The sequence below is a fragment of the Chryseobacterium sp. 1B4 genome (genome assembly GCF_036631475.1).
Taxonomy (GTDB): Bacteria; Bacteroidota; Bacteroidia; order Flavobacteriales; family Weeksellaceae; genus Chryseobacterium.
In genome coordinates, this window is the sequence record NZ_JAPNUF010000009.1 from 1 (window position 1) to 57671 (window position 57671).

General features: G+C 38.6%; 45 protein-coding genes, 2 tRNA genes, 3 rRNA genes and 9 pseudogenes (1 of these 59 running past the window's edge). 32 read left to right on the forward strand and 27 right to left on the reverse strand.

Annotation, left to right across the window (positions count from 1 at the left end; all coding sequences use genetic code 11):
• Positions 1–160 precede the first annotated feature (160 nt).
• Positions 161–700, reverse strand: coding sequence for a serine hydrolase domain-containing protein (locus OWR28_RS19065; RefSeq protein WP_494168489.1), 540 nt, complete (start codon positions 698–700; stop codon positions 161–163).
• A gap of 209 nt (positions 701–909) precedes the next feature.
• Between OWR28_RS19065 and OWR28_RS19070 the strand changes: the two genes are divergently transcribed.
• The 6 genes and pseudogenes from OWR28_RS19070 to OWR28_RS19090 all read left to right on the forward strand — a co-directional run bounded on the left by OWR28_RS19070 (position 910) and on the right by OWR28_RS19090 (position 4345).
• Positions 910–1878: a hypothetical protein gene (locus tag OWR28_RS19070; protein WP_332388072.1), complete on the forward strand. Its 969-nt coding sequence runs from the start codon at positions 910–912 to the stop codon at positions 1876–1878.
• A complete protein-coding gene (locus OWR28_RS19075; RefSeq protein WP_332388073.1) occupies positions 1878–2375 on the forward strand; it encodes a metallophosphoesterase family protein in 498 nt (165 codons plus the stop codon). Before OWR28_RS19070 ends, OWR28_RS19075 begins: the two co-directional genes overlap by 1 nt.
• A 100-nt stretch (positions 2376–2475) precedes the next feature.
• Positions 2476–2730: a DUF8465 domain-containing protein gene (locus OWR28_RS27145; RefSeq protein ID WP_494168490.1), complete on the forward strand. Its 255-nt coding sequence runs from the start codon at positions 2476–2478 to the stop codon at positions 2728–2730.
• A 61-nt stretch (positions 2731–2791) separates the two neighbouring features.
• On the forward strand, positions 2792–2968 hold the full coding sequence (locus OWR28_RS27150) for a Smr/MutS family protein (RefSeq protein ID WP_494168491.1): 177 nt from the start codon (positions 2792–2794) through the stop codon (positions 2966–2968).
• 18 nt (positions 2969–2986) lie between these two features.
• On the forward strand, positions 2987–3703 hold the full coding sequence (locus OWR28_RS19085; RefSeq protein WP_332388074.1) for a DUF3822 family protein: 717 nt from the start codon (positions 2987–2989) through the stop codon (positions 3701–3703).
• Positions 3704–3773: 70 nt separating this feature from the next.
• Positions 3774–4345 (forward strand): annotated as a pseudogene (locus OWR28_RS19090) (RsmD family RNA methyltransferase).
• Here OWR28_RS19090 and OWR28_RS19095 read toward each other — a convergent pair.
• Positions 4342–4689, reverse strand: coding sequence for a winged helix-turn-helix transcriptional regulator (locus OWR28_RS19095; RefSeq protein WP_041462075.1), 348 nt, complete (start codon positions 4687–4689; stop codon positions 4342–4344). The pseudogene OWR28_RS19090 and the gene OWR28_RS19095 overlap by 4 nt on opposite strands.
• Positions 4690–4773: 84 nt before the next feature.
• Here OWR28_RS19095 and OWR28_RS19100 point away from each other — a divergent pair, with 84 nt between their 5' ends.
• Positions 4774–5373 (forward strand): nitroreductase family protein, encoded by a 600-nt coding sequence (locus OWR28_RS19100; protein WP_332388075.1) that lies wholly within the window; start codon positions 4774–4776, stop codon positions 5371–5373.
• A 267-nt stretch (positions 5374–5640) separates the two neighbouring features.
• On the opposite strand, the gene murI is transcribed toward OWR28_RS19100, so the two are convergent.
• The 5 genes and pseudogenes from murI to OWR28_RS19125 form a co-directional block, all read right to left on the reverse strand.
• Positions 5641–6471 (reverse strand): glutamate racemase, encoded by an 831-nt coding sequence (murI, locus tag OWR28_RS19105; RefSeq protein ID WP_332388076.1) that lies wholly within the window; start codon positions 6469–6471, stop codon positions 5641–5643.
• Between the two features lie 61 nt (positions 6472–6532).
• Positions 6533–7656 (reverse strand): annotated as a pseudogene (gene hemW, locus OWR28_RS19110) (radical SAM family heme chaperone HemW).
• A 51-nt stretch (positions 7657–7707) separates the two neighbouring features.
• Positions 7708–8658: a PorP/SprF family type IX secretion system membrane protein gene (locus OWR28_RS19115; protein WP_332388077.1), complete on the reverse strand. Its 951-nt coding sequence runs from the start codon at positions 8656–8658 to the stop codon at positions 7708–7710.
• A gap of 51 nt (positions 8659–8709) precedes the next feature.
• Positions 8710–9783 carry an RluA family pseudouridine synthase gene (locus tag OWR28_RS19120; RefSeq protein WP_332388078.1) on the reverse strand — a complete coding sequence of 358 codons (1074 nt, stop codon included), beginning with the start codon at positions 9781–9783 and terminating at the stop codon, positions 8710–8712.
• Positions 9784–9856: 73 nt separating this feature from the next.
• Complete coding sequence (locus tag OWR28_RS19125) at positions 9857–10954, reverse strand: PASTA domain-containing protein (protein ID WP_332388079.1); 1098 nt, start codon at positions 10952–10954, stop codon at positions 9857–9859.
• 156 nt (positions 10955–11110) lie between these two features.
• On the opposite strand from OWR28_RS19125, the pseudogene OWR28_RS19130 reads away from it, so the two are divergent.
• The 3 genes and pseudogenes from OWR28_RS19130 to OWR28_RS19140 all read left to right on the forward strand — a co-directional run bounded on the left by OWR28_RS19130 (position 11111) and on the right by OWR28_RS19140 (position 13388).
• Positions 11111–12096, forward strand: a pseudogene (locus tag OWR28_RS19130) (D-alanine--D-alanine ligase).
• Between the two features lie 84 nt (positions 12097–12180).
• On the forward strand, positions 12181–12645 hold the full coding sequence (gene coaD, locus OWR28_RS19135) for a pantetheine-phosphate adenylyltransferase (RefSeq protein ID WP_002983612.1): 465 nt from the start codon (positions 12181–12183) through the stop codon (positions 12643–12645).
• A 110-nt stretch (positions 12646–12755) separates the two neighbouring features.
• Positions 12756–13388, forward strand: a complete 633-nt coding sequence (locus OWR28_RS19140) for a trimeric intracellular cation channel family protein (protein ID WP_332388080.1) — start codon at positions 12756–12758, stop codon at positions 13386–13388.
• A 61-nt stretch (positions 13389–13449) separates the two neighbouring features.
• On the opposite strand, the gene OWR28_RS19145 is transcribed toward OWR28_RS19140, so the two are convergent.
• Together OWR28_RS19145 and OWR28_RS19150 are read right to left on the reverse strand one after the other, a co-directional pair.
• Positions 13450–14019 (reverse strand): DUF2892 domain-containing protein, encoded by a 570-nt coding sequence (locus tag OWR28_RS19145; protein ID WP_332388081.1) that lies wholly within the window; start codon positions 14017–14019, stop codon positions 13450–13452.
• A 75-nt stretch (positions 14020–14094) separates the two neighbouring features.
• Positions 14095–14589 (reverse strand): dihydrofolate reductase, encoded by a 495-nt coding sequence (locus tag OWR28_RS19150; protein WP_332388082.1) that lies wholly within the window; start codon positions 14587–14589, stop codon positions 14095–14097.
• Between the two features lie 73 nt (positions 14590–14662).
• Between OWR28_RS19150 and OWR28_RS19155 the strand changes: the two genes are divergently transcribed.
• The 5 genes from OWR28_RS19155 (at position 14663) to OWR28_RS19175 (ending at position 19104) form a co-directional block, all read left to right on the forward strand.
• Positions 14663–15268 carry a LemA family protein gene (locus tag OWR28_RS19155; protein ID WP_002983620.1) on the forward strand — a complete coding sequence of 202 codons (606 nt, stop codon included), beginning with the start codon at positions 14663–14665 and terminating at the stop codon, positions 15266–15268.
• A gap of 2 nt (positions 15269–15270) precedes the next feature.
• Positions 15271–15699, forward strand: a complete 429-nt coding sequence (locus OWR28_RS19160; RefSeq protein ID WP_433987192.1) for a TPM domain-containing protein — start codon at positions 15271–15273, stop codon at positions 15697–15699.
• The gene (locus OWR28_RS19165; RefSeq protein ID WP_332388084.1) at positions 15680–16492 is read left to right on the forward strand and encodes a TPM domain-containing protein; all 813 of its coding nucleotides are present in this window, start codon (positions 15680–15682) and stop codon (positions 16490–16492) included. Before OWR28_RS19160 ends, OWR28_RS19165 begins: the two co-directional genes overlap by 20 nt.
• A gap of 198 nt (positions 16493–16690) precedes the next feature.
• Complete coding sequence (locus OWR28_RS19170) at positions 16691–17230, forward strand: NAD(P)H-dependent oxidoreductase (RefSeq protein ID WP_332388085.1); 540 nt, start codon at positions 16691–16693, stop codon at positions 17228–17230.
• Positions 17215–19104 carry a monovalent cation:proton antiporter-2 (CPA2) family protein gene (locus OWR28_RS19175; protein WP_332388086.1) on the forward strand — a complete coding sequence of 630 codons (1890 nt, stop codon included), beginning with the start codon at positions 17215–17217 and terminating at the stop codon, positions 19102–19104. Before OWR28_RS19170 ends, OWR28_RS19175 begins: the two co-directional genes overlap by 16 nt.
• Position 19105: 1 nt before the next feature.
• Here the strand turns inward: OWR28_RS19175 and OWR28_RS19180 are convergent, their stop codons facing one another.
• On the reverse strand, positions 19106–19933 hold the full coding sequence (locus OWR28_RS19180; protein ID WP_332388087.1) for a GIN domain-containing protein: 828 nt from the start codon (positions 19931–19933) through the stop codon (positions 19106–19108).
• Between the two features lie 663 nt (positions 19934–20596).
• Here OWR28_RS19180 and OWR28_RS19185 point away from each other — a divergent pair.
• The 4 genes and pseudogenes from OWR28_RS19185 (at position 20597) to OWR28_RS19200 (ending at position 23518) form a co-directional block, all read left to right on the forward strand.
• Positions 20597–22314, forward strand: a pseudogene (locus tag OWR28_RS19185) (M3 family metallopeptidase).
• A 230-nt stretch (positions 22315–22544) separates the two neighbouring features.
• Positions 22545–22922 carry a YchJ family protein gene (locus OWR28_RS19190; protein WP_332388088.1) on the forward strand — a complete coding sequence of 126 codons (378 nt, stop codon included), beginning with the start codon at positions 22545–22547 and terminating at the stop codon, positions 22920–22922.
• Positions 22923–22925: 3 nt separating this feature from the next.
• The gene (locus OWR28_RS19195; protein WP_332388089.1) at positions 22926–23144 is read left to right on the forward strand and encodes a hypothetical protein; all 219 of its coding nucleotides are present in this window, start codon (positions 22926–22928) and stop codon (positions 23142–23144) included.
• 20 nt (positions 23145–23164) lie between these two features.
• Positions 23165–23518 (forward strand): hypothetical protein, encoded by a 354-nt coding sequence (locus OWR28_RS19200; protein ID WP_332388090.1) that lies wholly within the window; start codon positions 23165–23167, stop codon positions 23516–23518.
• A gap of 133 nt (positions 23519–23651) precedes the next feature.
• Here OWR28_RS19200 and OWR28_RS19205 read toward each other — a convergent pair whose 3' ends face one another.
• Complete coding sequence (locus tag OWR28_RS19205) at positions 23652–24152, reverse strand: FKBP-type peptidyl-prolyl cis-trans isomerase (protein ID WP_041462100.1); 501 nt, start codon at positions 24150–24152, stop codon at positions 23652–23654.
• Positions 24153–24333: 181 nt separating this feature from the next.
• A pseudogene (locus OWR28_RS19210) lies at positions 24334–24581 on the reverse strand (VF530 family protein).
• 120 nt (positions 24582–24701) lie between these two features.
• On the opposite strand from OWR28_RS19210, the gene OWR28_RS19215 reads away from it, so the two are divergent.
• The 4 genes and pseudogenes from OWR28_RS19215 to OWR28_RS19230 all read left to right on the forward strand — a co-directional run bounded on the left by OWR28_RS19215 (position 24702) and on the right by OWR28_RS19230 (position 29243).
• Positions 24702–24854 carry a hypothetical protein gene (locus OWR28_RS19215; RefSeq protein WP_002983641.1) on the forward strand — a complete coding sequence of 51 codons (153 nt, stop codon included), beginning with the start codon at positions 24702–24704 and terminating at the stop codon, positions 24852–24854.
• Between the two features lie 147 nt (positions 24855–25001).
• A pseudogene (locus OWR28_RS19220) lies at positions 25002–26205 on the forward strand (metallophosphoesterase family protein).
• 3 nt (positions 26206–26208) lie between these two features.
• On the forward strand, positions 26209–28050 hold the full coding sequence (locus tag OWR28_RS19225; RefSeq protein ID WP_332388092.1) for an SMC family ATPase: 1842 nt from the start codon (positions 26209–26211) through the stop codon (positions 28048–28050).
• Positions 28051–28109: 59 nt separating this feature from the next.
• Positions 28110–29243, forward strand: a complete 1134-nt coding sequence (locus OWR28_RS19230; protein WP_332388094.1) for an SbcC/MukB-like Walker B domain-containing protein — start codon at positions 28110–28112, stop codon at positions 29241–29243.
• A 77-nt stretch (positions 29244–29320) separates the two neighbouring features.
• Here OWR28_RS19230 and OWR28_RS19235 read toward each other — a convergent pair whose 3' ends face one another.
• Both OWR28_RS19235 and OWR28_RS19240 read right to left on the reverse strand, forming a co-directional pair.
• Entirely contained in the window at positions 29321–30346 is a 1026-nt protein-coding gene (locus OWR28_RS19235) for an Atu2307/SP_0267 family LLM class monooxygenase (protein WP_332388095.1), read from the reverse strand.
• Between the two features lie 125 nt (positions 30347–30471).
• Entirely contained in the window at positions 30472–32703 is a 2232-nt protein-coding gene (locus tag OWR28_RS19240) for a DPP IV N-terminal domain-containing protein (RefSeq protein ID WP_332388096.1), read from the reverse strand.
• Between the two features lie 336 nt (positions 32704–33039).
• Between OWR28_RS19240 and OWR28_RS19245 the strand changes: the two genes are divergently transcribed.
• A complete protein-coding gene (locus tag OWR28_RS19245) occupies positions 33040–33552 on the forward strand; it encodes a YceI family protein (protein WP_002983653.1) in 513 nt (170 codons plus the stop codon).
• A 79-nt stretch (positions 33553–33631) separates the two neighbouring features.
• Entirely contained in the window at positions 33632–34459 is an 828-nt protein-coding gene (gene ygiD / locus OWR28_RS19250; protein ID WP_332388097.1) for a 4,5-DOPA-extradiol-dioxygenase, read from the forward strand.
• Between the two features lie 60 nt (positions 34460–34519).
• Here the strand turns inward: ygiD and OWR28_RS19255 are convergent, their stop codons facing one another.
• The 4 genes and pseudogenes from OWR28_RS19255 to hutH form a co-directional block, all read right to left on the reverse strand.
• Positions 34520–36001: a S8 family peptidase gene (locus OWR28_RS19255; protein ID WP_332388098.1), complete on the reverse strand. Its 1482-nt coding sequence runs from the start codon at positions 35999–36001 to the stop codon at positions 34520–34522.
• A gap of 90 nt (positions 36002–36091) precedes the next feature.
• Positions 36092–36298, reverse strand: coding sequence for a GNAT family N-acetyltransferase (locus OWR28_RS19260; RefSeq protein ID WP_332388448.1), 207 nt, complete (start codon positions 36296–36298; stop codon positions 36092–36094).
• Positions 36265–36537 (reverse strand): GNAT family N-acetyltransferase, encoded by a 273-nt coding sequence (locus OWR28_RS19265; protein WP_332388099.1) that lies wholly within the window; start codon positions 36535–36537, stop codon positions 36265–36267. Before OWR28_RS19265 ends, OWR28_RS19260 begins: the two co-directional genes overlap by 34 nt.
• Positions 36538–36666: 129 nt before the next feature.
• A pseudogene (gene hutH, locus OWR28_RS19270) lies at positions 36667–38153 on the reverse strand (histidine ammonia-lyase).
• A gap of 130 nt (positions 38154–38283) precedes the next feature.
• On the opposite strand from hutH, the gene OWR28_RS19275 reads away from it, so the two are divergent.
• Together OWR28_RS19275 and uvrC are read left to right on the forward strand one after the other, a co-directional pair.
• A complete protein-coding gene (locus tag OWR28_RS19275) occupies positions 38284–39045 on the forward strand; it encodes a hypothetical protein (RefSeq protein WP_332388100.1) in 762 nt (253 codons plus the stop codon).
• A gap of 85 nt (positions 39046–39130) precedes the next feature.
• Positions 39131–40923 (forward strand): annotated as a pseudogene (gene uvrC, locus OWR28_RS19280) (excinuclease ABC subunit UvrC).
• Between the two features lie 405 nt (positions 40924–41328).
• Here the strand turns inward: uvrC and OWR28_RS19285 are convergent.
• The 3 genes and pseudogenes from OWR28_RS19285 to OWR28_RS27155 all read right to left on the reverse strand — a co-directional run bounded on the left by OWR28_RS19285 (position 41329) and on the right by OWR28_RS27155 (position 44050).
• Positions 41329–42069 (reverse strand): hypothetical protein, encoded by a 741-nt coding sequence (locus tag OWR28_RS19285; RefSeq protein WP_332388101.1) that lies wholly within the window; start codon positions 42067–42069, stop codon positions 41329–41331.
• Positions 42070–42079: 10 nt separating this feature from the next.
• Positions 42080–43162 (reverse strand): putative type IX sorting system protein PorV2, encoded by a 1083-nt coding sequence (locus OWR28_RS19290; RefSeq protein ID WP_002983666.1) that lies wholly within the window; start codon positions 43160–43162, stop codon positions 42080–42082.
• A gap of 13 nt (positions 43163–43175) precedes the next feature.
• Positions 43176–44050, reverse strand: a pseudogene (locus OWR28_RS27155) (DMT family transporter).
• A gap of 390 nt (positions 44051–44440) precedes the next feature.
• Between OWR28_RS27155 and OWR28_RS19305 the strand changes: the two are divergent.
• From OWR28_RS19305 to OWR28_RS19325, 5 genes are all read left to right on the forward strand, one after another.
• Positions 44441–46690, forward strand: a complete 2250-nt coding sequence (locus OWR28_RS19305; RefSeq protein WP_332388102.1) for a DUF7948 domain-containing protein — start codon at positions 44441–44443, stop codon at positions 46688–46690.
• A 14-nt stretch (positions 46691–46704) separates the two neighbouring features.
• On the forward strand, positions 46705–48333 hold the full coding sequence (locus OWR28_RS19310) for a carboxyl transferase domain-containing protein (protein WP_332388103.1): 1629 nt from the start codon (positions 46705–46707) through the stop codon (positions 48331–48333).
• Between the two features lie 840 nt (positions 48334–49173).
• Positions 49174–49296 carry a hypothetical protein gene (locus OWR28_RS19315; RefSeq protein WP_332388104.1) on the forward strand — a complete coding sequence of 41 codons (123 nt, stop codon included), beginning with the start codon at positions 49174–49176 and terminating at the stop codon, positions 49294–49296.
• Between the two features lie 218 nt (positions 49297–49514).
• Entirely contained in the window at positions 49515–49637 is a 123-nt protein-coding gene (locus OWR28_RS19320; protein ID WP_332388105.1) for a hypothetical protein, read from the forward strand.
• Positions 49638–50509: 872 nt separating this feature from the next.
• Complete coding sequence (locus OWR28_RS19325) at positions 50510–50632, forward strand: hypothetical protein (protein ID WP_332388107.1); 123 nt, start codon at positions 50510–50512, stop codon at positions 50630–50632.
• Between the two features lie 421 nt (positions 50633–51053).
• Here the strand turns inward: OWR28_RS19325 and rrf are convergent.
• The 6 genes from rrf to OWR28_RS19355 all read right to left on the reverse strand — a co-directional run.
• A 5S ribosomal RNA gene (gene rrf / locus OWR28_RS19330) occupies positions 51054–51161 on the reverse strand.
• A gap of 169 nt (positions 51162–51330) precedes the next feature.
• Positions 51331–54083 (reverse strand): 23S ribosomal RNA (locus OWR28_RS19335).
• Positions 54084–54236: 153 nt separating this feature from the next.
• Positions 54237–54310, reverse strand: a tRNA-Ala gene (locus OWR28_RS19340).
• Positions 54311–54404: 94 nt separating this feature from the next.
• Positions 54405–54478: transfer RNA gene (locus OWR28_RS19345), tRNA-Ile, on the reverse strand.
• A gap of 212 nt (positions 54479–54690) precedes the next feature.
• A 16S ribosomal RNA gene (locus tag OWR28_RS19350) occupies positions 54691–56207 on the reverse strand.
• Together the 16S, 23S and 5S rRNA genes with 2 tRNA genes alongside form the textbook arrangement of a ribosomal RNA operon.
• Before the next feature lie 1192 nt (positions 56208–57399).
• Positions 57400–57671, reverse strand: partial view of a VanZ family protein gene (locus OWR28_RS19355; RefSeq protein ID WP_332388450.1) — the 3' portion only. Its footprint extends 55 nt past the window's final position; 272 of the gene's 327 nt are visible here — the last part of the coding sequence; its start codon lies off the right edge, out of view; the stop codon is at positions 57400–57402.

Consider the following 57671-nt stretch of genomic DNA (forward strand, 5'->3'; position numbering starts at 1 on the left):
CCATCTTTAGTGGTGAAATTATTTAGGAGGCATTCCGCCCACGTGGTCATGTCTTTAATATTACTCATAATTCCGCCTGCAGCATTGGCAGTTTCGTTCCAGTCATGGGGAACAGCTATTGCTTTACCGTCTACAGGTGCATGTGCATCAATTTTATTCGCTACAGATTTTGCCTGTTGTAGCTGCCAAAACTTGAAGTCATCCCTACAGGTTTCATGATTCTCTGCTCAATAAATTCTGCCCAGCTTAATCCTGAAACCCTGTGAATTACTTCTCCGGCAACTATAAACATGATGTTGTTATAATCCAGTTTTGTTCTGAAAGGATTTTCGGGTTTAAGATATCTTACATTATGAACAATATCATTAACCGTTAAGCTTCCTCCTTCCGGAAAAAACATAAGATCACCCTGCCCCAGTCCTAACCCTGCTCTATGGGTAATCAGATCTTTGATAGTAACATTCTGGGATACATAAGGATCATACATTTGAAATTCAGGAATATATTTTGAAACTTTATCGTCCCAGTTCAACTTTCCTTCATCTGCAAGAATTGCTAATGCAGTACACGTAAAACCTTTTGAGTTGGAAGCAATTCCCACCAACGTATTATCATCCATTGGCTGCTTGCTGGTAAGAGAACGCACTCCAAATCCTTTGGAATAGATTACTTTACCGTCTTTTACGATTCCCACCGACATTCCCGGTACATCAAAAGTTTTCAGGGTATTCTGGATCAGTTCGTCCAGCTTTTTTCTTCTACCTGCGCATTGACCAAACTTACAGTTAAAAGAAAAATGAAAAAGAAAGTTTCTGTTTCATTGTTTATTTTAATTTTCCCAAATTTACTAAATATTAAGCGATGCTAATTTTAGCCGTGTTAAAACTTTACAATAAATCAGTTGTATTCATGAAAAAGCCTATTTGTATCTGTATTTTCTTTCTTTTCGCGATCAATGTTGTCAAAGCCCAGGACAGAACTGCCAATCCACTGCTGTTACAAACCTGGAATTTGAATAAAATGGACACCTATATTTATACTTATGAAAAACAGGATGGTTTCGAGGCCAGAAGAGAAGGAATCAGATTTCAGAAAAACGGAAAGATCACAGGAAATCTGATCAGATCTACCTTAAAATATGATGCTCTTGAAGAACCTGTGACTAAAAACGAAAAGGCAGACCGTTACATCGGGAGCTGGAAAAAAGCTTCAGATTCTACAGTGACCATAGTATTTCCTTCCAATACCAATATGACAGGCACTTTTGTTATTACCAAACTTACGGAGAATCAGCTGAAACTAAAAAAGGTTTTCAGTGCGGATATTGAAAAAAACTGGATTCTATCCGAAAAACAAAAAATATTACGGATTAAGATCCCGGCTCAGTTGATGAAGCTTCTTTATATTTGCAATCTTAAAAATAGTAAAATGACACTAAACAGATTATTGGCTTTCTTCTTACTGATGGTAAGCTGTAATTTATATTTTTCCCAGGAAGTCACCATTAAAGATGATAAAGTTTTACTGGATGGGAAACAGATTCTGAAAGCAGAAAAGATCAATGCAGCCCAGTATTCCTTTTTCTCTATGAAAGATGATGAGGAGGTGCTTCTTTACCGGTATATGGATAATGAAACGCCAAGATATGTAAATGATGATTATTTTATCCTGAATTTCCTGACTGAAAAAACAAAAGTAGAATCGACTGATATGACCAAAATATCCAATTTTATGAATTCGAAAAAAGGAATGGAAAAACTGGTAAAATGGTTGCTGAAAGAAAGAGTGATCAATCATGACGGGGAACTTAATCCTGAGCGTGTAGCCGTATTCAAAGATAAATACCACGAAAATATTACTGAAAGAACCCTTAGATAATGACCAAAATCCTTCTCCTTTCCGACTCTCATTCCTATATTGATGACAGGATCCTGAAATATGCTTTTCAGGCTGATGAAATCTGGCATTGCGGAGATTTCGGAAGTCTGGATGTAATTGAACAGCTTGAAAAAATAAAACCTCTGAAGGGAGTTTACGGAAATATTGACCATTCCAAAATTCAGACGGAGTTTCCGGAGGTAAACCGTTTTTTGTGTGAAAAACTGGAAGTTCTGATGATTCATATCGGAGGATATCCCGGGAAATATTCGCCTCTTGCGAAGAAAGAAATTGCAGAACGGCCCCCAAAGCTATTTATTTCAGGGCATTCTCATATTCTGAAAGCAATGTACGATGAGAAAAACAAGCTCCTTCACCTGAATCCCGGCGCCTGTGGAAAACAGGGCTGGCATACAGTAAGAACAATGATGCGCTTTGTAGTAGATGGTGAAGAAATCAAGGATCTGGAAGTTATTGAACTGGGGCCGAGGGTGTGATGAGTGGGAGGATTGAGCGTTTGAGGGTAAAGGAGTTTGTGTTCATCCATTTTACTTTCTACCTTTGTACCAATAATTGACTCAGAGGAGACTTGAAAATATGAAAATCGGCGATAAGGTTTCGGTAGTAGATGAAGATTTAAGCGGAATGGTAACTTCCGTAAAGGGAAATATTGTCGTTTTTAAAGATGAGTATGGCTTTACCCATCAGTATCCCAAGGAAAAGCTGGTTCCGAAAGATGCTGATCTGTATGAAAATATCAGGATCGTAAAGAAGGCAGAGCCCCAAAAGTTATTTCCAAGAAACATCAGAAAAATCATTTGGTTCTGGACCTGCATTTTCATAATTTGGTAAAAATCCCAATGACTATGACAGTTTTGAAAGACTGTTCATTCAAAAGGAAAAACTGATTGAAGTGCTGGAGTTTTGCAGAAAAAATAACCTGAAGAGGCTGGAAATTGTTCATGGTATTGGTGACGGTACCTTACAGCGGATGGTTCGGGATGTACTGGAAAGCCAGGTCAATATTGATTTTTATAATAAGGAAATACTTCACCATCAATCAGGTGCGGTAATGGTAGAATTTCACTAAATTTGCAGGAATTGAAATATGAACGTACTTAATTTACTTTTTACCAAAGACGGATTAATCTGCCAGATTGTTAAAAACAAAAGCATCCTGGAGGAAAAGTCTTATTTCGTTACTGAAGAGACACCAGCCAATCTTATTGAACAGAAGCTGGACGAAGTTCTTATCAGGCAGCGCTATGAAGAAATCCATGTGATTTCAGCATTTAATCACTTTACCCTGATGCCGGAAGGCTTTTCCGAGCACGATGCAGGATTTGATCTGATTGCCTTCAATGCTCCGGCTGACAGAGAGAAGGAAGAACTGATGCTCTCCATCAACAAAAAATTCAATATTCAGTTTTATTATACTTTTCCGAAAAGCTATTATAAAAAAATAAAGGAACTTGCTGTACCTGCTCATTTTAATTTCTCGGGTGAAAAGTTTTTAAGCTCAATCAATAATAAAACCAGTAAAGAAATTCACATCAACCTGTATCATAATCAGTGTGAATTTTTTGCGATTGATAATAAGAAAATTATTCTTTATAATAACCTGGATGTCAATTCAGAAGTAGATTTTCTTTACTTCATTATGTTTACATTAAGCAAAATCGGTTTCGGAATCAATGAAACCAGCTTTTATGCTTATGGAGAAACTACGGAAAATGAAACATTTATTTCTGAACTTCAGAAGTTCGTTAAAAATCTGAAAATTGTTTTTGACAACATTCCCAACAAAAATTTTATACTTAATTAGGTTGCAGGCAGCAGATAATAGAAACATTTATCTGCCACCTATAATCTACCACCTAACCCCTAACAACAATATGTTCAGAATAATATCAGGTAAATGGAAAGCCAAAAAAATTGCCGCTCCCAAGAATTTTGAAGTAAGACCTACAACCGATTTTGCGAAAGAGGCTTTATTCAGTATTCTGGAAAACAAATACGATATGCAGTCCATCTCCGTGCTTGATCTTTTCGCCGGAATAGGTTCTATTACCTTGGAGCTTGCTTCCAGAGGATGTCAGAATATAACTTCTGTGGAAATGAATCCAAAACACACGGCATTCATCAACGCTACTGCTTCCGAACTTGATATGGCACTTCAGATCAATGTACAGAGAGGAGATGTTTTTGACTGGCTTAAAAATTCAGAAATAAAAAATCATTTGAGATTGTTTTCTCCGATGCCCCTTTTGAAATGGAAGAGAAAAAATATCACGAGCTTATCTCTCTGGTTTTAAACAATAAATACCTGAAAGAAAACGGTGTTCTTATCGTGGAGCACCAAAGCCGAATGAAATTCGATCATCCTAATTTAATAGACACCCGAAAATACGGAAATGTAAGTTTCAGTTTTTTTGAACCGAATAAAGAAGATAATCAGGAACTTTAATTCCTGATTATTTTTTTTGAGATAACCGGAGCTTCTTCACCCCATTTTGTAATAGCTTCCAGAACAGGCAATAAAGTTCTTCCAAAGTCTGTTAATTCATATTCAACCACTAAAGGAGGTTTTTCTGTAAAGACTTTTCGGTCAACAATTCCATCTTCTTCCAGTTGCTTTAGCTGTAAGCTGAGTGTTCTTTCCGTAATCGTAGGAATTGACTTTCTTAATTCATTATATCGCTTGGCACCATCAATCAGGTGGTGTAAAATTACTGCTTTCCATTTCCCTCCTATAAATTTCATGGTAACACTCGTACAGCAGGGGTAGGATTTATTATCTATGGTATACATTTTTATACTATCATTTTTTACCGTTATTGCAAAGTTAGGAAACTTAAATTAATTTTGTAACTATAAAAATGATAGTATAAAATTATGAACTTTTTAGACCAAATGAAAAACAGGTATACTGTAAAAAAGTATAACCCACAGGGAAAAATTACGGAACAGCAAGTTGCAGAGCTTAAACAAATTTTAAATCTCAGTCCGTCTTCTATCAACAGCCAGCCATGGAATTTCGTCTTTGTGAACGATCCGCAGCTGAAGCAGCAATTAGGGGACAAGTCTTATTTTAATAAGGAAAAAGTATTGGAAAGCAGCTATGTCATTGTTTTCCAGGTGATCAAAGATGTAGAAAACTTTGAAAAACAAATAGAAGAAAATCTTCCGGAAGGTGCTGTTAATTATTACCGGACAATGGTAAAACCCAAAGGTGAGGAAGCTGTAAAATCCTGGCTGCGTCATCAGGTGTATTTGTCATTGGGAGTACTTTTATCTGCCTGTGCTGCCATGGGAATAGACTCCACTCCAATGGAAGGCATTGAACCTGATGGATATGATGCTGTTCTGAAGAATGAAAAATATGAAACCCTATTCGCAGTGGCTATCGGAGAAAGGGATGAAACAGATGCCAACCAGCCCAAATTCAATCCAAAGAAGAGACTGAATGCTGAGAAAGTAATTTTGGAAGCGTAATTTTAAACACAAATTCACAATCTCTCTCTTTACAAAAAACCTCATTGAAATTGAATATTATTTCCCCACAGATTTCAAAGAAGACACAGATTTTTAATTATTTTTTTATTGTAAAAGCGCTCTCATCTGTGGTATTTGTGAAATCCGTGGGAACTAAATAAAGCATAAAATTTGATCGGAAATAAATCTTGTGCCTTAAACTTGATTTCGTAATGACAAAATTTAATAAATAAAAAAGTCTGCTTCAATGTGAGGCAGACTCTTTATTTATAATACTTTCAATTCTAAATCAATTGTTTTCCCGAAGAACTTCTTAGAGATCTTTTCAAAATTCTTGGTAAGATCTGAAAGATAGAAATGATAATTCGGTTTAGGATTGTTCTCGTTTAAAAGATTGTATTTATCCAGGATAATCTTCAGATGATTGGCAACAATATTCGGGGAGTCTATTACACGGACCCTGTTTCCGTAATACTGCTTGATTTCATCTATTAAAAGAGGATAATGGGTACAGCCCAGAATCAAAGTTTCAATATTTTTAAGTTTACTGTTGCTTAAATAATTGTAAATAATAGCATGGGTAATCGGATGGTTTTTAAACCCTTCTTCAATGGCTGGTACCAGCAATGGTGTTGCCAGTTCATCTACCTTGATCCATTTATTATGTTTGCGGATACTCTTTTTATACAATCCGGAATTCACAGTAGCTTTAGTTGCAATAACTCCAACATTATTGTGGATTTCGTAAGATACTTTTTCAGCAACAGGATTGATAACGTCTATCACAGGGACTCTTCCTGCAACAGACTGCATTACTTCATTCAAAGCATTAGCCGTTGCCGTATTACAGGCAATCACAATCGCTTTACAGTTCTGTTCCAGCAGAAAATTGGTAATCTTTGTAGAATATTCAATAATAGCTTCCCGGGATTTTTCTCCGTACGGAAGGTGTTTGGTATCTCCAAAGTAAATCAGATCTTCACTAGGAAGAAGTCTTTTGATTTCTTTGGCAACGGTAAGACCTCCTACCCCGCTGTCGAAAATTCCGATAGGCTGGCTTGGTGAAAGATGTGAATAATCTTGTTTTTTAGTTTTCAAATGAACTGAAATTTTATACAAAAATAATGAATTTTATCGCATATCTGTATACATCCGGGGATTATACGATAAACAAATCCGAAGCAATTCCGTCTGCCATAAACCAATGTTTTTCAGGAATTTTTAAATGGCCATTTTCAATGATTAAAATACCTTCTTCTATTTTCGGTTTGATTTCTGCCTGAAAATGCTCCAGCACGCTATCCGGAAATTTGGATTTCAGACTTTCAATATCTACTCCCCAAATGGTACGCAAGCCTATCATTATCATTTCATTAAACTGATCTTCCTGAGAAAGAATTTCTTCTTCCTTAGCCAATAGTTTATCATTAAGCTTCTTAATATACTGCTGATTATTGGCAACATTCCAGCTTCGGACATCAAATCCGTTGTAAGAATGAGCCGAAGGGCCTATTCCCAAATACTCCTGGTATTTCCAGTATGAGGAATTGTGCCGCGAATAGAAACCGGGTTTTGCAAAATTGGAAACTTCATAATGTTCAAAGTCATGATCTTTTAAAAAGTCTGATAAATAATAGAATTCTTTATTTTGTTCTTCTTCTTTAGGACTTTTTACCTTTCCTTTTGCAATCCAGTTTTCCAAAGCAGTTTTAGGTTCTACGGTCAAGGCATACGATGAAATATGAGGAATTTCTAAAGCGATGGTTCTATTCAGGTTTTCTTTCCAGATTTCGAGATTGGAGGCGGGTGAACCATAGATCAGATCAATACTCAGATTTTCAAAGCCGAAATCCTGGGCACGCTTGATAGAGCTTTCTGCCTCTGAAGCATTATGAGCTCTGTTCATTAATTTCAAATCCTCCTCAAAAAACTTTGTGTACCGATGGAAAGCCTGTTCACGGGTGTTCCTGCAAGCTGTTTTAAAAAGTTTTTATCCAGATCATCAGGATTGGCTTCCAGTGTAATTTCTATCTCTTTTTCAAAGCTGAAATAACGTAATGTTTCATCTATTAAAGAACGGATTTCATCCACAGAAAGAATAGAAGGGGTTCCACCTCCAAAATACAGCGATTTCAGATTTTTGTTCTGCAATTCGTCTTTCCTCAGTAATATTTCAGTTTTCATGGCACGGAGCATTTCATCCTTAAAATTCAGGGATGTTGAAAAATGAAAGTTACAGTAACTGCATTTCTGCTTACAGAACGGAATGTGAATGTATATCATAAAAAAAGCTCTGAAATTTTTCAGAGCTCAAATTTATTTAAATTAAATTGATTAGTATCTAAATCCTCTCACATTAATAAAGTTGTCGAAGTTATATCCCAGACCAATCATGAAGCTGTTTCCGCCATAGTTCTGGATATCAGACAATCCAAGGTTATAGGTAGCTCCGATCATGAACTTGTTGAATCTTACTTTTACAATTGGAGAGATACTCAGGTTCTGATTGTCAAATCTGTTCTGAACCGTTCTGTAGCTTACCCCGAAAGAGAATGCGTTGATATCGTTTGAGAATGTCGCCATCAGGTTCCAGTCGATCATTCTTGTTGAATTTGTATTAAGGTTGATCAATGCTGAAGGTGCAATTGTAATATTATCAGCAATATTCCAGTTATATCCTAAGTTCAAGAAGAATTTAATTGGAGAAGGTTCGTTGTTGTTTACGATTGAAGCATCATTACTTAATGCGATATCATTTACGGAAACACCCCCGAATAAACCTCTGTAGGTAGCAGCCAAACCGAAGTTCGCATACACCATGAAGATATTACTTTCCTCCCCTCTTAATAACGGGTCACCTCCTTCTTCAGTATTGATTTTTGAATAGTCAAAATTCATGTTATAGAAGTTAACACTTGTACCGAAAGAGAACTGGTCTTTTCTGTCTCCTTCACTACTTAGCGGAATAAAATATGAAGCACCAGCCGTGATACCACCCGCAGAGATCGGTCCGTTACTGTCTCTGAACACGGAAATACCAGCACCTACTCTATCAAAGATATTCGCATTGATCCCGATTGACTGTACATTCGGAGAATTACTGAATTTTGAAAATTGTTGTTGATAATTGGCGTTGAGCTGTACGTAATCTGTTTTTCCGTATTGAGCTGGGTTGAACAGGAACTCACCATCCAAAAGATATTGCTGATAGTATGGTAGTGATTCTTGTGCTTTGTATGCATTTGACAAAAGAGCTAAACATACGATAGCATATAGTTTTCTCATAACAAATCTTGATTTCAATTCAACAAATATAAAAAAATTCTCAATATATTTTTAGTTTTCCAAATAATTTCTCCATTTTTTTACAGCATCCGCCATATCTTTGGGCATTGGGCTCTCAAAATATAATTCCTTCTTTGTTGTTGGGTGTATAAATCCAAGGGTATGTGCATGAAGGGCATGTCTTGGCAAAATTTCAAAAACATTTTTAATAAAATGCTTGTATTTTGGAAGATTTACCCCTCTTAAAGGAGTATGTCCTTCATATCTTTCATCATTAAACAAAGTATGCCCTATATGTCTGAAGTGCGCTCTGATCTGGTGTGTTCTTCCTGTCTCCAGCTTACACTCTACCCAGGTCATGTATTTGAATCTTTCCAGAACCTTGTAATGGGTTACTGCATGTTTTCCCTGGCTGCCATCTTCATAAACAGACATTTGCATTCTGTTTTTAGGATGTCTTCCGATATGGCCTTTTATGGTTCCTTCATCTTCCTGAAGATTTCCCCATACAAAAGCCCAGTATAGCCTCTTCGTAGTTCGGTTAAAGAATTGTTTTGCCAGGAAGCTCAGTGCATATTCATTCTTGGCAATTACCAGCAGCCCTGATGTATCTTTATCAATCCTGTGAACAAGTCCTACCCTGTCAAGATCGGATTTTTCACCATTCTTTTCAAAATGATACGCCAGCGCATTCACCAATGTTCCGTCCCAGTTTCCGAATCCCGGGTGCACCACCATTCCTGCTTCCTTATCCACGACAACAAGGTCATCGTCTTCATAAATAATATTCACAGGAATATCCTGCGGGATAATGACATTCTCTCTCGGAGGATGGGCAAGCAGTACAGAGATCTGATCTCCCGGCTTCACACGGTAATTCTGCTTTACCGGAACTCCGTTCACGATCACGTTTCCGGCTCTGCAGGTTTGTGAAATTTTATTTCTTGAAGAATTCTGTCTGTATATTAAAAGGAACTTATCAATTCTTAACGGTTCCTGTTTACTGTCAACAGTGATATTAAGATGTTCATACAATCCTTTATTTTCCTCATCAATATCGATATTTTCAATACTGTTGGAATCTAATAATTCTTCATCTAAAAAATCGTCGTTATCTTCTGACATTGTTTTATATTTTTTTACACAAAAGGCCTCAACATTTGCAGTTGAAGCCTGTATTTTTGATATTAATCTGATCTTATTCTACGACAACCTTCTTGGCTTTCGGCTTTTGCGCAGGCTGTTGTGTTGTTGTGGATGCAGCCGGCTTGGCTGTATTATTTGTCGGCGCAGCATGAGTACCGTTCGCTGCAGAAGTTTTAGGCTTTTCTGTTGTGGAAGCAGCTGGTTTAACAGCTGTAGTCTGAGTTTTAGGAGCCTCTGTTTTCGGTACTTCAGGCTTTGGAGTTTCTCTTCTTGGAGCAGGTACTGCGGGAGCTTCATAGCTCGGCTCACTGTGCACTTCTTCATATCGTACCGGAGGAAGTGAAGTATCTACTTTCATACGGTAGATAGAATTCAGCTGTTCCACTTTAGCCCTTAATTCAGCAGGAGTTTTCTTACTTGCCCAAAGGTCAATCTGCATTCCCTGGTCACGAACATCTCCAGCTGCAGGATCCTGATAATAAATAATATCAGATTCATCATTACTGCCATCTTCATGTTCTACCAATCCTACTTCAAACATACTCTTGGTAATGACAGCTCTTGCTTCTTTTACCGTAAGTCCTACCACATTAGGAATAGAAATGTTTCTCATTGGTCCGGAACCAACCACTACATCAATCGTTGAGAATCTTGGTAAACGGGTACCCGGATTGACAGCATTTCCTTTATATAATATTCTTAAAAGAGCGTCCTTCTGAATACTAGGCTCATAGATCGTATCACCGATTTTAAGACCTACCTGATCCAATCTCTGGAAAGCCAGCCCGGAATATTTATTGATAACATTCGGAACAGCAATAGGAGCCCAAGTTCTGGGATTTACTTTAAGCGTTACAGTTCTTCCGTCTTTTACACGGGAACCCGGAGCAGGATAAACCTGCAAAACCTGGAATGGTCTGTATTTAGGGTCATAATTGGCACTGTCTACTTCATATTCCAATCCTGTATCATCTAATATTTTAACGGCATCATGTACCGATTTGTTTACAACATTGGGAACAGGAATTTCCTGACCATGATTAGTATGGTACTCCAACCAGCGAAATGTGAGCCATACCAACCCAACGAAAACACCGATGGCTACTACTAAATTCAGTAAAACTTTCCAATTGAAAAGTGATTTAAGCATACTTAAAAATACTTTAATTATAACCGCAAATATAGCTAATAATTTTAGAATGGACTTTTTATTTAACACAATTCATTTTTGATTTTAAAATTTGCCGATTTCCCGTATTGCATTATATAAAATGATTAAATTTGCCTTAATTGATACTATATGGTTATGAATAAAAAAAGTGTTGCCGTAGTAATGGGAGGCTATTCTGATGAATATGTCGTTTCTTTAAAAAGCGGACAATTGATTTATGATTCTCTGGACAGAAATCTCTATGACGTATATAAAGTAGTAGTTCTTAAAGATGAATGGTATTTTTAGGAGAAAATGATAAAAAATATGCCATCAACAGAGGTGACTTTTCTGTGACTTTGGATAATGGAGAGACCTTACAATTTGATGTCTGCTTCAATATCATCCACGGAACACCGGGAGAAAACGGAATTCTTCAGGCATACTGGGATGCAATAGGACAAAAATATACTGGCTGCGGCTTTTACCAGAGCGCTCTTACATTCAATAAAAAAGATACACTGGCTGTACTTTCAAAATATGGGATTCCTTCCGCGAAAAGCATTTATTTAAGAAAAGGTGAAGACATTAATGTAGACGAGATCGTATCAGAACTGAAGCTTCCTTTATTTGTAAAACCTAACCAATCCGGATCTTCTCTGGGGATTTCAAAAGTGAAAGAAAAATCTGAGCTGATTGCTGCTACTGAAATTGCCTTCAAAGAAGATGATGAAATTCTGATCGAAAGTTTCCTAAACGGAATGGAAGTATCTGTAGGAGTTATTGATTTTAAAGGAGAAACCATTGTTTTAGGAATCACAGAAATTGTTCCCACCAATGAGTTCTTCGATTATGAGGCAAAATACGAAGGAGCTTCTGAAGAAATTACACCGGCAAGAATTGACGAAGAAACCACAAAAAGAGTGGAGGAAATTGCAAAAAGAGCTTACAATTCATTAGGAATGAGTGGCTTTTCAAGAAGCGAATATATTCTGATGGACGGTATTCCTTACATGCTGGAAATGAACACCAACCCTGGGTTCTCTCCTGCAAGTATTCTCCCTCAGCAGGCCAAACATTATGGGATTTCCATTATGGATCTTTGTGGAAATGAAGTTGAAAAAGCACTTAATAAACAATAAAAAGTTAGAGATTAGAGGTTAGAAGTTAGAGATTGATACACTTTTAACAAATAATTCACTACTCAAAATCATAACTCGTACAACATGAAAATTGCTGTTTTCCCGGGGTCTTTTGACCCGATTACACTAGGACATTACGATATTATAGAAAGAGCAGCTCCGCTATTTGATAAATTAATCATCGCTATCGGACAGAACTCTCAGAAAAAATATATGTTCCCTCTTGAAAAAAGAATGGAATTTATCCAGAATTCAGTCGCTGAATTTCCCAATGTGGAGGTAGATTATTTTGAAGGACTTACCGTGGATTACTGCTTTGAAAAAAATGCACAATACATCATCAGAGGACTAAGGAATCCGGCCGATTTCGAGTTTGAAAAGGCAATTGCCCATACCAACAGGACTTTGGCCCATAAAAAACTGGAAACGGTATTCTTACTGACTTCTTCAGGAAAATCTTTCATCAGCAGCAGTATTGTAAGAGAGATTATTAATCATGGAGGAGAATACGAACTGCTGGTTCCTGAATCCGTGAGAGTGGAGCGATAAAAAAATATAATTGATGAGCGATAAATGATAATTGATATAATGGCCAAGAATTTGCTTAAGCAGAAATCATTCATCAATTATCATTTATCAACAATCATTTATAATTATATATGCACGAACAGTTCAATTTTGCAATAGAAGTCCTGGGGACCATTGCCTTTTCCATGTCTGGAAGTTTTGCAGCGATGCAGAAACGGCTGGATCCGTTCGGGGTACTTATTATCGCATTTGTAACCTCTGTGGGAGGAGGAACTGTAAGAGACCTGCTTCTTGATATTCCTGTATTCTGGATGCATGATCTTCTGACATGTGCCCTGATCCTGGTGACCAGTATTTTTTCAATGGTTTTCAAATCTCTTGAAAAAAACTTCAAGGTAACTTTGTTTATTTTCGACAGTTTTGGTCTTGGCTTATTTACTATTATCGGAGTTCAGAAAGGTTTAAATGCAGGTATTCATCCCATGATCTGTATTGCATTGGGAACCATAACCGGCTGTTTCGGAGGGATAATCCGGGATATACTGCTTAACAGAATTCCATTGATTTTCAGAAAGGAAATTTACGCTACGGCATGTATTGTAGGAGGAGCAGCATTTCTTCTGATGACCAGGTATGCGCCGTTTTCCTATACTTTTGTACAGATCTTTACTATTTTACTGATTGTTGCCATACGAACATTTGCTGTAAAATACCATTGGCAGATCCCTAAGTTCTACGGTCATGATCACAGTTCGGAAATGTAGAATCCAATTTTCACAGATATAAAAAAAGCACCTCTCAGGGTGCTTTTATATTTTTAAGTGACTAGAAGAACTTTCCTCTGTTTCTCATATGAGGATTATGCATATGTTTCTGCATCGTCGGCATTTTCAACTGCTCTTTCATCATTTTGATCTGATCCGTCATCATTCCTGCGCTGTCTAATCTCTTTGCTTCTTCCAACAGCTTCTGCCCTTCCTGTTTTCTTCCTTTGGAAATAGCGGCTGCAGCAAGATTTAAAGTAGCCATTGCTCTGTCATGCTTCATGTTTAAACCGTACTCCAATGCTTTTTTCATGAAAGGTTCTACTTTCGCAGGGTGATCCTGTGCCTGGGTCAATCCTGATAAATAGTGGAAATATCCGTATTGGGTCTTATGAAGCTGTGTTTTATAATCTGTAATTTTTGATAACCATTCTCCGGCTTTCTCCATATTCTGTTTTCTTAATTGCCAGAATGCCAAAAGGATATACTCATTTTTAAAGAATAGCAGGATCGGAAATGCAGCTAAAAGAAACACAACAATCCCCCACCCAAGATTTCTCGTGAAGAACATCATATAAAGTCCCAGTAAAATAAGGATTGCTGCTACTGCAATTTTTATGTATTTATTCATTATTAAATTTTAGAAGTGCAAAGATAAATAAATTAGAGATTAGAAGCTAGAAGTTAGAGGTTAGAATTCCTATAACTATTCGCTCTTAATTCTTTCAAACGTCTGGAAACAGAAATCATAGCCATTCTTTTCGTCTTTTTCGTGGCAGGTTTCATTGGTTTTTTTCCAGATTTTCGGATCTATTTCCGGGAAAAATGTATCCGCTTCAAGATCTGCTTTCACTAAGGTAACTTCAAGTCTGTCTACCACATCCATAGTCTGCTCATAGATATTTCCACCTCCGATCACGAAAACTTCTTCATCAATCTTCTTTGCAAATTTCAATGCTTCCTTGATGCTTCCTACAATAAGAATTCCTTCTTCAAACCAGTCTTTCTTTCTTGACACAACAATGTTGGTACGGTTTGGGAGGGCTTTTCCGATACTTTCGTATGTTTTTCTTCCCATAATAACCGGATGCCCTGAAGTAATTTCTTTAAAATGTTTCAAATCTTTCGGAAGATGCCAAAGCAACTGGTTTTCAAAACCAATTTCATTTTTCTCTCCCATCGCCACCACTATTGTTGTCATTCAAATAATTTTTTACAAAATTAGCACATAATTTGTATATTTGGTTAGCACAAAAAATTTAAAAAAATAAACTATGAAAAATAAAGGATGTCTGGGTGCAGGAACCATTGGTATCGCCCTCCTTATTATTGTTGCTGTTCTATTCTTCTGGGGAAAAAGCGGCTATAACAACTTTGTCAACAAAGAGCAGACTGTGAACGCAAAATGGTCTAATGTAGAAACGGTATATCAGAAGAGAGCCAACCTTATCCCTAACCTGGAAAGAACCGTAAAATCGTATTCAAAATTTGAGCAGGAAACTTTAACACAGGTTGTGGAAGCACGTTCCAAAGCTACTTCTATCAATATTGACCCTACGAATATGACTGAAGCTGATCTGGCAAAATTCCAGGCTGCACAGGGAGAATTGTCCGGAGCATTAAGCAGATTGATGGCTGTGGTAGAGTCTTATCCTAACTTAAAAGCAGACCAGCAGTATATCAATTTCCAAAGAGAGTACACTGCTATCGAAAACAGCATCAGAACTGAAACTGTTTATTACAACGATGCTGCACAGGATTACAACACGTCTATCAAGACTTTCCCGAATAATATTCTGGCGAATTTCACCAACTTTAAAGAAAAACCTTATTTCAAAGCTGATGCAGGAGCTCAGAAAGCCCCTGAAGTATTCAAATAATAATGGGTAATTTCCTAACAAATCAACAGATCGCTTCCCTTGTGGAAGCGATTCAGTCTGCGGAAGATCATTCTACGGGAGAGATCAGGGTGCATATTGATTCCAATACGGAAAACCGTGATGCCAAAACAGCTTTTGAGGTTTTCAAAAAACTGGGTATGGACAAAACCGCTGACAGAAATGCTGTTCTTTTCCATGTCAATTTTGAACAGAAATATCTTACCATCATTGGAGATACCGGAATTCATGAAAAGGTAAAACAGAGCTACTGGGACCATCTTCACGATTACATTACTGCTGAATTTGCCAAAGGAAATTATTACCAGGCACTGAAAAGTGCAATTCTGGAAACAGGACTTGAACTCAAAAAACATTTTCCTGTAGAAGGAGAAAATCCAAACCAACTTCCAAATGAAATTACATTCTCTTAAAATAGTATTTTCATTTTTACTGCTCTGCTTTTACACTTTTGTATCAGCACAATACACTATTCCCGAAAAACCTGCAGTGCTGTATCCTGTTTTTGATGAAGCCGGACTCCTTTCACAGCAGGAAAAGGACGCGCTCAATAATAAACTGATCAGGTTTGCAGATTCTACCTCAACCGAAATTGAAGTAGTGATCATCCGCTCTACCAAAGGTGAAGATGTCAACTTTCTGGCAACCATGTTTGGTGAGAAATGGAAAATCGGGAAGAAAGATGTGGATAACGGAGTGGTTTTCCTGATTGCAACAGAAGACAGAACAATGTCTATCCAGCAAGGGCGTGCTGTAGAGCAATATCTTACCGCTTCAGTAGCTGGGCAGATCCTGGATTACATCGTTACCCCAAATTTTAAGAAAGGACTTTGGTATGAGGGCATCAATGGAGGAACCTCAGCCATTATGGAAGCCGTTCAGGGAAAATTCAAACCTGTGCCGACAACGGCTCCTTCCGGTAACGGGAGTGCCTTTAAAGTTCTGATCATTGCTTTTGTTATTTTCATCATTATTGCCATTCTTTTTGGAAACAGAGGCGGCGGACGCGGTGGAAATAATGATGACGATGATGATGTAATCATCACCAGAAGAGGACGCAGAAATTATCCTGGCGGCTTCTTCCCATTCCCTGGCAGCTTCGGAGGAGGTGGCTTTGGAGGCGGAAGTTCCGGCGGAGGCGGCGGATTCGGAGGCTTCGGCGGTGGTGGAAGCTTTGGCGGCGGAGGGGCCTCCGGAGGCTGGTAAACAAATAAATATTTTTTAAAACTTATATAAATCAGATCATCATTGATCTGATTTTTTTATTTAAAACACTAAAATAACATTGATTCTTTAACTTTTCTTAATATTAAATCAGCTTTTCGATATTAAAAAATTAATAAAATCACATAAAAACCATCTTTAATTCAATATTTTTTCACTATATTTACTGAAAACAGGATTATGAAGAAGACGCTGGTAGTATTTGCACACCCTTATCTGGAGCACTCCAATTCGAATGTAGAGCTCATCAATTTCTACGTTCGCCACCAGCATTATACCTTAAGAGATCTTTATGAAGAATATCCTGACTTTCATATAGCAGCTTTCAGAGAAAGAAAACGTCTCAAAAATTACGATAGGTTTATTTTCCAGTTCCCACTGATATGGTTCGGAATGCCGCCTCTCCTCAGATTATGGATTGATGAAGTGTTCGACAGAGACTGGCTTAAAGAGGGCGAATACAATCCACTGGAAGGAAAAGAAGTTTATATTCTGGTCACTACCGGAGGCAAAGAGAGATCTTTCAGTAAAACCGGCACATACCAATATACCATAGATGAACTGATCAGCGGGCTGATTGTTTCTTTAAAAGTTTTCAAAGCAGATATTAAACATATTAAAATCGTTTACGAGGCCAATAAATTATCCAAAAAGAAATTATTTTACATAAAAAAGAATTTACAGAACTCCTTAATCAATAACATATGGAATCCAGCTTAGCGATGAATACATTAATTTTTCTGGGTGTAGCCATTATCATGGTTCCATTGGCCAGGAAATTAGGGCTGAGCTCTGTAATTGGTTATATCCTTGGAGGAATTATCATTGGACCGTATGTACTCAGGCTTACAGGGAAAAATGTAGATGATATCATGCATGCCAGTGAATTTGGTGTCATCATGCTGCTGTTTCTTGTAGGGTTAGAGCTGGAACCCCGGAAATTCTGGGAAATGAGGAAGAAAATAATGGGGCTGGGACTTTCCCAGATGGCACTTACGATTGCACTACTATTTCTTGTATTCATCATTGCAGGATGGAGAATAGACAAAGCGGTTGCCATCGCTATGTGTTTTGCTCTATCTTCCACGGCAATTGTTCTGCAGACCTTACAGGAAAAAAACAACCTCAAGACCACAGCCGGAGAAGCCTCATTCTCTACGCTCCTTTTTCAGGACATTTCGGTGATTCCTATCCTGGCAATACTTCCTATTATAGCCAATTACAAGGCCAAGCATCATGATAATGAAATCCAGATTCTGATACAGAAACTGCCGGAATGGCTTCAGGCAGGAACGGTAATTTTTGGTGTTGCCTTGCTTATTTTATTAGGAAGATATGTTTTTGTTCCCTTCCTTCGTTATGTTTCAAAATCGGGTATGACAGAGCTGCTGACCGCTTCTTCTCTATTCCTCGTTATCGGGGTTTCAGAGCTGATGGTTGTTATCGGCCTTTCACCTGCCCTGGGGGCTTTCCTTGCCGGGGTGATGCTTGCCAACAGTGAATTCCGTCATGAGCTGGAAGCACAGATTGATCCGTTCAAAGGGCTTTTACTGGCTGTATTTTTTGTCAGTGTAGGATCTACCATTAATTTTAACATTATTCAGAAAGATCCGCTGTTTATATTCAGTACTGTTTTTGCTGTACTGGTTGTAAAATTTATCGTTTTATACACCATCGGAAAATTTTTCAGGATAGATACTCCTCAGAGTCTTTTTTATGCATTTGCGCTTTCCCAGGTTGGAGAATTTGCTTTTGTACTGCTCAATTATGCATCGGATCTTTATCTGCTGGGTCCCGAGATGAATGCACAAATGATGGCTGTTACAGCAATTACCATGTGTATCACCCCTATCCTGCTTATTATCAATGATAAATTTATTACTCCGAAATTCATTAAAGAAATTCCGGAAGAAGAGCATGATTTTAATATCCTTGGAAGTGAAGTTACCCAAAAGAAAATTATTATTGTAGGTTTTGGTCATTTCGGAAGTACCGTAGGACGCCTTTTAAAAGCCAATAAAATACCGGCAACAGTTCTGGACCGGGATTCTGATCGTGTAAAACTGCTCAGAAGCTACGGCTTTAAGGTCTACTATGGTGATGCTACCAGAATTCCTATTTTAAGGGCAGCAGGAATTGAAGATGCTGAGATTCTTGTCTTATGCCTGGATGATCCGGATGATAATAAGTTTATTGCAGAACTTGTGCGTGAACATTATCCTGATGTGAAAATTTTTGTAAGGGCTAAAAACAGAATTGATGCTTATGACTATCTTAATAACGGGGTCAATCATATATACCGTGAAACCTTAGGAACAGCAGTTGATATGGCTGTGGATGTTCTTCATGAAACAGGGATGAGAAAATATGCTGCAAGACGTCTGGGGCAAAGGTTTATGGCTATTGATAAAGCCTCAATCCGGAAACTGGCCAAAATGAAGGAAAACGATGACGATATTACCCTCTTTACCACAAAAGAAATCCTCCAGCGTGAGGAGGAATTGTTAGCTTACGATAATCTTAACTTTGATAATAAAAACTGGGAGGGATCCTCATCCGCTGATGAAGAAGATGAGGAAGAATCCCAGGATTAATTTATTGGATGTTTACGCTTCCCCCGCTGCTTTCCTCCTTGCTCACACTCTTAAGCTCTCCTTTTTTCGAGATATCCACACTACCGCCCGATGAAGCACCTGCTTTCACACTGGAAACAGCACTGATGTGAACACTCGCTCCACTGGATGCATCTGCTTCTACATCATCAGCAATCACTCCTTTGGCTGAAACACTGCTGCCTGAAGAGGCGCTGATATCTGCTTTTTTTGCTTTTCCTGAAAGATCAAGAGTAGATCCTGAGGAAGATTCAACATCAAGGTTCACGGCCCATATTTTACCATCGAAGCTGCTGCTGCTGCTTACATTGATGTCCATATCGTTAGCCTCCAGATCACCGGAAATACTTCCTGCACTTGAAGCTTCGATATCAGTTTTTTCCTGGGTAAATTTATCTTTTACAATAATTCTCGCGGCTGAATCTGCCAAAAGCTTTTTAAAATCCTTAGCATAAATTTTTGCGGTCACTTTGCTGATGTTCATCACTCTGATCCCAGGTTTATAATGGATGTGCAGTTTTCCGCCATCATTATCTATAAGAATTTCATCAATGATACTTTGAGGTGCCGAAATTTCTACTTTTTCTGTTTCAGATTTTATAACCTCAGCTTCAATTGCCTGTGAAACCTGAATTTCATCAAACTCTCCTGTAACTTCTTTATGCCGGATCGGGCCGGTTTCTTTGCTTACCACTTTTTCTACCCAATTACCCCTGTCACCTTCCCTGTCTCTGTTTCTGTTCTCATGTTTATCATTACATGAAGTCAATGCCACTAAGGCTGAAAAAATAAATAAAGTCCCTGTTTTCATGCTTATTTCTTTTGTCAATTATTTGTTTAATTTCTTTATACTTAAATAACAACTAATTTATAAAAAATATTACATTACCATTAAAAATACTGCAATGGTTTATCAATTCCCTTTTAAAAGAATTTTTTTGCACATTTCCTGAATTATGCAGTATAAAAAACATTCTAAACCAGCTTCAATAAATACATCTCCAATATATAAAGTTTTTAATATCTTTATGGTTTAATAACAATTATATTTATGAAGAATATTTCATCGGTATTATTAATTTCTGCCTTGGCGTTCAATCAATCTTGTACTACAATGAAACAGACCGATATTCAACAGGAGCTTCCTGCCCCTGATCCCTCTTTATCTTCGAATCCTTTTATGAAGAAAAGCAAGCTTCAGTATGAAGCCCCGGAGTTTGACAAAATCAAAAATGAACACTTCAAACCTGCTTTTGACTTTGGTTTAAAGCAACATGAAGCTGAAATCATCAAAATTGCCAACAATCCGGCGGCTCCTACTTTTGAAAATACTATCGTAGCATTGGAAAAAAGCGGTGAAATATTGAGAAGAGCACAAATTGTTTTCTCTAATCTTACCAGTGCCAATACGAACCCTACTTTGCAGGCTTTGGATGAAGAATATGCTCCTATCTTTGCAGCACATTCTGATAAAATGTACCTGAATGAAAATCTTTACAAAAGAATACAATCCATTAAAGAAGACGGCCTTGATGCTGAAAGTAAGAGACTGGTACAGTTTTATAAGCAAAACTTTGAAATTGCAGGTGCCAATCTTTCTGCGGCTGATAAAGAAAAATTAAAGCAAATTAATCAGGAACTGGCTTCTCTTTCTACCCAATATGCCAACAAATTACTGGAAGCAAGAAAACAGGGAGGGGTATTCTTCTCAGATGCAAAAGAACTTGACGGACTTTCGGCTGATGAAATTGCAGCTGCAGCAGCTGATGCCAAAACGGCAGGACAGCCGGGAAAATATCTTCTGGCTTTACAAAATACAACACAGCAACCTCTTTTACAAAACTTAAAAAACAGGGCTACCAGAGAAAAACTGTTCAAAGCTTCATGGACAAGAGCTGAAAAAGGAGATGCTAATGATACAAGAGCAACTATTGAACAACTCGCTAAACTGAGACTGAAAAAAGCTCAGATTCTCGGAAAGAAAAATTTTGCAGAGTGGAAACTTCAGGACCAGATGGCAAAAACTCCTGAAGCAGCAACTAAGCTGATGAACCAGATTGCTACCCCGGCCGTGGAAACAGCCAGACGTGAAGCAAAAGATATTCAGGATCTTATCGACCAGCAAAAAGGCGGCTTCAAAGTAGAGCCATGGGACTGGAATTTTTATGCTGAACAGGTAAGAAAAGCAAAGTTTGATCTTGACGAAAGTGAAATAAAACCTTATTTTGAGATCACAACCGTTCTTGAAAAAGGAGTTTTCTTCGCCGCCGAAAAATTCTACGGACTGACTTTCAAAAGAGAACTGATCTTCCGGTTTACCATCCGGATGTAGTAACGTATGAGGTTTTCGATCATGATGGAAAATCTATCGCAATCTACTACCTGGATTTCTATACCAGAGATTCTAAGAACGGAGGTGCATGGATGAGCAATTTTGTTGAACAGTCTTATTTACTGGGAACAAAACCTGTAATTGTTAACTGTTACAATTATCAGAAGCCGGCTCCGGGGAAACCTTCATTAATCAGCTATGATGATGTTTCAACCATCTTCCATGAATTTGGGCATTCTATTCACGGAATGTTTGCCAGCCAGAAATATCCTTCCCTTTCAGGAACGAATGTACCAAGGGATTTCGTGGAATTCCCGTCCCAGATCAATGAGCACTGGGCGTTAGATCCTGTTGTTCTGAAAAACTATGCCGTTCATTATGAAACAAAACAGCCTATTCCACAGGCTTTGGTAGAAAAAATCAAAAAGGCAGCTACATTCAATCAGGGATATATGACTACTGAACTGGTTTCTGCTGCTGAACTTGATATGGATTGGCATACAGTAAGCAATGAAAGCCAATTTATTACTGTTCTTGATTTTGAAAAGCAATCTTTAGCCAATCATGGATTCAATTTAGCAACTGTACCTCCAAGATACCACACACCTTATTTCGCCCACATCTGGGGAGGTGGATATTCAGCGGGATATTATGCTTACTTATGGTCTGAAACACTGGATAATGATGCATGGGAATGGATCAGCAAAAATGGCGGATTAACCAGAGAAAACGGCGACCGTTTCAGAAAATATATTCTTTCGGTAGGAAATTCTGTGGATCTGAATCAGGCATTCAGGGACTTTACAGGGCACGATCCGGATATCAAACCTTTATTGAGAAACAGAGGGTTTATTAAATAAATCAAGCGAAGCATTCTTTCATTAGAGTGCTTCTTTTTTTATGTTTCGGCTAAAGCGATGAAGAATTTTGTTTTCTATTTTTTAACGGGCTAAAGCCCGTTCCTATTGAATTCAAAATGCGTCATCTTAAAATCCGGAAGTATATCATATTTTAAACGTTAATCAAAATATGAGCTGTATTAAACGGTCAGGATTCATTATTTTTGCATTTCAATTTTAAATACAATATAATGGACTGTCCGTGCTGTTCAGGAAAATCCTACGAAGAATGCTGCAAACCTTATCATACCGGGGAAAAACATGCTCCTACGGCTGAAGCTCTGATGCGTTCAAGATTCTCCGCTTTTGCCATTCCGAATGGTGAATATCTGTTGGAGACTACCCTTCCGGGAAAAAGAAAGTATCACAATAAGAAAGATCTTCAGGAATGGGGAGAAATTAACCAATGGACAAAACTGGAGATCATAAGAACTCCTGCTCTTAACCATGTGGAATTTAAAGCTTATTATACAGATCAGGACGGCCATCCGCAGATTCATCACGAGTTTTCCGTCTTTCAGAAAATGCATGAGCGCTGGTATTATGTTTCAGGAGAATTTTTAGATTAATATATGAAGAAGAGTTTTATGTACACGTTGCTGCTTCTGTTTTGCAGCTTCAGCTTTTTTAATGCCCAGACTGCTGATGACAGAAGCCAGATAACTGCTGCTGTTACTGATATTTTAAAAGGGTTTCAGACTAAAAACGGAGAACTTATCAACAAATATACAGACAAAACTTATGGTGTGGGAATCCTTTTTAAAGTAATGATGAGCTGGGATTTGTTTTAAACGAAGATGTTGATTTCAGTATGCCGCTAGGTTATCTTCAAAAGGCATGGAATATCAGAAACCAATTTCCTATACAGTTTGATGCATCTTTCGAATATGATGCTCAAAATAAAAAATGGAAAAAAGAGGGATTAGCTGTTCAGTTTAATTCCAATGTAGTGAATGATTATGCAGATCATTTTCAGGAGCCGTCTTCCGTAAAAGATCAGGATATTTTCAGGATCAATTCGGATGCTAAAAATGTAGTTTTTGTAACACTAGCCGAGAATAGTAAAGAAAAAGCTCCCATAAATGGCTTCCGGTTTATTATGACTAAAATTGGAGCAAAGTGGTTTCTGACGTTTATTGATGTGACGGAATATAATGCAGAGTAGTGATTTCCGGGAATAATATAGAATCCAGCCGTTAAAGCACAGATGCACCATCCATTCAAAAGAACCGGATGTATGATAATCAATATGTACTCTGTAAATAAAAATGTCCGACAAAATCGGACATTTTTATTTTTTAGTGAGCATCAGTTCCGTCAATTCCGTGAGCGTGACCGTGTGCCAACTCTTCTTCTGTTGCCGGACGGGTATTTAAAACTTCTACCTGGAAGTCTAAAACTTTACCTGCCATTGGGTGGTTAAGATCTGCTACCACAACTTCTGGAGTAATTTCTACTACAAATGCCTGGAAGTTGTTTCCCTGGTTATCAGATAAAGGCAAAATAGCTCCTACTGGCGGAAGTCCTGATTCTTTAAACATCTCCACTGGTAATTGTGCAATAGCATCTGGCTGTCTTTCACCGTAAGCTTCTTCAGGCTGAATCACAAAAGCAGCTTTGTCGCCAGCTTTTAAACCTAAGATATTTTGTTCAAATTTTGGAATCATCATTCCCACACCATACAAAAATGTAAGCGGATTTTCTGTTGTTGTCTCTTCTACAAGAATCTTACTTCCATCTGGTTCGATAGTGTGAAGTATATACTTTACAGCTACAACGTGATTGTTTTCAATTGTCATATTTTTCTTTTTTTCGTGATTTTGTCTCACGATTAATGATACAAATATACTGTTTTTGAAATGATTCAATGAATATGGAAGATAGGGGATCGAAGAAGGAAGCTATGAAAGGCATAAAGAAAAAATACATGATTCTTTTTACTTTATATTAGTTCCATAATAAATTCAGCACTCCTCGGCTTTATTTTTTTCTATTTTCCTCTCTTTTTTTCTGTCTCAGCATAAAAAGATATAAGCTTTCCACCTTTGTTCTTGCCCAGGGGTTTTCCGTAAAAACTTCAGAGAAGAGCTGATACTTGGATTATCTGTAAAACATTTTATATTGATCTGTTCGCCAAGCCTTTCGAAACCTTCATAATATTCTACCAGTTCCTCAAGGATAGCATCCAGCCTTTTTCCGTGTAAAGGGTCTTTGGACTGTTGTTCCATCTTTTTTCTACAAAATTAATTTATTATATGTTTATATGGAAATCCACAATACTTCTTCCCTTTTTGTTTCTTATTTTTGAAGAAGCTATTTCTCACCAGTAAAATTATCTGTTACCAAACATGAGCAAAAACAACGAAGCAAACAGGAAAAAAAATAAAAAGAAAATTGATCAGAAGAAACGCAAAATACAAAATGCAGAAGCAGAAAGAAAGGCAAGGTTAAAACAGATCCGGGAAGATTTCAAAGCAAGAGAAGCTGATAATAAGCCATAAAATTGTTTTAATCCGAATTAAGGGAAACCTTACTTTTAAAATTAAGTATTCTCTATCTTTACATGGTAGTAGCTGCAAAATAATTCTTTACGAAGCAGGTTGAAAATTATGCAGCATATATTCTTTTTTAATGCTCAAATTTAAATTATGAAAATTCTCCACACTGCCGACTGGCATTTGGGTAAACGCCTCGACCGTTTTTCAAGACTGGAAGAACAGGTTCTGGTCATGAATGAAATTGTTCAGATTGCTGATGAGCAAAACGTTGATTTAGTTTTAATTGCCGGTGATCTTTTTGATAATTTTAATCCAGGTGTAGAGGCAGTTGAACTTTTTTATAAAACACTGAAGCGTTTATCTCTGAATGGGAAACGTCCGGTGATTGCGATTTCCGGCAATCATGATTCTCCAAGTTTAATCAATGCTCCTGATCCTCTGGCGCGGGAATGCGGAATTATTTTAATTGGCCATCCCAAGACAGAAATTATTCCTTTCGGAACAGAATATTTCAACATAACCAACTCAAAAGAAGGTTTTATAGAACTGAAAATTCACGGAATAGATTTCCCTGTAAGAATCCTTCATACTCCTTTTGCCAATGAAATCCGTTTAAAAGAATATTTTGGTGAAAATAAAGAAGAGGAGATCAACAAAGTGCTTTCTCAAAAATGGAAAGATCTTGCAGATCAGCTTTGTGATGATTCCGGGGTTAATCTTCTGACCGCTCATTTGTATATGAATAAACGGGGTGCGGAAGTTTTAGAAGAACCGGAAGGAGAAAAACCAATTAAGATCGGTAATGCAGATCTCATTTTCTCTGACTGCATTCCTGAGCAGATTCAATATACGGCATTGGGCCACCTGCATGGTTTTCAGAATATCGGTACGAAGGAAAAGCCTGCTATCTATTCGTCTTCTCCTCTATGCTACAGTTTCAGTGAAGCCGGGCATACAAAATATGTCTCTATCATTGATGCGGAACCGGGAAAATCGGTTACCTATGAAAAAAGACTTTAAAAAACGGAAGGGTCCTTGTCAGAAAAACTTTCACGTCTGTAGAAGATACGGTTCAGTGGCTGGGTGAAAATCCCAATACATTTATAGAACTTACACTGGAAAGTGAGACTTTTTTAACGGCTGATGAAAGAAGATTGATTTATCAGTCTCATAACGGAATTGTTCACCTTATTCCAAAAGTAAAAATAAAGAATTTACTGAAGAACAAGCTCATGAAATCAATTTAAATCAAAATATTGAGCTGCTGTTCAAAGATTATTTTAAATCAAAAAACGGCGGCCAGGAAGCCAATGAAGAACTGATGAATTTGTTTAACGAAATTTTAAATGCATAAGCCATGATTCCTGTTCAATTAACTATCGAAGGACTTTATTCTTACCGGGAACGCCAGACTATTGATTTCAGAAATCTTACTGAAGCAGGATTGTTTGGGATTTTCGGCGCGGTGGGTTCCGGAAAATCTTCGGTTCTTGAAGCGGTTTCGTTTGCTTTGTACGGCGAAACAGAGCGTCTGAATATGCGTGATAAAAGGGCTTATAACATGATGAATCTGAAATCAAACAGTTCTTACATAGAATTTGATTTTGTGAATTATGAGAATAAACTCTTCCGTGCAACCCGTGATTTTAAGAGAAATTCCAAAAAATTCGAAGAGGTAAAACCTAATACTGTCACTTTTTATGAAAACATCAATGGTAAATGGATTCCTCTGGAGCACTCAAATGCAGAATCTATTATTGGGTTAAGCTATTCCAACTTTAAAAGAACCATTATTATTCCGCAGGGACAGTTCAAAGAATTCCTTGAGCTGGGTGCTGCAGAAAGAACGAATATGATGAAGGAAATTTTTAACCTTCAGAAATTTGATCTTCAGAACAATGTTTCTCTCCTTAATGTAAAAAACAGATCTGAACTGGATCACCTTGAAGGGCAATTAAAAGGCTTTGAAGATATCAATGAAGAGAAAATCAAAATTCAGAAAGAGGAGCTTGCAGAGGAACAGAAAAAACTTTCGGAAGCCAATAAGAAACTGGAAAAGATCTCCCAGATCTATCAACAGCTGAAAAACCTGAAAAGTGATTTTGAAAGTTTGCAGCTGAATAAGGAAAAATTCAGTAAACTCTCTGAAGCAAAGCCTCAAATAGATGCTCTGGAAGCTCAGGCAGAGTTATATGACCATATTTTCAGACTCTTCAATCCGCTGATTATTGAGAAAAATAAGCTTTCCAAAGAAATTGCAGATAAGAGGAACGAGAAAGAACAGCAGATCAAAACCTGGCAGGAAACTGAAAAGGCTTTTACTATTATAAAGAAACAGCTCGCTGCTCTGGAACCACAGTTTAAGGCATTGGAGCAATCAAAAATTCAGGAAAATGATATGAACCTCATCGTTCAGATCCTGAAATTTTCTGAAGAAATCAAGGTTTTAAATGAAAGAACCCGGAAAGGCTCTGAAAAGGTAAAAGAAGTAGATCTTAATAAGGAGAAAATTCAAAAGACCATTGATGAACTTTCTGCACAGATTAAAACTTTAAAAGAACAAAAACTTGATTCCGCCTTGCTTTCTGAAGTAGGCAACTGGTTTATCCAACAAAAGAATTTTAAAAAAATACAGCAGGAACAGACCGAAAAAATTGAACAGCAGCAAAAACAGATTGCAGAAATTGCAGAAGAACTAAAACCTTTTGGATATCATGAGAATTACAAAGACGATTTCAGAATCAGGAAAGAAACTCTAGAAATAAAAAGAAGAGAGCTTTCTAAAAAGCTGGATCATCTCAAAATACAAAAAGAGCTTTCCCGTTTTGCCAATGAACTTCACGACGGCGAAAACTGCCCTCTCTGTGGCTCCAAAGAGCACCCGCACATTGTGGAATTTCATGATGTAAATACTGAATTACAGGAGATCCAGGAGAAAATTACATCTGTTGAGCAGGAAGTGACTGCCGTTCAGAAGCAGGAATCTGAAATTGATAAAATTCTGGACCGCAAAAAAATCTTTGAAGAACAGCTTATTTCTGAGCAAAAAACGGTGCTCCGGATTCAGAAAGATATAGAGAATCATATCCTGAGTTTTACATGGAAGCCATTTTCTCATGATCAGGAAGAGGATTTTGAGAAAAAACGTTCAGACTCATTCACTTTAGAAAAAAGATTGAAGAAGCTGAGCGAAATATAGCACTGGAAAGAGAAACGCTGGAAAAAGAAAACAAAACTCTGGAGAAATATAAGAGCGCATTGGAGGCCTTCAGGCTGGAAGAAGTTTCAAAACAGGAACAGATCAATATCAGCCGTTCCGGACTTAAAATCCTGGACTGGAATCTGTATGCTCAAAAAACAATCACAGAAATAGAAGATGCTTATCAAAAGCTGGTTCTGTCCAACAAAGAAACCGAAGAAAATTATAACAAAGCATTAGAGCAGGAAAAGATTATTTCTCCAAAGCTGGCAGAACAAAAAACCATTGTCAGCCAATCTGAAAAACAGATCGCAGAACTTGAGAAAGAGATTTCCGCAAATGAATCGGTTATAGCCAAAGCCTTAACAGATCAAAATTTCACCGATTTTAAAGAGATTGAAACTATTCTTCATCAGGAAATTGATATTCAGGTTGTGAGAACTAAAGTTCAGAATTTCAGAATTGAATTTGAAGCTTTAAAAAAATTCATCGGAGAACTGGAAGTGAAACTGAAAGGACTTTCATTTGATAACAACCGTTTTTCCCTGGTCGAACAGCAGCTTACCCAGGCACAGGACGAGCAAAAACAGATCAGTGATGCTGTGGTAACAAAAACGGCTGAAATAGAGCGTCTGGAAAAAGAATTCGTAAAAAAAGAAGAACTGCTGAAGGCACTTATAAAGCTTCAGAAACGTTCTGAAAATTTAAAGGTTATGATGAACCTGTTTAAAGGTGCAGGTTTTGTACAATATGTCTCATCCATTTACCTGAGGCAGCTTTGTGACCACGCCAATGTACGTTTCCATAGGATGACAAGAAATCAGCTGAGCCTGCAGCTTAATGAAAATAATGATTTCGAGATTATTGATTACCTCAATGAAGGAAAAAGCAGAAGTGTAAAAACACTTTCCGGAGGACAAGCTTTTCAGGTTTCCTTAAGCCTGGCACTGGCACTGGCAGAAAGTGTTCAGGCCAACGCGCAGGCAGATAAAAACTTCTTTTTTATTGATGAAGGTTTTGGAACCCAGGATACGGAATCTGTGAATATCGTATTTGAAACGCTCACCAATCTGATGAAAGAAAACAGGATTGTAGGTATTATTTCGCACGTTGAAGAACTGAAAGAAAAGATTCCAACAGCTCTCAATATTATCAAGGATGAGGAAAGAGGAAGTATTATTGAAATTATTTAGTTCAAAATATTGTCAATAACAAAAAGCCACAAAAGATTTGTTTCTTTTGTGGCTTTCACACCTCACAAACTTCCCTGTTACAGTCCTTTTATAACAGGCTTCACTTCATTTCCAAACAATTCTATAGACTTCATCATCACATCATGGGCAGGATCTCCCACATCCATATGCCCGATAAATCTTGTAATTCCGAAAATTTCTTTCATATAAGCAATTTTATCTGCTACCTCAGCCGGACTTCCGATAAATAATGCACCGTCTTTACTTCTTCCGCCTTCATACTGTGCTTTTGTGTAAGGAGCCCATCCTCTGGAAGCACCTATTCTATCCATCTGGGATTTATAATTATGGAAATATCCATCCACTACTTTCTGATCATCACTCACAAAGGTATGGGAGTGAATGGCGATCTGCATTTTCGAAACATCATGTCCCGCTTTTTGATATTCCTGCTTATAAAACTCGATCAGATTCCTGAATTGGACAGGCATTCCTCCAATAATGGCTACCACTAACGGCATTCCCAACTGTGCAGCACTCAAAACAGACTGCGGAGTTCCTCCAACGGCTCTCCAGATGGAAAGTTTTCCGTCATTTTTTGCTCTTGGATATACCGTTTGATTCTGCATCGGGGCACGAAGTTTTCCGGACCAGCTTACGTTTTCTTCGGAATTGATTTTCAGTAACAATTCCAGTTTTTCATCAAATAACTGTTCATAGTCATTCAATGAATAACCATATAGCGGAAATGATTCAATGAAACTTCCACGTCCCACGAATATCTCAGCTCTTCCATCTGAAATAAGATCCAGTGTTGAAAAATCTTCATATACTTTTACCGGCTCCGAAGAACTTAAAACAGTAACCCCGCTGGCCAGTTTTATATTTTTGGTAATACTTGCTGCTGCTGCCAACACTATTTCCGGTGAGGAAACAGCATAATCCGGACGGTGATGCTCTCCCATTGCGAAAACATCAATTCCCACCTCATCCATTAATTTTACCTGATCCAGTATTTCACGGATCTTAGTTCCTGCATCTCTATATTTTCCGGTTGACTGATCAAAAGCCAGATCACCGAACATTCCTATTCCTAATTCCATATTGTTGATTTTAGTGATACAAAGTTACCACTATGGAAAACCAAAAACATTGATGTTTGTTAAGATCGGAAGCTGATTTCTTTAAACACTAATTGCACTAATGTATCACTAATAACACGAGAGTGTCATTGCGAGCAAAGCGAAGCAATCTCAATCAGTCTATACAATAATATTAAGGGAAAATCAAAAAAGTCCAGCCGTTCCGGCTGGACTTTTTTATTATTTTTCAGATATAAATCAAAATAATCTGTGATTTTCTGCATCAGGTGGACCCTGTCTTTCCCGATTACATTATGCGGATGCCCCGGATAGGTAAAATAATCCAGCTGAACTCCGTTATCAACAGCAGACTTGATGAATTTGATAGAATGCTGCCATACTACCACATCATCCTGCGCTCCATGGATCATCAGTAATTTTCCTTTCAGGTTCTGAACTTTATCCAGAAGATTTGCTGCAGCATATCCCTGAGGATTTTCCTGCGGGGTATCCATATATCTTTCCCCATACATGATCTCGTACATGCTCCAGTCGATTACCGGTCCTCCTGCTACTCCTACTTTAAATACATCCGGCTTGCGAAGCATGAAACTTGTCGTCATAAATCCTCCGAAGCTCCACCCATGGATTCCCATTCTGTCTCCATCTACATAAGGAAGGGATTTTAAGTACTCTACTCCTTTCATCTGGTCATTCATTTCTGTAGTTCCCAGGTTTCTGAATACAGCCTGCTCAAACTTCATTCCACGGTTGGAAGAACCTCTTCCGTCCATTGTAAAGATGATGTATCCGTTCTGAGCCATATATTCATACCAAAGGTTTCCTGAAGCCGGGAAGCTGTTTGTGATCAGCTGTAAATGTGGTCCGTTGTACAGATAAACAATAGCCGGATATTTTTTATTGGGGTCAAAGTTTGTCGGAAGAATGATTTTTCCATACAAAAGAGTCCCGTCGTCTGCCTTTAATTCTACATTTTTGATTTCCGGTCTCTGATAATTCTTTAATGGATTTTCAGAAGTAAGGATGTTGGTAGTCTTTAAATTGGCTGTATTGATAATATTGGCAACTCTGGGTGAATTGGCATTGCTGTAAGCATCATACAGGTAGTTCCCGTCACTGCTCAGAGTTCCGGTATGCATCCCTTCTGCACTGTCCAGTCTCTGCATCTTAAAATTCGTCCAGTTGATTCTGTATAAATGTCTTTCCAAAGGAGTCTCTTTTGTAGAGGTAAAATAAATTTCCTTTTTCTTTTCATTGAACCCTAAAATATCTGTTACCAGCCAGTCTCCTTTTGTAATTTGTGCTACCAATCCTTTTTCAAGACTGTAATGGAACAGATGATTATATCCTGTCCTCTGGCTCTGCCAGATAAAATCTGTGTTGGAGTTCGGGAAGAAAGTAAGCGGATGCTGCGGTTCTACATATTTGCTGTCTGTTTCTTCAAACAGCGTTTTCACCAATTCTCCCGTAACAGCGTCATACTGGTTCATTTTCATATGGTTCTGACCTCTGTTCAGAACTCCTACAAAAATGTATTTTGAATCCGGACTCCAGGTAACGGCTGTCAGGTACTGATCTTTTTCCCCTTCAATTTTTAAAAAAGTAGTAGATTGTGTTTTAATATTGAAAACACCTAATGTTACCTGATGAGAAGTCTGCCCAGCCATCGGATATTTGATGTTGTGATTAACAGCAGGAGTTACAGACCAATCGATGATCGGGTAATCTGCTACCATGCTCTGATCCATCTTATAGAATGCTACACTCTCAGAATTGGGCGCAGGGAAAATTCCTGTATCAATTCCGAATTCATTTCTGTGAACTGCCTGGCCGCTGATGATATTTTCGTTGGTTTCATTAGTTACAGCAATCGTTTTTCCATTCTTGTTTATAAATAAATTATTCTTTACAGTGAAAGCAAAGGTCTGGTTATCACCAAACATTTTTACGTTGGCTGCATCCTGATCAATGACAGCAGTACTCTTTACTTTCCAGTCATTTCCGGATTTTTCGATCCATGACATTTTACCACCGGTAGTAAAATAACCATTGGAATTTCCTGTGAATCTTATAGAAGGAACAGCTTTCAGCTTATCATTTGTAAACTGTTTATTCAATTGGGTAAGGGATACCAGAGTATCCTGTTTATTGGTTTTCAGATCTGTAATCAGATAACCGCCTTTCACAGCCTGTATGTAAGACTTTCCGTCTGCAGCCCATGAAAACTGGGAGATATTTTTTACCGCAAGATTGGTTCTCATCCCGTTTACAGCCTCCGCCATGGTAAACTTCTGGGTCTGGGCAAATGCTGAACTGCCTAAAACCAGCATCAATAAAGAAAATTTATGTAATTTCATTGTATAAAATTGAATCCTCCAAAAATAAGAAATAAAAACCATTCGTTAAGAAACGTTAAATTAAAACATTCATAAAATGGAATTCATGCATCGAAAGAAATTATTTCTTAACTTAATAGTAGATTTTTTAAAAGGGATTAAATAAGCAATTGTGAATAGTCAATCCGCTGCGCTTGTCAATTTTAAATTATTGGAAAGATAGTATTCACCATTCACTTGTAAAGCGAAATTGACGATTGACAAAAAAAGTTCATTTCTTATCCTATATCAATGACTTGTATAGGTACGCTATCCTAAATTTGCATCATTAATAACAAACAAAAAATATAAAATACAATGGCAACAAAATGGATTTTAGACCCTACGCATAGTGAAATTACTTTCAAAGTAAAACACATGATGATCTCTAACGTAAAAGGAAGTTTCAGAACTTTCACCGCTGAAATTGATTCTGAAGACGAATTCTTTGCAAATGCAAAAACTACAGCTACTATTCAGACGGATTCTGTATTTACAAACAATACGGACAGAGACAACCACTTAAAGTCAGCTGAGTTTTTCAACGCTGAGGTACATCCTACAATCACTTTTGAATCTCAGGCATTAAACAATACTGTTGTAGGTAATCTTACCATCAACGGAATTACAAAACCTGTAACGCTTGACGTAGATTTCGGAGGAATTAATGTAGACCCATGGGGAAATACAAAAGCAGGTTTCTCTTTTGAAGGAAAAATCAGCAGAAAAGACTTCGGGTTAAACTGGAATGCAGCTCTTGAAGCAGGAGGTGTAATGGTAAGTGATGATGTAAAAGTAGCTGGTGAATTACAGTTTGTAAAACAAGCATAATTAACAACATATAATATAAAAGGTTCAGGGATTTGTCTAAAAGCCTTGAACCTTTATTATTTTTATAATCTTCAATATTATGAACCTCAATGATCTTCAAAACATAAGCGGCGGTTTTAAAAACACTCAGAGAATGCCTGTTTTATTTCTTGGACACGGTTCGCCTATGAATGCCATTGAAGAAAACCAATTTGTACAGGGATTCCGGAAAGCGGCTTCAGAAATTCCCAAACCGAATGCAATCCTTTGTATTTCTGCCCATTGGTATACAGACGGAACTTTTGTAACGGCTATGGATATGCCGAAAACCATCCACGATTTTTATGGTTTTCCAAAAGCACTTTTTGATGTACAGTATCCTGCTCCGGGAAGTCCTGGGCTGGCCAAGGAAACAGCAGAACTTCTTCTTCCTGCTGATGTAGAGGAAGACCACAGCTGGGGGCTGGATCATGGCGCATGGTCTGTAATCAAGCATATGTATCCTGATGCTGATATTCCTGTGATCCAGCTGAGCATCGATTATACAAAACCTCCGCAGTATCATTATGACCTTGCTAAAAAGCTTAATAAACTTCGTGAAAAAGGCATTCTGATCATCGGAAGCGGAAATATCGTTCATAATCTCCGTCTTATCGACTGGAAAAACATTAATACAGTAGGTGCCGGCTGGGATTGGGCAGTGGAGGCACGGGAGAAAACCAACAACTGGCTTCTTGACGGCAATTTTCAGAATATCATCGATTATCATAAACAGGGTACTTTCCTGCAATATGCCGTTCCTACTCCTGATCATTACCTTCCGTTGCTTTATACTTTAGGATTAAAAGATCAGTCTGAAGATCTTACTTTATTCAATGATGAGCTTATCGGAGGCTCACTGAGTATGACAAGTGTAAGGATTGGATAATATGAACATTAAATAAAAAATACCCCAGCCGGGGTATTTCTTTTTTTATAAGACTATTTTTTATTGTACAGCTTTTAAAGCATTGATATTTCCGTAGCCGTAGCTTGAATTTACATTGGAATAATAGGTGGAAGCCTGTCTCATTTTAGTAAGTACCTGCTCTCTTGTCCATGACGGATTTTTAGCCCAAACCAATGCTGCAATTCCTGCTGTAGCTGCTGTAGCTACGGAAGAACCACCCACATAATCTGCTTGTCCGTTGTAATAGCTCAGAACGGGAACGGTGTTTCCTGAAGGTCTCTCCATCTGGAAGGTAAAATCGATCTGGCTTCCTGAGTGGCAGACATTACACTTCTGATTGGACGTATTTTCCTTTACTCCTGTGATCGCCTGTGTTTCCGGCATGGATGCAGGAAAAATTACTCCGACAAAACTAGTGAAACTGGTAGAAGTTCCTCCCGCACAGAAAATCAGTTTTCCTTTTGAGTAGGCATATTTAACTCCATCTTCAATTTTTCCAACAGAGAAAATATGTCCCATCGACATAGAAATGATCTTCACATTGGTATTATTACCCAGTTCTGTGAAAGCCGTTTTTACAGCAGTCTGTTCACTGGAAGTTTCCAGGACAACATTTTCTGCTGCTCTGTAAGCAATCAGATTGGCATTGTAAGCGACCCCTACCGGTAATCCTGCATTATTTCTCGGAGCCGCCATTACGGAAGCCATTTTCGTTCCGTGTCCGCACTGATCTCCTGATCCGTCAGAATTATATACTCCATATTTACTGATCGTTCTGCCTGAAGAAGCTCCGTTGTTAAAGCTGCTGCCCAGTAAAGTCTGTTCCGGCGAAACTCCTGTATCAATAAGCCCGATGGTTACTCCAGCTCCAGTACTGTAGCTCCAGGCTTCAGGAATATTGTGTTTAGTAAAAGCCCATGGAATTTTTGCACTAGGCGTTGTAGAGGTATAATCTGCTGTATTTAATGTTGCGGAAGAAAAGCCACATCCTGATGAACCACTTCCGGAAGACTTTGCAGCAGTATTATATTGAGCTTCAAATTCAAAATAATGATAGTCTGCCGGCTCTACATATCGGATCGTTTTCATTTGCCGGAGAGCAGTGATGGTTTCCTCGTTTTCAATGACAACATCCATCTGATTCAGATATTGATCTGAAAGGAGAAGAAAATTTCTTTCGTCTTTTCCTTCATATTTTCTGATCACAGAAAGGACTTCTTTCTCCATATCGCTGCTGTTTGGAGATTTACTTCTGTCAAAGTCGTCCTTTGAAGCTCCAAAACCGATTGATACCATTTTGTTTCCGCGGAAAACAGCACTCCATATCAAATGGTCAGATTCATTCTTCCAGTTGAAAGTACCATCTGTTTTTATAGCCTGATTGATCCTTTCATTGATCTGTTTTGCAGTCAAAGGATCTTTCTTAGCCATTTCTGTTTTTACATTTTCATTCTGAAGTTCTTCTCTGGAACACGAGTTTAAGGCAAAAAATATAGCCAGTAGGAATACAGTTTTTTTCATATGTTATAATTTTGGTTGGAGCCACAATATAACACTTTAACAGGAATTAAAGACTTAAAAAAAATGAATTTAGCATTACAGGAATATTAATTACAGTACTTTTTCGTAGCAGACACTCTGCTCAACGCCAATGTATTGCCCATAATTGGATATTCTGCTAAACCCGCTTTTTTCGTATACTGAGATTGCATTTTTAAGATCCCTGGAAGTTTCCAGGACTGCTTTTTTAAAATTCAGTTCTGCAGCCCAGTTTTCAAGCTCTTTTACAACAGCAGAGCCCAGTCCTTTTTTCTGAATTCCGGATGGGTAAACATTCTTTTAATTTCTACGGTATCTTCTGAAAGCGGTTTGAATGCACCGCAGGCTGCCGGAATATTATCAATATAGGCTACGATACAGTTTTTGATGGTATCAATTGTATTGAATTGAGCAAAGAACTCATCATTTTCACCATTATGTTCGGATAAAGCAGCATCAAGGGATTTTACAAGAGTTTGAAAATCTGTGTTGGCAGAATCTGTTCTGAGTATATACATTTTGTTGGGTTTAAAGATTAATGTGAGTAGAATAAAACCTTATAGGTTTTTGAAACCTATAAGGTTTAAAACCAGGCATTTATTAGAAAACAAAAAAGCTCCCTTTCGGAAGCCTTTGTTTTATTTATATTAGTTGACAATAAATTTTCTTTCGTTAATTAACTCAGCAATTGCGAGCATATCTTTTCCGATTAATCTGTCATCTTCAAGCTTAGCAACTTTAGAACGAAGAATCGCGAAGTTTTCTTCAATTATTTTAGAGCATTTGGATGGTCTTCTGAACTCAAGCCCCTGCGCTGCAAACATCAGCTCCACAGACAGAATGTTGACCAGATTTCCAAGTACCTGATTGAATTTTCTTCCCGAAATACTTCCCATAGAAACATGGTCTTCCTGACCTAAACTTGTAGGAATAGAGTCTGCTGATGCCGGGAAACACAATGTTTTATTTTCTGTAACCAACGCTGCAGAAGTATACTGAGGGATCATGAATCCGGAATTTAATCCTGAGCTTTCCGTTAATAATCTTGGAAGTCCATATTTTCCTTCCAATAGTAAATAACTTCTTCTGTCTGAAATATTCCCTAATTCTGCCGCGGCCAATGTAGCATAATCTAAAGGCAGCGCCATCAGCTGTCCGTGGAAGTTTCCTCCTGAAATAGATTCTTCAGCACTTAGAACAATCGGGTTATCTGTTACGGAGTTCAGTTCTGTTTCCGCCATACTTCTGAGGTGTTCAAAAGCATTTCTGCTTGCACCATGAACCTGTGGTACACATCTCATAGAATAAGGATCCTGAACTCTCTCACAATCTTCGTGAGCTTTCAGGTTTTCTGACCCTTTTAAGAATTTAAGCATTCTTGCGGCTACTTTTTTACTGCCTTCAAAAGGCCTGATCTCGTGAAGCTCTTTTTGAAAGGGCTTGCAGACCCCCTGTACGCTTCAATACTCATGGCTGCAGTCATATCTGCAAGATCTAATAAGTATTCAAATTTTTCAAGTCCTTTGATCGCATGAGCAAGGATAAACTGAGTTCCGTTGATCAATCCCAATCCTTCTTTAGGTCCTAAAGCCAATGGTTCAAGGTCATGTTTCTTCAGAACCTCCATAGTATCGGACACCTGTTCTCCTTCCCAAACCTGTCCTAAACCAAGTAAAGGCAATACCAGATGAGCCAGCGGAGCAAGATCTCCCGAAGCTCCTACAGATCCCTGCTCAGGAACGACCGGAATGATATCTTTTTCCAGCATCAGGATCATCCTTTCAATAACTTCCAGGGAGACTCCTGAAAATCCTTTTGAAAGGGCATGAACCTTGGCAATCATCATAATTTTGGAAAGTTCTTTATCAATAGGCTTCCCAACGCCCACCGCATGAGAAATGATCAGGTTATATTGTAACTGAGCGGTCTCGTCAGCCGAAATTTTAGTATCACACAATGGCCCGAAACCTGTATTGATTCCATATACGCATCTGTCTGACTCTACTATTTTCTGTACGTTTTTCTGAGATTTTAAAATTTGTTCTTTTGCAGCCTTGTTCAGCTTTGCTTTATTAGGCTTTTTACATATTTCCAGAACATCATGGAATGTAAAAACATCTACCCCGTATATCATTTCTAAAAAATTTCCTTAAAATTACACATTTAACAATAATTGGAAAAGCTAAATTTCAATCTTCTATATTTTTATAAAACAAGCGAATTAATTTACTATTTTTAGCCCCGAAAATTAAAAACAATAATACATGAGACTGAAAACTCTACTTCTTGCTGTATGTGTGGCAAGCACAACTGCTTTCGCGCAGAAAGTAAAATATTCTAAAGAGGATATCAAAAAAATGGAAACTTACCTTTTTAATGAAGGTTTTAATACTCCATCTCCTAAGAAAACATCTACCATCATCCTAAAAGACGGAACTACCTACAAAGGTTTCTGTAACAAGATTGAAACCAAAAAAGGACAGATCTACGAAGTCGCTATTAAAGACAGTGTTACCAAAAAGAATGCTACTTTCAATGCGGAACAGATCAATGAGATGTATGTATATCCAAGCAATGCGGAGAAGATTGCAAAAGTGGCAAAATACATGGGGAATATCAGAAATTTCGGAACTAAGAAATTGACGAAAAACACCAATAATGACAGAATTTATTTTGTCAACCAGACTGTTTCTCTAAAGAACAAAAAAGATGATAAGGAATTCCTGATGCAGGTTATCAATCCAGGTTTTGATGACATTATTTCAGTATACCACGATCCCAGGGCTAAAGAAACTACAGGGTTTTCTGTAATGGGTTCTCCACAGCTTGGAGGCGGAGTGATCAAGTCCTATTATGTAAAAAAGGGCAACAAAGTGATGTGGCTGCATAAAGATGATTTTGAAGACAATTATGATTTTCTTTTTGGAGACAATGCCGAATTTATGAAAAAGTATCCTAAAAATTCTGTGGAATGGGATTACTTTAGCTTTCTTGTAAGTGAATATACTGCAATGGCAAACGGATAAAATACTTTGAACCATAAAATAAAACCTGTAGAGTCATCTGCAGGTTTTCTTTTTTAAATAGGGAAAGTTTCCTTAATTTTGTTGTATGAATCCTTCTTTAGAACTACAGCTCAAAACCTTACCATCCGAACCCGGCGTTTATCGTTATTATGATAAAAATGAACAGCTATTGTATGTGGGGAAAGCTAAAAATCTGAAAAAGAGGGTTCTCTCTTATTTCAACAAAAACCTTTCCGGATACAGGATCAAAATAATGGTCAGCAAAATCCAGCGTCTGGAAACAACCATTGTAAACAGTGAATATGATGCCCTTTTACTGGAAAATAATCTGATCAAGGAGCACCAGCCGTTTTATAATGTCATGCTGAAAGATGACAAGACCTATCCATGGATCTGTATTAAAAATGAAGATTTTCCAAGAATTTTCCTGACCAGAAATGTAATTAAAGACGGATCCGAATATTACGGTCCGTATGCAAAGGTACGTCCTGCAAAGATTTTACTGGATACCATTAAGCATATTTACAAACTCAGAACCTGTAACCTGAATCTTTCTCCGGCCAAGATCGCAGAAGGAAAATATAAAGTGTGTCTGGAATATCATATCAAAAACTGTGAAGGCCCATGCGAAGATCTTGAAAGCAAAGAAGATTATGATGAAAAGATAGATGCCATCCGCGGAATTATTAAAGGAGATTTCCGGAAAGCCAAAGAGTATCTGGTGAATCAGATGATGAAGCTGGCTTCCAATCTTAAATTTGAAGAAGCCCAGATCATTAAGGAAAGGCTGGATATTCTTGAGGATTATCAGGCTAAAAACACTGTCGTAAACCCGAATATTGATGATGTGGATGTATTTGGAATGGCCAGTGATGAAACAGCGGCCTATGTTAATTTCTTTAAAATCCGAAACGGAAATATCATTCAGAGTTTCACTACAGAAATAAAAAAATCCTTGAAGAAACCGATGAGGATATTATGGAAGAAGCATTGATAGAAATCCGTCAGAAGTTTTCTTCCGATTCTAAAGAAGTTCTTTTACCTTTCCATTTATCTGTGGAAATTCCCAATGTAAAACTGATTGTTCCTAAAGTAGGAGATAAGAAAAGAATTGTAGAGCTTTCAGAAAAGAATGCTAAAGAATACCGTCTTGAAAAGCTGAAACAGGTTCAGATTGTAGACCCGGAAAGACATACCAACAGAATCATGGCCGAAATGCAGAAGCTTCTGAGAATGCCGGTAGAGCCAAGGCATATTGAAGGTTTTGATAACTCCAATATTCAGGGAACTAATCCTGTATCAGCATGTGTTGTTTTCAAAGACGGAAGACCAAGTAAAGCAGATTACCGGATTTTCCATCCGAAAACAGTGGAAGGACCTAATGACTTTGCAACAATGGAAGAGGTTATCTATCGCCGTTATAAAAGAATGCTTGATGAAGGTGAAAACCTTCCGCAGCTGATCCTGATAGACGGTGGAAAAGGACAGCTGTCTTCTGCAGTAAAAAGCCTGAGATTACTGGGGCTTTACGGAAAAATCACCATTGTAGGTATCGCCAAAAGACTGGAAGAGATTTTCTTCCCGGAAGATCCTATCCCGTTGTACCTGGATAAAAAATCTGAAACATTGAAAATCCTTCAGCGTGTACGTGATGAAGCTCACCGGTTCGGGGTAAAACATCACAGAACGAGAAGGAAAAACTCTACCATAAAATCTGAACTGGAAGAAATTCCTGGTGTGGGAGAAAAAACCATTGAACTGCTTCTGTCTAAACTGAAGTCTGTAAAACGCATCAAAGAAGCCAATCTGGAAACCCTTGAAGAAATTCTGGGGAAAAGTAAAGCTAAAGTAATCTGGGAGTTTTTTAATGCAAATTAATGAACAGCACAATGTTTTTAGTTTAATTTTTCCACAAATAACGTATCTATTTTTATGTGATCTTATATTGATTCCCTATTTCATCAATATGAGACAAAAAACCTATACTTCTTTAAATACAAAGAAAATATAACAACAAAAAACATCAATTAATAAATATTTTACTTAAAAACAGTATTATATGTATTTTTTTCATAAATTAGTATTATCAACTAATAACAGTAATACTATGAAGATTCTTCTGTTTTTATAAATCTGTTAAATTTTTGTTACTATTGTGGATGACACTAACTTCTATATTCAGGAAGTAAGGTTTCCCTATCAAAATTGAAAAACACATCAGCATATATATTATTAAAGGCTCTTTTTCAAGAGCCTTTATACTTATTGTTTAGAGTACTTTTATTATTTTGCTGCATACACTTCTTTAGCATATTTACCATCAGCCTGAGGAATATCAATCACGATATTTCCGTTTTCAAAGTAGCCTATGGTTGTAGTTCCGTCAGATAACTTTACAATGAAAACAGAATCCTTGGAAGTTGCCTTGAAAACAGCAAACGGCACTGAACTACCAGACTTTGCCAGAATAAACTGATTTGGATCAAGCTGTATTTTCTGCAATTCCAGCTTGCCATTCGAGTAATTGCTGGCTTCTGAATTTGAAGCAGATACAGCTGAAACAATTTCAGAAGATGTACGCTGAGCATTATTATCAGATGCCGGTAATAATGCAGCAGGATTAGAAACCGGGATTTTAATCATGGCTTCTCTTAATGCATCCTGCAGGCCTTCTTCAAACTCTTTGATTTTTGAGCCGCCCTTAGACTCTAAAATCATATTATTATTACAATCTTTAAACTGTACTATCAATTTATTTTTAAACAGATTTTTATCATTAATGATATCAGCAGTGACCACATTACAGAAATTACTTTTAGCTTCTGCAGGCCATCTATCTTTAATGACAGGCAGAATTATATACTTTTTCCCGGTCAAAGCCTTGGTGAAAAAGTTTTTCAACCCATAATCCTCCTTAAATGTTTCAAATTTTTCGGGAATAGCTACATATTTATAATCTGAAACCTTTTGTGCAAAAGCCATTGTAGAACATACGGCTAACACTACCATTGATAACTTTTTCATTTTAATTATTTTAATCATTTCTGAATGCTCCCATATCCAGCTTTAATGAGAAGAAATTGGAATAGAAGTTAGATCCGCCTATGCCAGAATTCGTAATCGCATAATCCAGTGTAAGCCCTCTGTACCTGATTCCAAGGCCTGCACTTGGCTGGAAAGAAACCTTTCTTTTAAGATCTTCTATATCTGTAATGGATTGGAATCTGTTGATCCCCAATCTCACAAAAATCATTTTCTGATATCCTAATTCAGCTCCTGCATAAGGGCTGATACTTGCAAAATCTGTTGAAATCAATGAAGCCGTTTTGGCAAAATCTACATTCAGTCCGGCTTCCGGAAGTACATATACACTGCTGTTGATTTCAAATAATTTACTGGCACCCACATTCAACTTAGGCATGGTAAGTTCCATTTTATCTTTTGGCGCCGGGTTGAATTCTTCTCCATTGACAACCGTTGAAAGTTCTTTTTGATTCACACTCCAGAAGTTTACAGTTGTAGTGATATCTCTCACCATTCCCCCGAATTTCCATCCGTTATCTGCCTTGTAAATTGCTCCCACATCGAAACCAAAACCATAACCATTGGCAAATTTCCCTACATTTCTATAAACAATTTTTGCGTTTACCCCAACATCTAATTTTGGATTTCCGCCCGGTCTGAAAGCATAGGAAAGAATAGCTGCATAATCGGATTGGGAGAATTTTGTAATTTTATCATAATCAATATTCCCTTCAGAATCAATCATCTGGGTTGTATTCAAAATATTATCTACCCCAAGTCTTACAACCGAAACCCCAAAAACACCTTCTTCCAGTACCTTTGCATAAGCCAGATAATCATATTTTGCAATGGATTCAAAGTATTCCGCGTGCATTGCAGCACCCTGCCAGTCTCTTTCCACAGACATCAAACCTGCCGGGTTCCACATGGGAGCGTACACATCATCCTGATTGGAAATGACGGCTCCTCCCATTGCAAGTCCTCTTGCTCCGGCTCCGATATTTAAAAATTCATTGGAATATTTTCTGATAATCTGAGATTGAGAGAGCCCAAACAGCAGTGAAAATGCAAATAAAAAATATTTTTTCATCATATAAATTTGATGCTTAGTTTAAGTTTTTAGTTTTTCTGGCTTTAATTAATCCATTTGCAATGATTGCCAGTATCATAACACCTGAAGCTATATAAAATATGGGGCTCATATGTTCTGATTCCCCAAAGATAAAAAAGCTAGTATAATTCCGTAGACAGGTTCCAAATTAACTGTTAAAATTAAAGTAAAAGGTGATATATACTTCATTAATTTTACTGACTCAAGCATTGGAAAAGCAGTAAAAACACTGGCTAACAAGCATATTAACGCCAAATCCCTGTAGTTTATTTCATTTATCTGAAAAATTTGTCCCGAAAGCAAATAAAATAGCATCAAAATAAACCAACCACAGAAAATTTCATAAAAAATAATGTTTCCTGAGCTTGTTTTTCCAAACATTTTTCCGTTAAAAACAGAAAAAATGGTCCCGAATACTGCACAGAGAATTCCGTAAATAATCCCTTCTTTAAAATGAAATTCCGTTTTGAAGATGAGTAAAATACAAGCCACGATAACTGCTCCCATCACCACCTCAGAGATATCAATTTTCCTTTTGAAAATAATGGGCTCCAGAACCGAGGCAAAGAGTGTAGATAAAGAAAGGCAGCTCAGTGCAATAGAGACATTGGAAACTTTAATAGAATAAAAGAAACAATACCAGTGCAGCGCCATCGCAAAACCTATGGCAGCCAGCTGAAAAAATATTTTTTGAAACCTTTATACTTTCCTTCTTAAAAACACGGATGAATACAAAAGAAAAACAGAGGCAAAAAGCATTCTGTAAAATACAAGGATCTGAGCATTGGCATGAATCAATTTTCCTAAAATTGCAGTGAACCCCCATAAAAAAACTATTAAATGCAGCCTGAAAAGTGCCAATTTATGCATACCCTATCTTCTTTTATTTTTAAGATGCAAATTTACAAATAGGCTTTCACAAATCTTATAAAAATTTCACTTCATTCTATAAGCTGTTATCAATTTTGTAATTGAGGTCATTTTATGTAATTTAAATTGGAGCATATATGCATATTATATTATTTTGCAGACTGTTTTCAGCATATTGTATTTTCATAGCCAAAAACAAAAAACCCTGAAAATTTGTTGAACTTTCAGGGCCTTCAAATAATAAACTATTAAAAAAATAAACTAGGAACTTAGAGTATTACAGGGACATTATCCCTCATTACTCTGACGTAAAGTTAGAAAAAACATAGCATAAAAAAGTATTTTTCTGTTAAATATTTCATAATTTAAAACACTAATAGACAAGCAATTATGACCATCTTAAAAAAAACTATTTTACCATTATTTTTCATCTTTTTTTCTTATTTTAAAAGCAATACCTTACCCGCAGCCGACTACCATCTTTTTATAGAAAATAAAGGGCAACTTACCGGAACAGGAGCCGATAAAATAAAATATTATTACAAAAATAAGTCTATCAATATTTATTTAATGAATAATAAAATCACTTACCAGCTTACTGATGGTAAGTTTAAAAGTCATCGAATAGATATTCAGCTAAAAAATTCAAATAAATTATCCTCAGTAAGTACTGAAGAAAAAAACGAAAGTCCGTTTTTCTTTTACAGTGATCATGAGAAACTTGAAACTTTTGGATATAAAAAAATAATATTTAAAGAAGTTTATAAAAATATAGACTGGATCGTCTACATCAATGAAAATCATATCAAGTATGATTTTGTTGTAAAGCCTGGCGGTAACCCTTCAGAGATTCAGCTGGAAGTAGATAACGCAAAAAAAATTTCCCTTTCAAAGGATGGGAGTCTTTCTTTAAATACCAAGCTTGGAAAGATTACAGAAAAAAAACCGGTTAGTTTTCAACAGTCAAAAGAAATCAGTACAAGCTTTAAGCTCAATAGAAATATTGTTAGTTTTTCAGTGGATGAATATGATAAAAGTAAAGACCTTGTCATAGATCCAAGTGTTGCCTGGAGTACTTATTACGGGGGCAGTTCCGATGATATTTTTTATAAAACCCTCCTTGATCAGCAAGGGAACTTATATGCTCTTGGTAAGAGTTCCTCTACAGGAATGGCCTCAGGGGGCTTTCAGAATACTTTAGGAGGGCAGACTGATGGACTAATCGTTAAATTCAATCCCGCTGGACAAAGATTATGGTCTACTTATTTCGGGGGAAGCGGTAACGAAAATTTTATAGGAGCAGCTATTGACAGTAATAATAACCTGATCGCTTCAGGCTGGACCTCTTCTTCATCCAATATAGCCTATCAGGGACATCAAAGTTTTTTTGGAGGTGGAGCTGTTGATGCTCTTATTGCTAAATTTGATCCGGATGGAAACAGGATCTGGAGTTCTTATTATGGGGGTACAAATATGGATTATGGATGGCATTGTGCAGTGGATTCCAATAACAATATTTATTTATCCGGATATACATTTTCTACAACCAATATTGCGAATGCCGGCCATCAGAACACATTGGGAGGAAGCAGTGACGGTTTCCTTGTTAAATTCAACAGCAATGGGATAAGACAATGGGGAACCTATTATGGAGGTAATGAATCTGATGAAGCTGAGGCCTGCGCAGTAGATGAGAACGATAATGTTTATATAGCTGGTGTTACCCGCTCCACAACCAATATCGCTACTTCAGGAACCCATAAACCTGTTTTTTCGGATACTCAGGATGCTATGCTGGTGAAATTCAATTCCAATGGAGTAAGACTATGGGGTACCTATTTCGGGGGAGATTCTATGGAATATTTTAACAATATTAAAATCCGCAATAATGAAATTTACGCTGTAGGTGCCACTTATTCAAACAATAATATTTCCTACAACGGCTTTCAAAGTACATATGGTGGAAATATTGATGCTATGCTGGTCAAATTCAGTTCAGACGGAGCTCGCATAATGAGCACTTATTATGGTGGTGAACAAGCAGATGTCGGCAACGATCTTACTTTCGGAAGCAACGGGGAGATTTATCTTTTGGGTCAGACAAGCTCTACTACAGGAATTGCTTATCAGGGGTATGATAACACATTTAATGGTGGCTATGCTGATGCTTTTGTAGCAAAATTCAATGGAAACAACAGAGAATGGGCAACTTATTTCGGAGGGACCAGTAATGACCAACCCTATTCTATTTCTGTAGATGCCCAGAAGAATATCTATTTTGCAGGTTATACAAGTTCTACCAGTGGTATTGCATTTAATGGATTTTCCAACACATATGGAGGAGGAAGTTTTGATGCCTTTCTTACCAAACTTGCAGACAATACACTTGGCATCTCAGAATCAAACCATACTGAGGCACGAATATATCCTAATCCTGTTGCAGATGATTTACATTTAAGTTTTAATAAAAAAATACTTGAAGTATCCGTCTATTCAATGGAAGGAAATAAAACATTCTTCAAAAACATAAATACGAGTCATACTAAAATTAATATGAGTAATTTAGCGAAAGGCTATTATATTGTTGAAATACTGTTAGAAGACAACAGTAAAGCAGTCAGAAAAGTATTAAAAAAATAAATCTAAATAAGTATATGGACATTGAATTCAATAAACGTGAAGATCAGAACAGACTAAAATTATCTGAAATAAATCGCTTACTTACTGAGATCAAAAAAGGAGGTGGTGAGAAGAGGCTTCAAAAGCTTCGTGATGAAGGAAAAATGACAGCAAGAGAAAGAATAGATTATCTTCTCGATAAAGATTCTGATTCCATAGAAGTAGGAGCATTTGCGGGATATGACATGTATAAGGAGCACGGGGGATGCCCTAGCGGAGGAGTTGTAGTAGTTATCGGCTACGTTTCCGGAAGACAATGTATTATTGTTGCTAATGATGCTTCTGTGAAGGCTGGCGCATGGTTTCCTATCACCGGAAAGAAAAACCTGAGAGCCCAGGAAATTGCCATGGAAAACAGGCTTCCCATTATTTACCTGGTAGACTCTGCAGGGGTTTATCTTCCTATGCAGGATGAAATTTTCCCGGATAAAGAACATTTCGGAAGAATCTTCAGAAATAATGCTAAAATGAGTTCCATGGGAATCATCCAGATCTCTGCCGTTATGGGAAGTTGTGTGGCTGGAGGTGCTTACCTTCCCATTATGAGCGACGAGGCTATGATTGTAGATAAAACGGGTTCTATTTTCCTTGCCGGAAGCTATCTTGTAAAGGCTGCTATCGGGGAAAGTATAGATAACGAAAGATTGGGTGGTGCTACCACTCACTGCTCTATTTCAGGCGTTACCGATTATAAAGCGAAAGACGACAAAGATGCTTTGAACAGAATCAAAAATATCATGAAATCTATCGGAACAACTGAGAAAGCCGGTTTCGACAGAATAGAAAGCTTTCCGCCAAAAGAAAATCCTGAAAACATCTTTGGGATCATGCCGGTATCCAGAGCTGAACAATATGACACCTACGAAATTATCAAATGCATTGTGGATAACTCTGAATATGAAGAATACAAGCCTGATTATGGCAAAAGCATTATCTGTGCAACAGCAAGAGTTGACGGCTGGTCTGTAGGAATTGTAGCCAATCAGAGAAAACTGGTAAAAAGCGGTAAGGGTGAAATGCAGTTCGGGGGAGTAATCTATTCTGATTCTGCCGATAAAGCTACAAGATTTATTGCCAACTGTAACCAAAGGAAGATCCCTTTAATCTTCTTACAGGATGTTACCGGATTTATGGTAGGTTCCAAGTCAGAACATGGTGGAATCATCAAAGACGGTGCTAAAATGGTAAATGCAGTTTCCAATTCCGTAGTTCCTAAGTTTACCATTATTACCGGGAATTCTTATGGAGCAGGTAATTACGCAATGTGCGGAAAAGCTTATGACCCGAGATTAATTGTGGCGTGGCCTTGGGCTGATCTCGCAGTAATGGGTGGAGCGCAAGCCGCAAAGGTGTTAGCCCAGATTCAGGAATCAACGTTAAAGAAACAAGGAAAAGAAATTTCAGAAGAAGAGCACAACGAAATTCTGGATACTATCTCAAAGAAATATCAGAAACAAACCGAGGCTACCTATGCAGCGGCAAGATTATGGACAGATGCTATTATCAATCCGGCGGATACAAGAAAATGGATTTCTATGGGAATTGAAGCAGCAAACCATTCTCCTATTACAGAAAAATTCAATCTGGGAGTAATTCAGGTCTGATAAAACAATAACAAAATAAAAATACGGCTATCTCAGTTTGAGATAGCCGTATTTATTTATACTTAAAACCAGTTTTATCCTTAGGAGCTTTTTCCCGCTATCCATTCCTACTCCTCGTGCCTGCGCTGCCACCCTGAGCGAAGCCGGAGGGTCTCAGCGCTTGCTGCGGGGTAACCATTGCTATCGGGGCTATGATGATGAATGGATGATGAATGATAAGTTATTAATGATGGGAACCGGGGTTCGGGATACGGGTTCCGGGGTATGTGCTTCTGAGTTTTAAGCCATACCATAAATTATAATGTTGTAAACCGTGGGTTATAATGCTTCTGTCTCAATGGTCTTAATCCTGTTCCACTTATGTCATTCCGCAGGAATCCAGGCTTAGTTATCAGAGCTTCAAGGTCCCAGAGTTGAGTGGTCAAAGGCTTTGGATGGTTAAGATTTATAATGAACTATAATTTCAAATGTAAAATGCATTGTTTAGACTCCTGCGGAGTGACAGGGGGTATGTGATGAGTGGTAATGATAAACGATGAATGATAAGTTATTAATGATGGGAACCGGGGTTCGGGATACGGGTTCTGTGGTATGTGTTTCTGAGATTTAAGCCATACCATAAATTATAAAATTGTAAACCGTGGGTTATAATGCTTCTGTCTCAATGGTCTTACCCTGTTCCAATTATGTCATTCCGCAGGAATCCAGACTTAGTTATCAGAGCTTCAGGGTCTCAAAGTTGAGTGGTCAAAGGCTTTGGATGCTTAAGATTTATAATGAACTATAATTTCAAATGTAAATGGCTTGTTTAGACTCCTGCGGAGTGACAACGTGGAGGGAATGATAAACGGTAATAATGACAGCAGTACATCATTTACTGATAAGAGATCAATGATGAATGATGTTACAAGACTCGGGATACGGGTTCCGGGTATGGATTTCTGGGATTTGGGATGGAACTAATAAAGAGTTATAAAACATGGGTTATAATGCTTCTGTCTCAATGGTCTTAATCCTGTTCCACTTATGTCATTCCGCAGGAATCCAGGCTTAGTTATCAGAGCTTCAGGGTCCCAGAGTTGAGTGGTCAAAGGCTCTGAATGTTGAAGATTTATAATGAACTATAATTTCAAATGTAAAATGCATTGTTTAGACTCCTGCGGAGTGACAACGTGGAGGGAATGATAAACGGTAATAGTGACAGCAGTACATCATTTACTGATAAGAGATCAATGATGAATGATGTTACAAGACTCGGGATACGGGTTCCGGGTATGGATTTCTGGGGTTTGGGATGGAACTAATAAAGAGTGATACACTGTGAGTTATAAATACCCTCTGTCTCAATGGTCTTACCCCTGTTCTAGTTGTCTCATTCCGCAGGAATCCAGGCTTAGTTATCAGAGCTTCAGGGTCCCAGAGTTGAGTGGTCAAAGGCTTTGGATGTTGAAGATTTATAATGAACTATAATTTCAATGTAAAATGCATTGTTTAGACTCCTGCGGAGTGACAAGGGGGTATGTGATGAGTGGTAAATGATAAACGATGAATGATTAGTTATTAATGATGGGAACCGGGGTTCGGGATACGGGTTCCGGGGTATGTGCTTCTGAGTTTTAAGCCATACCATAAATTATAAAGTTGAAACCATGGGTTATAATGCTTCTGTCTCAATGGCCTTAATCCTGTTCCAATTATGTCATTCCGCAGGAATCCAGACTTAGTTAGCAGAGCTTCAGGGTCCCAGAGTTGAGTGGTCATAAAAGCTCTGAATGTTGAAGATTATAAATGAACTATAATTTCAATGTAAATGCATTGTTTAGACTCCTGCGGAGTGACAAGGGAGGATGTGATGAGTGGTAAATGATAAACGATGAATGACAAGTTATTAATGATGGAACCGGGGTTCGGGATACGGGTTCCGGGGTATGTGCTTCTGAGATTTGGGATGGAACTAATAAAGAGTTATGCACCGTGAGTTATAAATACCCTCTGTTTCAATGGCCTTAATCCTGTTCCAGTTGTGTCATTCCGCAGGAATCCAGACTTAGTTATCAGAGCTTCAGGTCCCGAAGTTGAGTGGTCAAAGGCTCTGAATGCTTAAGATTTATAATGAACTATAATTTCAAATGTAAATCCATTGTTTAGACTCCTGCGGAGTGACAACGTGGAGGGAATGATAAACGGTAATAGTGACAGCAGTACATCATTTACTGATAAGAGATCAATGATGAATGATGTTACAAGACCCGGGATACGGGTTCCGGGGTATGGATTTCTGGGTTTGGGATGGAACTAATAAAGAGTTATACACCGTAAGTTATAAATACCCTCTGTTTCAATGGCCTTACCCCTGTTCCAATTATGTCATTCGCAGGAATCCAGGCTTAGTTATCAGAGCTTCAGGGTCCCAGAGTTGAGTGGTCATAAAGGCTTTGGATGCTTAAGATTTATAATGAACTATAATTTCAAATGTAAATGCATTGTTTAGACTCCTGCGGAGTGACAACGTGGGATAAACGATGAATGATGAACAATAAACGATGAATGATAAATGATGAATGATAAATGATGAATGATAAATAATGAGTGATTGGTGTATCGTTTATCATTCATCAATTATTACTCATTACTCATTACTCATAGCTTAAGCCTGTCTTGGGTATAAAGCAAAAAAATCCTTTATCGTTATGATAAAGGATTTTTAAAAATAAAATAAAAACTGGCGGCGGCCTACTCTCCCGCGTTAGCAGTACCATCGGCGCTGGTGGGCTTAACTTCTGTGTTCGGAATGGGAACAGGTGAGCCCCACCGCTAAAACCACCCTAAAGAAGGTATATAAGATATCAGAGGGGAGATCTCAGATTTCAGATTGTATGGTCTGTTATCTGATGTCTTACATCTGACATCTGTTTTAAGCGATAAAAACTTTCACAAAGACAAAACCTTTTCTGCGCATAAAGAACTTGTCTTTTTATTTTCGATACAGTAACCATAGACTATAAATCTACGGGTAATTAGTACTACTCGGCTATGACATTACTGTCTTTACACCTGTAGCCTATCAACGTCGTCATCTACAACGACCCTTAAAAGATGTCTCATCTTGAGGCGAGTTTCGCACTTATATGCTTTCAGTGCTTATCTCTTCCAAACGTAGCTACTCAGCGGTGCACCTGGCGGTACAACTGATACACCAGAGGTTTGTTCAATTCGGTCCTCTCGTACTAGAATCAAGCCCTCTCAAACATCTAACGCCCGCAATAGATAGAGACCGAACTGTCTCACGACGTTCTGAACCCAGCTCGCGTGCCACTTTAATGGGCGAACAGCCCAACCCTTGGGACCTTCTCCAGCCCCAGGATGTGACGAGCCGACATCGAGGTGCCGAACCTCCCCGTCGATGTGAGCTCTTGGGGGAGACTAGCCTGTTATCCCCGGAGTACCTTTTATCCTATGAGCGATGGCCCTTCCATACGGAACCACCGGATCACTATGTCCTGCTTTCGCACCTGATCGACTTGTAGGTCTCACAGTCAAGCACCCTTATGCCATTACACTCTACGCACGGTTACCAAGCGTGCTGAGGGTACCTTTGAAAGCCTCCGTTACTCTTTTGGAGGCGACCACCCCAGTCAAACTACCCACCACGCAATGTCCTTCCATAGGAAGTTAGGCTCCAAGTAAGTAAAGGGTGGTATTTCAACGACGGCTCCACAAACACTAGCGTGCCTGCTTCAAAGCCTCCCACCTATCCTACACATTACTTACTCAAAGTCAATACGAAGTTATAGTAAAGGTTCACAGGGTCTTTTCGTCCCATTGCGGGTAATCGGCATCTTCACCGATACTACAATTTCACCGAGCTCGTGGCTGAGACAGTGCCCAGATCGTTACACCATTCGTGCAGGTCGGAACTTACCCGACAAGGAATTTCGCTACCTTAGGACCGTTATAGTTACGGCCGCCGTTTACTGGGGCTTCAGTCAATGCCTTCGCTTACGCTAAGCACCTTCCTTAACCTTCCAGCACCGGGCAGGTGTCAGACCCTATACAGCATCTTTCGATTTAGCAGAGTCCTGTGTTTTTGATAAACAGTCGCCTGGGCCTCTTCACTGCGGCCACCATTGCTGATGGCGTCTCTTCTTCCGAAGTTACGAGACTATTTTGCCTAGTTCCTTAGCCACGACTCACTCGAGCACCTTAGGATTCTCTCCTCGACCACCTGTGTCGGTTTTGGTACGGGTTGCTTCACTTCGGCTTTTCTTGGATCAGATTACTCTACAGCAGCTTCGCCCGAAGGCTAGGCCTTGACTATTCCGTCAGTCTCCAGCAGATACATCCAACCGTCCCCTTTTATTGTGAGCAAGTCAGGGAATATTAACCCTGTGTCCATCCACTACCCCTCTCGGGTTCGCGTTAGGTCCCGACTAACCCTCAGCTGATTAGCATGGCTGAGGAAGCCTTGGTCTTTCGGTGAGCAGGTTTCTCGCCTGCTTTATCGTTACTTATGCCTACATTTTCTTTTCTATCCGCTCCACAATACCTCACAGTACTGCTTCGGCGCAAATAGAATGCTCTCCTACCAGATATAATAATTATAAATCCATAGCTTCGGTAATATGTTTATGCCCGATTATTATCCATGCCGGACCGCTCGACTAGTGAGCTGTTACGCACTCTTTAAATGAATGGCTGCTTCCAAGCCAACATCCTAGCTGTCAATGCAGTCCAACCGCGTTGTTTCAACTTAACATATATTTGGGGACCTTAGCTGTTGGTCTGGGTTCTTTCCCTCTCGGACATGGACCTTAGCACCCATGCCCTCACTGCCGACGAACATTTATTAGCATTCGGAGTTTGTCAGGAATTGGTAGGCGGTGAAACCCCCGCATCCAATCAGTAGCTCTACCTCTAATAAACTTAACATCGACGCTGCACCTAAATGCATTTCGGAGAGTACGAGCTATCTCCCAGTTTGATTGGCCTTTCACCCCTACCCACAGGTCATCCGAAGACTTTTCAACGTCAACCGGTTCGGTCCTCCACTCTGTGTTACCAGAGCTTCAACCTGCCCATGGGTAGATCACAAGGTTTCGCGTCTAATCCTACTAACTCACCGCCCTATTCAGACTCGCTTTCGCTTCGGCTCCGGTACTTAATACCTTAACCTCGCTAGTAAAATTAACTCGTAGGCTCATTATGCAAAAGGCACGCCGTCACAGCTTAATGCTGCTCCGACCGCTTGTAGGCGTACGGTTTCAGGTTCTATTTCACCCTTCTATTCGAAGTGCTTTTCACCTTTCCTTCACAGTACTTGTTCACTATCGGTCTTTCAGGAGTATTTAGCCTTGGAGGATGGTCCCCCCATATTCAGACAGGATTTCACGTGTCCCGCCCTACTCATTTATCATCAATATATACCTTTCGAATACCGGGCTATCACCGTCTTTGGCTGTTCTTTCCAGAACATTCTTCTAAATATATAAAGACTTTTGGGCTAATCCGCTTTCGCTCGCCACTACTTACGGAATCTCTTCGATTTCTTTTCCTCCGGGTACTTAGATGTTTCAGTTCTCCGGGTTTGCTCCTCTTACGAGGTGACATATCTTCAATATGCCGGGTTGCCCCATTCGGATATCTGCGGATCAATTCGTGTGTGCCAATCCCCGCAGCTTTTCGCAGCTTACCACGTCCTTCGTCGCCTCTGAAAGCCTAGGCATCCGCCATACGCCCTTAACGATTTCTTTCCTATTGGTTACTCAAGCGCTTTATGCGCTCGGTTTTCTCTTTGTGATGTCTTTACCGTTAATGTCAATGATCTTTATTTCTTTCTTTCAGTCTGATCAACAGATGTTGTTGTTGGCTCCATCCGTAACTTTTAAATCAAACTTCCAAAACTGTGGAGAATAAGGGAGTCGAACCCTTGACCTCCTGCGTGCAAGGCAGGCGCTCTAGCCAGCTGAGCTAATTCCCCCTCTAGTAGACTAAGAGACCCCAGAGGCCAGATACAAGACTTTTTAATTGTGTCTTGACTCCTGACTCTTTCATCTTCCCGTCTTTTTAATTAGTAGTCTCGGGCAGGCTCGAACTGCCGACCTCTACATTATCAGTGTAGCGCTCTAACCAGCTGAGCTACGAGACTGTCTTTTTAGACTTTTAGATCCAAGATGCTAGATACAAGACTTTCTATCGTCTTGGGTCTGGGCTCTCGGCTCTTGTATCTCTTCCCTGTACTAATTTCTAGTGGGTTTTGTATTGTTATATAGCAACCAAACAAAAAACTAAAGCTTTACTTTGAAGCAAGTACTTTGTATCTTACGATACTGATTTTGTTTAACGTCTTTTGACGCTCTAAAATGAGATGTTCCAGCCGCACCTTCCGGTACGGCTACCTTGTTACGACTTAGCCCTAGTTACCTGTTTTACCCTAGGCAGCTCCTGTTACGGTCACCGACTTCAGGTACCCCAGACTTCCATGGCTTGACGGGCGGTGTGTACAAGGCCCGGGAACGTATTCACCGCGCCATGGCTGATGCGCGATTACTAGCGATTCCAGCTTCATAGAGTCGAGTTGCAGACTCCAATCCGAACTGAGACCGGCTTTCGAGATTTGCATCACTTCGCAGTGTAGCTGCCCTCTGTACCGGCCATTGTATTACGTGTGTGGCCCAAGGCGTAAGGGCCGTGATGATTTGACGTCATCCCCACCTTCCTCTCTACTTGCGTAGGCAGTCTCACTAGAGTCCCCAACTTAATGATGGCAACTAGTGACAGGGGTTGCGCTCGTTGCAGGACTTAACCTAACACCTCACGGCACGAGCTGACGACAACCATGCAGCACCTTGAAAAATGTCCGAAGAAAAGCCTATTTCTAAGCCTGTCATTTCCCATTTAAGCCTTGGTAAGGTTCCTCGCGTATCATCGAATTAAACCACATAATCCACCGCTTGTGCGGGCCCCCGTCAATTCCTTTGAGTTTCAAACTTGCGTTCGTACTCCCCAGGTGGCTAACTTATCACTTTCGCTTAGTCTCTGAACCCGAAAGCCCAAAAACGAGTTAGCATCGTTTACGGCGTGGACTACCAGGGTATCTAATCCTGTTCGCTCCCCACGCTTTCGTCCATCAGCGTCAGTTGTTGCTTAGTAACCTGCCTTCGCAATTGGTGTTCTAAGTAATATCTATGCATTTCACCGCTACACTACTTATTCCAGCTACTTCAACAACACTCAAGACTTGCAGTATCAATGGCAGTTTCACAGTTAAGCTGTGAGATTTCACCACTGACTTACAAATCCGCCTACGGACCCTTTAAACCCAATAAATCCGGATAACGCTTGCACCCTCCGTATTACCGCGGCTGCTGGCACGGAGTTAGCCGGTGCTTATTCGTATAGTACCTTCAGCTAGATACACGTATCTAGGTTTATCCCTATACAAAAGAAGTTTACAACCCATAGGGCCGTCGTCCTTCACGCGGGATGGCTGGATCAGGCTTGCACCCATTGTCCAATATTCCTCACTGCTGCCTCCCGTAGGAGTCTGGTCCGTGTCTCAGTACCAGTGTGGGGGATCACCCTCTCAGGCCCCCTAAAGATCGCAGACTTGGTGAGCCGTTACCTCACCAACTATCTAATCTTGCGCGTGCCCATCTCTATCCACCGGAGTTTTCAATATTAAGTGATGCCACTCAATATATTATGGGGTATTAATCTCCCTTTCGAAAGGCTATCCCCCAGATAAAGGCAGGTTGCACACGTGTTCCGCACCCGTACGCCGCTCTCAAGATCCCGAAAGATCTCTACCGCTCGGCTTGCATGTGTTAGGCCTCCCGCTAGCGTTCATCCTGAGCCAGGATCAAACTCTCCATTGTATGTTTGTCCGACTCACTCAAAGTTTTTAACGCTTTAGTTTTTCCTTACTTGGTTGTTATATTGTATGTCAATGATCTTTATATCTTCCGCTTTATAACGAAGCAATCTCTCTGTCAGTGTCGCTCCGTATTTGCGAGTGCAAAAGTAAAACTTTATTTTGTAATGACCAAATGTTTTTAAAGAAAATTTTAAAGTTTTTTAAGTAACCTTAATCCTTATCCAACATCTCAATCACCCTGCTCCTGCGCTCCGATTTATTCGGACTGCAAAGATACAAACTCTTTTTTATCCCGCAACTCTTTTTACAAAAAGTTTTGAAGTTTTTTTCGTCTGTTTCTTTTCGGAGTCATAATGTCTCTGCCTATCCAAAGGCTCTTCTGCGCTTACTGATCTACTCTCGTTTTCAGTGGGGCAAAGATAGCAACTTCTTACAACGCAAAACAAGTTTATTTAACTTAAATTTTACCGTTTCGTAATATTTCAGCTTAAAGCGCTGGCAGGCAGGTAGAAAAATTTTAAACATTTGTTTGGGGTCCCGGGTGGGAAGCGTGGGAGCGTCCGGGAGTTGGTGGGCGGGTTGACCCTTGATCAAAATAGCATATATATTATATAGTAGAAACCAGACTATAGAAGAAAACAAGCTTTCTTCGACAAGTTCAGAATTATACCTGGTTCCTATTGAATTAATGATACACCAGATTATATATCAAACACAGCATTGTTAATCCACAGTCCGGACAAAACTTGTCCGTAGCATGACACGGATAATACCAACTGTAAAAAAAGGTTTTAGACATTATCCTGCTAACTTACATCCTTTACTCTGGTCAAGAGGTTTGGATTCCTACGGAATGACACAATGGAAATAAAGGCTTGGATTCACTAACCCGAAGCTCGCAACACAATAACCCGGACCACTATATTCTCCTACCATGAAATTCATCATTCATCATTCATTATTAACAAATCCTTCCCTAGCCCTGATAGCAATGGTTACCCCGCAGCAGAAGCCGGAGCGAGAGGACTTGAGTACGGGAAGCCCCGGCGCGGAGTAGAAATGGATAGCAGGATGAAGCTCCTGAAAAAGTTGGAGAGTTGGAGGGCCGGAGAGTCAGAGAGGCGGAAAACTGAAGTGGTTTGCTTATATTTAAAGATAGAGATGGAAATATTAGCAGTCTTTCGAAAGTGGAATCAGAAGAAACGTTTGATCAATAGTTTGTAGGCATAGTATCCTAACAGGCACCCGATAGTATCTGCTACGATATCTAAGGTTTCCATAGATCTGCCCAGTCCCATTTCTTCCTGCAGGATTTCAGTAAGGAATGCATAAATAAGAATGATCTGAAAGAAGTAGGAGAATTTTATTTTAGGAAACGTGGCAATGAAAGAAAACCCCAAAGCAGCAAATATACTGAGATGCAGAACTTTGTCGATACCACTGAACATGAACCAATATTCATGGT

Bases quoted from the DNA above. Each gene is read 5' to 3' on its own strand.
- OWR28_RS19065 (WP_494168489.1), bottom strand. From the start codon at position 700: ATGTCGGTGGGAATCGTAAAAGACGGTAAAGTAATCTATTCCAAAGGA.
- OWR28_RS19070 (WP_332388072.1), top strand. From the start codon at position 910: ATGAAAAAGCCTATTTGTATCTGTATTTTCTTTCTTTTCGCGATCAAT.
- OWR28_RS19075 (WP_332388073.1), top strand. From the start codon at position 1,878: ATGACCAAAATCCTTCTCCTTTCCGACTCTCATTCCTATATTGATGAC.
- OWR28_RS27145 (WP_494168490.1), top strand. From the start codon at position 2,476: ATGAAAATCGGCGATAAGGTTTCGGTAGTAGATGAAGATTTAAGCGGA.
- OWR28_RS19085 (WP_332388074.1), top strand. From the start codon at position 2,987: ATGAACGTACTTAATTTACTTTTTACCAAAGACGGATTAATCTGCCAG.
- OWR28_RS19095 (WP_041462075.1), bottom strand. From the start codon at position 4,689: ATGTATACCATAGATAATAAATCCTACCCCTGCTGTACGAGTGTTACC.
- OWR28_RS19100 (WP_332388075.1), top strand. From the start codon at position 4,774: ATGAACTTTTTAGACCAAATGAAAAACAGGTATACTGTAAAAAAGTAT.
- OWR28_RS19115 (WP_332388077.1), bottom strand. From the start codon at position 8,658: ATGAGAAAACTATATGCTATCGTATGTTTAGCTCTTTTGTCAAATGCA.
- OWR28_RS19120 (WP_332388078.1), bottom strand. From the start codon at position 9,783: ATGTCAGAAGATAACGACGATTTTTTAGATGAAGAATTATTAGATTCC.
- OWR28_RS19125 (WP_332388079.1), bottom strand. From the start codon at position 10,954: ATGCTTAAATCACTTTTCAATTGGAAAGTTTTACTGAATTTAGTAGTA.
- coaD (WP_002983612.1), top strand. From the start codon at position 12,181: ATGAAAATTGCTGTTTTCCCGGGGTCTTTTGACCCGATTACACTAGGA.
- OWR28_RS19140 (WP_332388080.1), top strand. From the start codon at position 12,756: ATGCACGAACAGTTCAATTTTGCAATAGAAGTCCTGGGGACCATTGCC.
- OWR28_RS19145 (WP_332388081.1), bottom strand. From the start codon at position 14,019: ATGAATAAATACATAAAAATTGCAGTAGCAGCAATCCTTATTTTACTG.
- OWR28_RS19150 (WP_332388082.1), bottom strand. From the start codon at position 14,589: ATGACAACAATAGTGGTGGCGATGGGAGAGAAAAATGAAATTGGTTTT.
- OWR28_RS19155 (WP_002983620.1), top strand. From the start codon at position 14,663: ATGAAAAATAAAGGATGTCTGGGTGCAGGAACCATTGGTATCGCCCTC.
- OWR28_RS19160 (WP_433987192.1), top strand. From the start codon at position 15,271: ATGGGTAATTTCCTAACAAATCAACAGATCGCTTCCCTTGTGGAAGCG.
- OWR28_RS19165 (WP_332388084.1), top strand. From the start codon at position 15,680: ATGAAATTACATTCTCTTAAAATAGTATTTTCATTTTTACTGCTCTGC.
- OWR28_RS19170 (WP_332388085.1), top strand. From the start codon at position 16,691: ATGAAGAAGACGCTGGTAGTATTTGCACACCCTTATCTGGAGCACTCC.
- OWR28_RS19175 (WP_332388086.1), top strand. From the start codon at position 17,215: ATGGAATCCAGCTTAGCGATGAATACATTAATTTTTCTGGGTGTAGCC.
- OWR28_RS19180 (WP_332388087.1), bottom strand. From the start codon at position 19,933: ATGAAAACAGGGACTTTATTTATTTTTTCAGCCTTAGTGGCATTGACT.
- OWR28_RS19190 (WP_332388088.1), top strand. From the start codon at position 22,545: ATGGACTGTCCGTGCTGTTCAGGAAAATCCTACGAAGAATGCTGCAAA.
- OWR28_RS19195 (WP_332388089.1), top strand. From the start codon at position 22,926: ATGAAGAAGAGTTTTATGTACACGTTGCTGCTTCTGTTTTGCAGCTTC.
- OWR28_RS19200 (WP_332388090.1), top strand. From the start codon at position 23,165: ATGCCGCTAGGTTATCTTCAAAAGGCATGGAATATCAGAAACCAATTT.
- OWR28_RS19205 (WP_041462100.1), bottom strand. From the start codon at position 24,152: ATGACAATTGAAAACAATCACGTTGTAGCTGTAAAGTATATACTTCAC.
- OWR28_RS19215 (WP_002983641.1), top strand. From the start codon at position 24,702: ATGAGCAAAAACAACGAAGCAAACAGGAAAAAAAATAAAAAGAAAATT.
- OWR28_RS19225 (WP_332388092.1), top strand. From the start codon at position 26,209: ATGATTCCTGTTCAATTAACTATCGAAGGACTTTATTCTTACCGGGAA.
- OWR28_RS19235 (WP_332388095.1), bottom strand. From the start codon at position 30,346: ATGGAATTAGGAATAGGAATGTTCGGTGATCTGGCTTTTGATCAGTCA.
- OWR28_RS19240 (WP_332388096.1), bottom strand. From the start codon at position 32,703: ATGAAATTACATAAATTTTCTTTATTGATGCTGGTTTTAGGCAGTTCA.
- OWR28_RS19245 (WP_002983653.1), top strand. From the start codon at position 33,040: ATGGCAACAAAATGGATTTTAGACCCTACGCATAGTGAAATTACTTTC.
- ygiD (WP_332388097.1), top strand. From the start codon at position 33,632: ATGAACCTCAATGATCTTCAAAACATAAGCGGCGGTTTTAAAAACACT.
- OWR28_RS19255 (WP_332388098.1), bottom strand. From the start codon at position 36,001: ATGAAAAAAACTGTATTCCTACTGGCTATATTTTTTGCCTTAAACTCG.
- OWR28_RS19265 (WP_332388099.1), bottom strand. From the start codon at position 36,537: ATGTATATACTCAGAACAGATTCTGCCAACACAGATTTTCAAACTCTT.
- OWR28_RS19275 (WP_332388100.1), top strand. From the start codon at position 38,284: ATGAGACTGAAAACTCTACTTCTTGCTGTATGTGTGGCAAGCACAACT.
- OWR28_RS19285 (WP_332388101.1), bottom strand. From the start codon at position 42,069: ATGAAAAAGTTATCAATGGTAGTGTTAGCCGTATGTTCTACAATGGCT.
- OWR28_RS19290 (WP_002983666.1), bottom strand. From the start codon at position 43,162: ATGATGAAAAAATATTTTTTATTTGCATTTTCACTGCTGTTTGGGCTC.
- OWR28_RS19305 (WP_332388102.1), top strand. From the start codon at position 44,441: ATGACCATCTTAAAAAAAACTATTTTACCATTATTTTTCATCTTTTTT.
- OWR28_RS19310 (WP_332388103.1), top strand. From the start codon at position 46,705: ATGGACATTGAATTCAATAAACGTGAAGATCAGAACAGACTAAAATTA.
- OWR28_RS19315 (WP_332388104.1), top strand. From the start codon at position 49,174: ATGATAAACGGTAATAATGACAGCAGTACATCATTTACTGATAAGAGA.
- OWR28_RS19320 (WP_332388105.1), top strand. From the start codon at position 49,515: ATGATAAACGGTAATAGTGACAGCAGTACATCATTTACTGATAAGAGA.
- OWR28_RS19325 (WP_332388107.1), top strand. From the start codon at position 50,510: ATGATAAACGGTAATAGTGACAGCAGTACATCATTTACTGATAAGAGA.